The following is a 56,287-nucleotide window of genomic DNA, read 5'->3' as shown; positions in this document are numbered from 1 at the left end:
GCTAACCGGAGAGTTACGAAGTCTCCGCAGCATGGAGTCTGCAAAGGTTCTTACCCAGCCGAAGTTGATAGATATCTTACGTGTAGAACTTCGAAGTAAATCCCAACCAATAGCAGCACGCCATTCAATTACCAATCCCTTTATCTCTCAGCAATAAATGGCACATTCATTCAAGCACTATCCAAGTAACGAGGCGAACTACTGCCCCTCATTTACTTATCCGCATCATTCAACGCCGTATCTGTTCATCGCAACAAAGGATGTAGATACCACTGCCTCAAAGTTGAGCGGTCTATTCGACAACCTAGAGTCAGCTCGGAGGAAGACCCGAAGCCCCGATCTTCCAGTGGTGGCACTTCAGATTCTTTTAGAAATAGCCAAGCGTCCGGAGACACCTATGGCTGACTTACAGACAGTGGTGCGACTCAGTCAACCCGCCATATCGAGGAACGTGAAGAAACTCGGAAAGGGTAGCCCTTCTAAGCGGGGTGCTGGCCTACTGGAGTCCTACGAAGACCCTGATTATGGCAAACGAAAGCTAGTCAAGCTAACCCCTAGTGGAAAACGGTTTATCAGGGCACTGACACAGGGCTAAGGCATCTGGTTTACAAACGGCTAGAAGGACTGGAGGCCATTCTTTAAAGGCATACAAACCCGTTCAACGCGTCTATATGCCGCCCACAAGCCTTTCCCAAGCCTTCAAACGTTCTTCTCTCCTGTCTTTGTGGCGGGAGGGAACGATCAATCACCCATCTAGGAATTCACATGAAACCTTGCAGGCTAATCCACTGTGCCGCCGAGGCTGGTGGGTACGGAACACTTTGCTACACCCACAAGAGACGCTTCAGGCGTCACGGCCATCCAGAACAGGACTCCATCACGGTCCAAGAATTGGAGCCACTGCGTAAGAGAATCAAAGCGAGGATGGCACATAACAGAACTAATCCCACTTGGCAGCTGCTGCGTGATAGGTGGTTAGCCATTGAGAAACATGCAAAGCGTCTCACGGCGAGTTTTGACAGTGGATCGCCTTTCGATTCACATGAGAGAGAGGCGTGGATGAATATCGAACAGATAGCTTCGCATGCTGAAATCAATGACGTGATTGAAGTTAGTCTTGCGATGTATCTCCTGCAAGAAGAGCGTCCAGGTCGCTTTAAGTCAGACCTCGCATTCAATAGTCAATTGGTGCGTCGGGTTCGCAGCCTAGCTCCATGCAATACAGCGGAGTACATCGATTACAAGACGGGTAGAACGAAGCGCGTCTATCGAGATGCGAAGCCAAGAACGATTGCGATTGTTGCTCACGTCTTGAAGGAGACTTTCGGGGTCGCTGGGCTGACTGTAAGCCGCTTAGAGCGATCTGAATTAAGCAAGCATAGGCAAGAGCTTGCTGCATTGCACGCTGCTCTGGGAGACCTCCATTGAGCGTTGACGATAGATGGTTCAACGCCTTCAGAACTTCCTGCAATGAGACTGTCCAGCAATTGATTCTACGAGTAGTAGAGAGTGTGGAGGCGTTCGAGGTGATAGAAGAATATAGGACGCGACGGAGAAAGGCAGCAGACCATCAGACTCTGATCCGTCAAATTGAATCATTGGTATGTGATGCGATCCTTGAAGATTTAATCAATCATGGTTCCTGGTTGATGGTTTCTCTATCCAAGCAGAATCTACGCGAGGATGTTCGTTATCGATCCGCTGTTATGAGCAAAACCTTATCGCGTGTCTTGAGGTGCTTGGGACCTGACGGCGTTGGCGTATTGGACATTTGCTTGGGGCGACGTGTGCATGGTGAGCCGAATAAGGTTACGACCTTTCGTCTCAGCGGTACATTTAAACAGCACATAGCGTCGCATCAGTTCACTCCCCGAGACTTCGGTGTAGATCATTTGCAGGAGGTCGTCATTCTCAAGGGTCATAAAGATGTCACTTCAAAGAAGGCAAAGTCTCTGCCATACGAAGACACTCCTCAGATTGAGCGGTACAGGCACGACCTCCGAAGCATCAACGCATGGATCGAGGAGGCAGATCTCCAGCTGAACTCAGATGGAGTAACCACTGTTCCTTATGACAGGCGGTTGCGGAGACTTTTCAACAACGGGAGCTTCAGTGATGGAGGGCGACTCTTCGGCGGATTTTGGATGGCAATGAGTAAGGTGAATCGACCGCAGATTAGTCTGGATGGAAAGCCGATGATCACTTTGGATTATAGCCAGATGGGACCCCGAATTCTTTATGGTCTAGTTGGTCAGCCATTTGACGATGGAGACGCTTATTCATTGCCCGATATGGAGACGTATCGCGACGGAGTAAAGAGGATGTTTGGAGCGATGATGTTCTATAAGAAGCCGATGCGACGGTTTCCAAATGGCCTGGATGAGTTTGTCGGGAGTGGTATCAATGCAAAGCGAGTGAGTGACGCGATACTAGCAAAGCATCCATTGATCAAGCACCTGTTCTATGGTGGTCTCGGTCTATCGTGCATGTTTAAGGAGAGTGAGATATTGATCGAAGTCCTGCTCCGATTGAGGGACCTCCGTATCGTTGCTCTTCCTATTCACGATGCAATCATGGTCAGTGAAGATATGGAGGACATAGCCACTAAAGTCATGTTGGAGGTGTTCAGAGCTAGGACTGGGATTGATGGACTGGTGAAGGTCGAGACTAATCAGTAACTCTACAGATATCCAGTGAAGGAGCTTGATGGACTACAAGTCTTAGCACTGGATATCTGTAGTTACCACTCTATATTTTTATCTATGTATGTACACACCACAGTCCAAACTATTCATAAGAAACTGTAGATAGCTATATGAACCTTGGAGTGCTCCTTTAGTGGGGCTCATAAGGAGATACTACTCGACAGTGGAAATAAAAATTCATTGCCGGGAAAGATTTACGCGTAGTAGTGTTGTAGGTTAGGGCATTGGCTCGTTGAATATTCTAGGGACTACTTCAAGCAACGAATCTGTTGCTAGTGCGAAAACGATGGACATTGCGGTTGAGTGGCAATCCCGATCAGTAGAATTTTGGTACTTTTAAAACGAAAGATTTGAACAATGGCATTTCAAGATGACGTTCGGTTAGCTGTACAGGAATACGTCGAGAATCATCTCCCCGACGATCAGTTTTACGCGAAGTACTTTGGGTTTATTTCAGATGTTGATCTAAGAACCCGTTTAGAAGAAGAATTCCGTTCTGCCCGATACATTTACAAAATGCTGGAGGGCATGCAAGCGAAGGATTGGCTTCTCACTGCGCAAGTGAAAGTGCAGATTTTGCTATATGCATCGATATATGAAGCTGTTCTTCATCACGTACTATTTAAAAACTATGCCGATTCCCCTTCGGTGAAAAATCTTCTTTTCTATGAACATCGCAAACCTATTAACATCTCAGGGGACTTAAAAAGTAAAATTCAAAGCCATCATCAACCGTCCGGAGCCATAAAAGTCTACGAGATCGAATTAAAGGAGATGGATGAACGGAAAATAGTGTTCGAAGATAAGGCAGATGCAGCATTGGCTTTAGGCCTTATCGACCTGAAAATCAGAAATATTGTCTGCAATGTTTATAGTCTAAGAAACGCTATTCATCTTCATGCGGAGCTTCGCAGAGGTATTGTGTACGGCATTGCTGAGGCCAGAGAAGCCTATCATTATCTTCAAGGATTCTGCCAGCAAGTTGCCGCAAGGCTGACCGTCGACGGAAAAGTGGCACAGCAGTCTGCGAACCAGGTCGTTACTTAATCGCTCGTCGGACAAGCGTAAAGGCTATTTCGCATAATCTACTTAATCGCGCGATCGAATGCGCCTAGTTTTCTGAGGAGCATTCTAGTGAGATACATTGACGCGGCCTTCAAGCAGCTATCTTTCGCATGGAAGATTTACGATTATGCATTGCGAGATAAGATTGATCTGTCGGATCTTGACCGATCAATAACGTTTGAAGAGAACGGAATGGTTCTCGTCCTCCCTGATCGGATTTTTGAGAGTCCAGAGGAAATGATTATCGCGCTGGAAAATAATCTGTCGGTTGCTTTTGGCGCGGCTGCAATAACGCTTAATCGTTGTAGAGAAGAAGCTAATATCGGGCTACCAAACCCAATAGAATCAGAACAAGATCAATTTGTATCGATCATCTACCAGATCCGAAATGCTTTCGCTCATGATATTTCTGAGCCCTGTTGGAATATTACCCAGGAGCGTTACGCAAGAATCTACGAATTTGGAGGCATTGCTATCGACTTAACAAGCGTCGGGACTAAACAATTTGAGTATGCAGATATAGGTGGTCCAGATGTCCTTTATTGGCTAAAACAATATGGTGATGAACATATTTGGCGCTGAGTTGAATATTACTATCGTTGTAGCATGGCGAAAGATGTTGTGATGTAATCAACTCGCTATCGGACGAAGAGCGACAAATGAATGTTTGCTGGATGCTGACACTATACCGTTGGCCAGCATATGCCGAAGATAGCTTACGCGATGTGTCCCTTCAATAAGATGTAATGGTTTTCCGCATTCATTTTTCCCCTTGTTTTTTAATCTTCGTGCATCTATGAGGATAGGTGGAAATGGAAATGTCTTGGTGTGTGACATTGCCTGAAAAATAATATAGTCCTGGTTCTTCGCCGAGAAGTGGTCGTATTGGTCTCCCCACCAATCCATGACCTCGCCTTGGAAGAAACGTATCACGTCATTTGCTTGATGCGCGGTGTACTGCTCGATTGTAAATACATACTCTTCTAGTACGAAATCTGGATAGAGAGTATTGAAATGTTCGAAGTGGTCATATACAACTTGCCGATAGAACTGCAGGAGCGCTTCATCCTCGGGAAGATTCAGGCGGGTGCGATATTGCTCCCATTCTTCCTTATCCCAAGTATCGAAGCCAATAGGTTTCAGCGTTTCTGAGAGCATTGCAGCAGACCTCTCTGAATATGTGCGTTTAAATGACTTTAATAAAAGGTTTTTTCCGATCAATGCCGGAATAATAGTTTATCCAAGTCGTTGCAGTAAATCATGAGGCTTAAGATGTGTGTACCGCTTAAACATTGTTAGCGTTTTATGGCCCGTGATTGTTGAGATCTCCATCATTTGAATCCATTTTTGAATAATCTGCTGGTAGCTTCGCCGTAGATTGTGAAACCTTAGACCCTCAGTTTAAACATTGGGTTACTAAGGTTGTTTTCTCGGCATTTGCAAGGTCGGTGCGTAGCTTCGGCTAGGATCACGCAACACAGACAGGAAAAACCATGCAAGACAGAAGCATTATGGCTCCAGACCTATTGGCAGCTATGCGTTGGTTTGTCGCCAACCTAAGCGATCCGGCTCAGTCTCCGCTCTTGATGTCGATAGATCACTCTCCATCCGAGCAGATTGATGGCTCGGAGTGGCACCACTCGGTTCTAGTCATTTCCCAGAATGGTGAGCATCAAGCATTAGCTGATGAACTTGGGACAACGCTCAACCCATCCACTCATACCCTGAAGCAGTGGAAGGACGCTAAACAACCCTACAAGAAACACTTTCACCAAGCGTTCTTCCAGACCCTAAAGGATCACCCGGTTCTGGTGCTGACTTCATCTATCAAGGAGAGCGCAGTAATTCAACATGAAGCAACATTCGCTGATGCCTTGGGAATCACGGAGTGCTACAGGCGAATGACTCACAATGGGAAGTCCAAGGTGGAGTTTGGCCCTTACACATGCTCAGATAACGACGCGCTACAGACACTCGTGGTTTCGGATAAACACGCTCCAATGGCAATTCATGTGTCTCACTACATGCTGCGCGTTCATGCACACCTACAGGCAGCAGTAAGTGAACGCATGGGACGAACAGATGTTCCCGTTTGGTTTCAGGTCATGTCGGACAAGCCACCTAATGACTTCATCGGCCCCTATGCTGAGTTGATGTGGTTACTCCTTGGTGGCCCGACGACTCAAGGAAGGTTTACTTGGGGCGGGTTTGCGGGTGCTGAGGATCAGCCGATAGACCTTCTCGCCGATAACCTTGCAGGGCTGATGAAAGAGATAACGCAAAGCCCCGACCTTTATACATACCAAAGTTCACCACTGCAGCCGCCCATTAGCGGAGTGTTCTGTTGGGAACGTCTTGAGTAACGGCTATAGCTTTTTTGCCAGTTCCACCCACTCATCGAAGTTAGTTCTCGCGGGTATCCCCCAATTGTTTGCGCTACCGGTCCAAATCTTTCTCATTCCTAGTGGTCGAATCTCTGCCGCCATTTCGATCAACTCTGGTAGAGCCCCCCAGAGTGTCTCAACGGTTTGTGAGTCCGGCACGATGCCATCATGTACTAAGTTATTACGTTTATCGCGAACCTGACGAAGAGCTTCGTGGCATTCCTTGCTGATGATTTTGGAAAGAAGAAGGAGCTCTTGCTTTGCCCAAATATTATTCAGTTGATTTTTTTGCTTAAGATACTCGTGGCGCTTGGAAACACGAACGGGAAAGGCACGCTTGTTCTTCACGTAGTGCTCTACCCATAGGTGCTCCGTAAGCTGCTCAACGGAAATCCAAAGGTTATTAAGTGCGTCACTGTTATTTCGATACACCATCGCTGTGTAGCCGTTCAAGAGAAAGAACGGAGAGAAGTTGTGGATAGCTTTGACGACTTGTTGCCCCTGACAATAAGCCTCCTGTATATCTGCCATCATCAACACCCTGGGAAACATTAGAGGCGATAGCCGTTCACTTATGGAAGCAGAGTTCGACCTCAAATTCGAATGAATGGATGGTATGAAGGCGAAAAGTCTTGAAGCGTCTTGCAAAATACCGATGACAAGGCCTTTCGAGTGAAGTACCTCTGTATGGACACCACCTAGCAAAAGACTACAAAGAATCTCGTTAAGCTTTCTAATGCCATCAACATTGCTTGGGAAGTCGTCACATTGGGGAATCGCTATGGCCCCGTCATAGCTGATAAGTGCGGGCAATCCGCTCGGAGTACCTAATGGGAGAATTGCAACGACTTCTGCCAGCTTATTGCCAGCGTAGGAGTTCCCATTGACTTGGTCGAGGGTGACATTCAATCCAGAGTCTTCATCGCGATGCACGGCTGTATATGGGAGCAAATAGGCCATCCATGCGGGGTTATAAGCTGGAACGCTGGAGACAGGTTGTGTGTAACCAGGAGGTGCATCTTCCTGTTTAATCCAATCACCCTGATGCCAAACGTATGAATCGTTGGGCTTTGGTTTAATGTCCTCAGACAGTGTTACTGGGATGTTACGGTTGTATGGAGTAAACGGATCAACGCCATCCTCAAACGCAAAGAGTTGTCCCGTCTCTGTATCTTGGTAGTTCTTCATCTACTCTCCGCTTTTGACAAAGGAATAGAAGGACTTGGGATAATCTCCAAGTCTCTCCATGTTAGCGGCTCACGTTTACTTCAATGTCTATTAAACCCACTTTTCGGTGGTTGAGTCGTAAACGTTGCTAGCGTTTTTTACCAACTCAATTCCGTGCAGCGCATCTGTCTTGTTGACGTAAGATTCCGAGCTGTCAGCGATTACTTTGTGGTTTCTTGCGCGAATGTTCCAACGCCATTGGCCCGAAACATCTTTATATAAATAAAAATACGGGTAACTTAAATCAGCCAAGTTTTTCTCCCTCTTGTGACCTCTTGCGAATGCAAAAGGGCCGTGTCATGCGGCAATCTATTGTATTAGTGTTGCAGGGAGTTATCCACAGAGCGACATGCTGCTTTGACCACTCGCCCCTAGCTCTGCAATACTTTTGCTATGAAGGTTAGCCAAGCCGGGTTAGCAGGTCTGATGGTTTCAGATGGGTGTATCTCTTGAGCATCGAGAGCGTCTTATGCCCAGTAATAGTTGAGACCTCCATCATATTGAATCCCTTCTCGAATAATCTACTTGTAGCTTCATGCCGTAGATCGTGGAACCGCAGTCCTTCAATCTCACATGCCTTGCAGGCTTGGACGAAATCATAAGTGAGCGTGTCGCAGTGCATATTTAGCATGAAGGGACTTGGAAGGTGAGGAAGGGCTACGAGAGCAATCACAGCACGGGACGACAACGGCACTGTTCTGGCTGTCCCGTTTTTGGTGTCATGTAGATAGATCATGCGCGCCTTGAGATTTACATCATTCCATCGAATGCCTACGAGTTCACTTCTGCGCATCGCTGTCTCAACAGCAAGGATGATGATCGAATGCAGACGCAGATTGCCTACCGTTATGCAGTGTTGAAGTAGTAAGTCCTCCTCGCCATCTTCTAGTCTCCTATCTCGACCTCTGCTAACTTTGGGCTTTCTAAAAGCTTTAACTGGATTGGAGAGCGTCTCCAGACCCCAGTCCTTTCTAGCGACTTCATAGAGATGCCCGATAAGAGCAAACTCAATGCGTAAAGTATTCCCAGATATCCCTGCTAGCATGCGGCGGTCGCGGTAGAGGGCTAAGTCAGCTCCTCGTATCTTGACGATTGGGAGCTCGGCCATTGGGTTCTTAAGCCACCTTTTGATAAGAGCGGTCTCGTGTGCTGCGCTCTTTTTGGACGGAGTGACTTCTAAGAGATAGCGGAGGAGTGCATCGTGAAGAGACAGCTTACTGGCTTCTCTAAAGCACTCTCCATGACCTTGCTTAGTTATCTGCTCAACGGAGGTCGCCCATGCAACTGCATCGGCTTTAGACGTGAAAGTACGACTAGCTTCAGGATAACCTTGGAGTCGAACTCGTGCTTGATATTGGAGTGGTGCGCGTTTTCTTATCTGTGCCATTTAGCGGCCTCCTAGATTGGAGACCCAATGGCGCGAAAATGGCGCAAGAGCTGAAATAGAAAAGGGCCAGCACGTAGCTGACCCTTCATATTCTGTGGCTCCCCGACCTGGACTCGAACCAGGGACCTGCGGATTAACAGTCCGTCGCTCTACCAACTGAGCTATCAGGGAACAGAAGCGAGATTATAAGATGTTTCTTACTCGCTTGTCAAAGCTTGTGCGATAAATTTCTTTGTTCCGTTTGATCGTGACCGCAGAAATTTGCCGCAGGCGAATATTAAAGAACTTTCGCGATTGCCGCAATGACGTAATCGATGTTTTTTGTATTCAGCGCTGCAACGCAGATGCGGCCGGTGTCGACAGCGTAAATCGAGAACTCATCGCGCAGACGATCCACTTGCGGTTTTGTCAGGCCGGAGTACGAGAACATGCCGCGCTGTTCGGTGACGAAATCGAAGTTGTGCGCAGGAGCCTGTTCCTTCAGCTTCTGTACAAACGCTTGACGCATTTCGCGAATGCGTACGCGCATGCCGGCCAGTTCTTCTTCCCACAGTGCGCGCAATTCTGGTGATGCCAGAGCGGTTGCGACGACTTGACCGCCGTGGATAGGTGGGTTGGAGTAGTTGGTGCGGATGACGCGTTTCAATTGCGACAGGACGCGTGATGCCTCTTCTGCGTTGCTGGAAACGATGCTCAGTGCGCCAACGCGTTCGCCGTACAGCGAGAACGATTTGGAGAAGGAGTTCGATACGAATACCGGGCCGCCTGCTTCAGCGAACTGGCGCACGACTTTGCCGTCGGATTCGATGCCGTCGCCAAAGCCCTGATAAGCCATATCGAGGAATGGAATCAAACCGCGTGTCGTGACAACGTTCAGAACTTCCAGCCATTGTGCGTCGTTCAGATCGGCGCCGGTTGGGTTGTGGCAGCAAGCGTGCAACAGAACGATCGAGCCGCTAGGAATCGATTTGAGTGTGTCCAGCATGCCGGCGAAATTTACGCCGCGGGTTGCTGCGTCGTAGTACGGATAGTTGTTGACGGTGAAGCCGGCCGACTCAAACAGAGCGCGGTGGTTTTCCCAGCTTGGATCACTGATCCAGACTTGGGCGTTAGGCGCAAAGCGTTTCAGGAAGTCAGCACCGAGCTTCAATGCACCTGTGCCGCCGATTGCTTGCGCGGTCACTGCACGTTTGTCCTTGACTACTGAACTATCGGCACCAAATACGAGTTCCTGCACTGCTTTATCGTAAGCAGCGAGGCCATCGATAGGAAGGTAGCCGCGTGGCGACAGTTTTTCCATCAATTGCGCTTCGGCTTTGCGTACGCATTCCAGCAGCGGCAATTTGCCGTTGTCGTCGTTGTAAACGCCGACACCTAGATTGATCTTATTTGGATTCTTGTCGGCGTTAAACGCCTCGGTAATGCCAAGAATCGGGTCACGGGGCGCCATTTCAATGGCGTTAAGGAGCGAAGCAGGGATAGGTGCGTTCATCGTGATAACATCAAAAGTTAGCTGCAAACGGTCGTTTTGCAGTGGGGTTGTGTGGAGCGCAAGACCATAAGTCTTGCGGAAAATGCGACTCACTATTTTACCAAAGGTCGGATTTAAATAAATGACTGATTTATCCCAAGTTGCTGATTCCGTTGATGAATCGAAAATCGTCACCTTCCCGAATTCCCCGTTTCGACTTTACCAGCCGTTTCCTCCGGCCGGCGATCAGCCGACTGCGATTGCGAAACTGGTGGAAGGCATCGATGATGGCCTGTTTTATCAGACCTTGCTGGGCGTAACAGGTTCGGGCAAGACTTATACGGTTGCCAATGTCATCGCCCGTATGGGCCGGCCGGCCATTGTTTTTGCGCCGAACAAGACGCTGGCGGCCCAGCTTTACAGCGAATTCCGCGAGTTTTTTCCGCAAAATGCGGTGGAATATTTCGTCAGTTATTACGATTATTACCAGCCGGAAGCCTACGTTCCGCAACGCGACTTGTTCATCGAGAAAGATTCCTCGATCAACGAGCATATCGAACAGATGCGCTTGTCCTGCACCAAATCGCTGATGGAACGGCGCGATGTGGTGATTATTGCAACGGTCTCGGCAATCTATGGTATCGGTAATCCGAGTGAATACCATCAGATGATTCTGACCTTGCGCGCCAAGGACAAGGTCAGCCAGCGCGACGTGATCGCCCGTTTGATCGCGATGCAATACACGCGCAATGAAGTCGATTTCGGTCGTGGCACTTTCCGCGTGCGTGGCGATACCATCGATATTTTCCCGGCAGAACATGCCGAGTTGGCCATTCGCCTGGAAATGTTCGATGACGAAATAGAAAGCCTGCAGCTGTTCGATCCGCTGACTGGCCGCGTCAAACAGAAGATTCCGCGTTTTACGGTTTATCCCGGTTCGCATTACGTGACGCCACGCGCCACCGTGCTGCGAGCGATTGAAACCATCAAGGATGAATTGCGCGAGCGGCTGGATTTTTTCCGCAAGGAAAACAAGCTGATTGAAGAACAGCGTCTCGAACAGCGTACCCGCTTCGATCTGGAGATGATGCAGGAAATCGGCTTCACCAAAGGCATCGAAAACTATTCGCGCCATCTGAGCGGCGCCAAGGCAGGCGATCCGCCGCCAACGCTGGTGGATTACCTGCCGCAGGATGCCTTGATGTTCATGGACGAATCGCATGTGCTGATGGGACAACTCAACGGCATGTACAACGGCGATAGGGCGCGCAAAACCAATTTGGTTGATTACGGTTTTCGACTGCCGTCGGCGCTGGATAACCGGCCGCTACGCTTTGACGAGTTCGAGGGAAAAATGCGGCAGATGGTGTTCGTCTCCGCGACGCCGGCTGATTATGAAAATACGCATGCCGATCAAGTGGTCGAGCAGGTGGTGCGGCCAACGGGCCTGGTTGATCCATTGATCAGTGTGCGTCCGGCCTCGACCCAGGTCGACGATCTGATGTCTGAAATCACTGATCGCGTGAAGAAGCACGAGCGTGTGCTGGTCACAACGCTGACCAAGCGTATGTCGGAACAATTGACGGAATTTCTCAGCGATAACGGCATCAAGGTGCGTTACCTGCACAGCGATATCGATACGGTCGAACGGGTGGAAATCATTCGTGATCTGCGTCTTGGTACCTTTGATGTGCTGGTCGGTATCAACCTGTTGCGCGAAGGCCTCGATTTGCCGGAAGTGTCGCTGGTGGCGATTCTCGATGCCGACAAGGAAGGCTTCCTGCGTTCCGAGCGCAGTCTGATCCAGACGATAGGCCGTGCTGCACGCAACCTGAACGGCATGGCAATTCTCTACGGCGACAAGGTGACCGATTCGATGCGACGGGCGATAGACGAGACCGAGCGTCGTCGCGCCAAGCAGGTGGCTTTCAATACTGCAAATAACATTACGCCGGTCGGTATCAAGAAGCACATTCGCGAGTTGATCGATGGCGTCTACAGTCAGCAGGACGCGCGTGAAGAGTTTAATGCGGCGCAGGAGCATGCGAAGTATGAGGCGATGAGCGAGAAGCAGGTCAGCAAGGAAATCAAGCGACTTGAGAAGCAGATGCTCGGCCATGCAAAAAATCTGGAATTCGAAAAGGCGGCGCAAGTGCGTGATCAATTGCGGATATTGAAGGAGCAATTGTTCGGTGCGCCGGGCGAAGACCATATCGTGCCTGCTTGATGGACACAAGGCGATGACGAATCGTCGTTTACCTTGTGTCGCACAGTGTTGCGGCTACAATCGCTGCTTTCGCCTTTCCATATAAATCCATGTCGCACACTATTCCACCGTCTTTTATTGCCATGCTGGATGCCGCAGATGCGTCGTGGCGGCCGATTTTGCTGGCAGGCCTCGATGCAGTCCACAAGATCTCGCCGGATTATTTGCCGGCATTGGCGGCGGACGAGTATTTGCCGGATGGTGGTCGACTGTTTGCTGCTTTCGCGCAGCCGCTGGATGCGGTGCATTACGTACTGGTGGGGGAGGGACCGTATCCGCGTGCAGCCAGTGCGACCGGCGTCTGTTTCATGGATGGCGCAGTCAGTTCCCTGTGGTCGGAAAAAGGTTTGTCCAAGCAGGTCAATCGTGCGACCTCGCTGCGCAATTTCATGAAGATGCTGCTGGTGGCTGACGGTCAATTGGCGATAGAGCAGACGACAGGCGATGCACTGGCTGGTGTCTCCAGCAAGGCGCAGGCAGCGCCTGCATCGATCATTCAAACCTTGCCTGAGTTGCAGGCCAATCTGACCCGACATGGTTTTTTGCTGCTGAATGCAGCGCTGGTTTTTCGCACGCATGTGCCGCCGGTGAAAGAAGCCAGGGCGTGGCTGCCATTTTTGCAAACGGTGCTGGCTGCATTGGCGGATCGCGCTGAAGATGCAGGTAAAACGTCGCCTACGCTTGTCCTGTGGGGGAAAATCGCCGTGCAACTGGAGGCGTTTCCTGAGAGTGCGCGTTTCCCGAAAAAAGTTTCCGAACATCCGTATAACCTGAGCTTTATCGGCAATCAGGTCATGCAGGATTTATTCGGTGACATGCAGCTACTGAAAAAGAAGTCTGCTTAAATCAAGCTGAGCTGGCGCAAATCTTCAGACTCGGCACGCTTTTTCAGTTCCTCGGCAAACAGCGAGTTTTCCAGTGGTGGTGTGGTGAGTGGTTTGCCGGCGACCTTGTTGTCTTTCGCCAGCAGTCGCGCAATCATCGTTTCAAAAAAAATCGGTAGTGCCTGCGGATCGTCATGCGCATGAAAATGCTGGCGGATCACCATGCCATCCCACATTCCCGTCAGGAACAGGGCTGTTTGCGCTGCATCCAGCGACGCATCAATCTGTCCACGCGCTTGCGCGATGCGTAACAGATTGCTCAAGCCCATGATCCATTCCGCCTCTATCTTGCGCAGCACTGTGCCTACGCGCTTGCTGCGCATGCCTTCTGCATAGACTTCCGTCATCAGGCTGGCGTCACTGCCGGCGCGATAGCGTTCGGCAAATAGTCGCGTGGCTGTACTCAAGGCATGTTGTATGGATGCGGCATCGCGCATTTGCAATAGCATGGCGCGCGCTTGCCGCCGTTCGTCTTCCACCATTGCTTCAATGATGGCTTCCTTGCCTGTGAAGTAGCGATAGACCGCACCAGGGCCGAGACCGGTTTCGGCGCAAATCTGCTGCATGGAGGTTTGATGAAAGCCGGTTTTACGGAAGCATTTACCTGCGGCCTTGAGAACTTCGATCCGTTTTTTGTCAGCTTTTTGGGTGGGAGACTGCGGGGTCTTGGAAATGCGTGTGGCCATTACGGATAAGGGAAACGAAGTTTCAGTCAATTAACGAGAACGCTATTATAAATTGAATGTTCGCTCAAACCTAGTTTGTCTCGTGGGTGTGTAACGGTTTTGTGCTTTGCCAATTTTATATTTGCCTCTCATCCCGAATTTCATCGTCGTGCCCTGGTCAATTTAATTGATTGAGCAATCGTTCAAATTTATTGTTGTGACGGGCACGGGTTGAGGGCGAGTCTATTGGGCTGGGGTTGCGTTTATTGCCTTTGCTGCAATTATTCTGCGGGCGAAAAATATTCGTCTTGGTGACGCTGGTCAAGGCTGATGAGGCGGCTTCCCAATAAAATAGGATATTGAGATATGGAGTGCGCTTTGCGCGCTTGGTCAGGGTGGGTTGCGGTAAGCAGCTATCTGACAGATTCGGTCAAATTTGTTATACTTGACCAAATTGATCAACAACTCGGGTTATTCCACCCGGTTGGTTCTGGAGGCGGGATTTCATGCGTTTAACGACTAAAGGCCGTTTTGCCGTAACAGCCATGATTGATTTGGCATTGCGTCAGGGCAATGGTCCTGTCACGCTCGCTGGTATCAGTCAGCGGCAGGAAATTTCCCTGTCGTATCTTGAGCAGTTGTTCGGCAAGTTGCGTCGCCATGAAATCGTGGAGTCGGTACGCGGGCCGGGCGGTGGCTATAACCTGGCACGTCGGGCTGAAGATGTGACAGTGGCCGACATTATTATTGCAGTAGATGAACCCTTGGATGCCACACAGTGCGGCGGCAAGGAAAATTGCCACAGCCCTGAGCATGAACATGGCGGTCGTTGCATGACGCATGACCTGTGGGCAACATTGAATGCGAAAATGGTGGATTATCTCGATTCAGTCTCTTTAAAAGATTTGGTTGACCAGCAAAAACAAAAGGTTTCCGAGCAATGCGTGGTGGTTGTGCATCGTAATCACGCAGCCGTTTGATTATTGGAGTTTAAAAAAATGAATGCCCCCTTAGATAAAAGCCTGCTTGATACGATCAAGGCGCCGCACTTTCCAATTTACATGGATTACTCGGCGACGACGCCTATCGATCCACGGGTTGCCGACAAGATGATTCCGTACCTGCGCGAGCAGTTCGGTAATCCGGCATCGCGCAGCCATATGTATGGCTGGACGGCGGAAAAAGCGGTAGAAGATGCACGCGAACAAGTTGCCAAGCTGGTCAATGCCGATCCGCGCGAAATCATCTGGACTTCCGGCGCGACGGAAGGCAACAACCTTGCAATCAAAGGCGCTGCACAATTCTATAAAACCAAGGGCAAGCACATCATTACGGTAAAAACCGAGCACAAAGCCGTGCTGGATACCGTACGTGAACTGGAGCGCCAGGGTTTTGAGGCAACGTATCTGCAGCCGCAAGCCAATGGCTTGATCACGATAGCGCAGTTGGCGGAAGCGATTCGTCCTGACACGATTCTGGTGTCGGTCATGTTGGTCAACAATGAAATCGGTGTGATTCAACCTATCGACGAAATTGGCGAGCTGTGCCGCAGCAAGGGCATTATTTTCCATTGCGACGCTGCGCAGGCAACCGGCAAGGTAAAGATCGATCTGGAAAAATCCAAAGTCGACCTGATGACTTTTACCGCGCACAAAACCTACGGTCCTAAAGGTATCGGTGCCTTGTATGTGCGCCGCAAACCGCGCATCCGTATCGAAGCGCAAATGCACGGTGGCGGCCATGAGCGTGGTTTGCGTTCCGGCACGCTGGCAACGCATCAGATCGTCGGCATGGGCGAAGCCTTCCGCATCGCGCGTGAAGAAATGGACGAAGAAATCGTTCGCATCACCGCATTGCGTGATCGCCTGGCCAAAGGCCTGATGGATATGGAAGAGGTCTATATCAACGGCGATATGGATCACCGTGTACCGCACAACCTGAACGTCAGCTTCAACTATGTTGAAGGCGAGTCGCTGATCATGGCGATCAAGGATCTGGCTGTTTCTTCAGGTTCGGCTTGTACTTCGGCCAGTCTGGAACCATCTTATGTATTGAGAGCGCTGGGTCGTAGCGATGAATTGGCGCACAGCTCGATTCGTTTCACTTTCGGTCGCTTCACGACGGAAGAGGATGTTGATTTCACGATCAAGCTGATCAAGGAAAAAGTCGCCAAGCTGCGCGAGTTGTCGCCGCTGTGGGATATGTATAAAGACGGGATCGATATCAGCACGATCCAATGGGCAGCGCACTAACATCGTTCTCATTCCTGTTGCTGGGCAGCAGGAAGAAGGCTTAACAAGGAGTATCAAAATGGCTTACTCAGACAAAGTTCTCGATCACTACGAAAATCCGCGCAACGTAGGCGCGTTTGACAAGGGTGATGAAACAATCGGTACCGGTATGGTCGGTGCGCCGGCTTGTGGCGACGTGATGAAATTGCAGATCAAGGTCGGCGCTGATGGCGTGATCCAGGACGCAAAATTCAAAACCTACGGTTGCGGTTCGGCGATTGCATCGTCTTCGCTGGTGACTGAATGGGTCAAGGGCAAGACGCTGGATCAAGCACTGTCGATCAAGAATACGCAAATTGCCGAAGAGCTGGCTTTGCCGCCGGTGAAAATTCACTGCTCGATTCTGGCGGAAGATGCGATCAAGGCAGCCGTGCTGGATTACAAAACCAAGCATGGCGTGGCGGAAGCTGAAAAAGCAGTTTGAGTTTGTTTGCTTCGTGCAGCATGCAACAAGGCTGTGTGCTTCAACGACTATCTGTTTAAGCGGAAACTATGGCTATTACACTGACTGAAAAAGCGGCGAAACATATCAACCGCTACATGGAACGACGCGGCAAGGGCATAGGCCTGCGCTTCGGCGTGCGCACGACCGGTTGCTCCGGTCTGGCCTACAAGCTGGAATATGTGGACGAAAGCGCGAGCGAAGACAGCGTGTTCGAATCGCATGGCGTCAAGGTATTCGTCGATCCGAAAAGTCTGCCGTATATTGATGGCACCGAGCTCGATTTCGCACGCGAAGGCTTGAATGAAGGTTTCAAGTTCCACAACCCCAACGTCAAGGACGAATGCGGTTGCGGTGAGAGTTTCCGTATTTGACGCATACCTGCAGGGCCTAATGGCTGGCAGCAGAATTGATGTCCTGATTGAGCCTGTCGAAATTGTGCAGGCTCTTTTATTTGATACACCGAACATCCAGCAGCGATGACGTCTGCACAGCAGCCAACAAAATGGCAGACGGATAGCCCAAGTATGCAAAATCACTTTGATCTTTTTCAGTTGCCGCAACGTTTTTCACTCGATGCGCGTGCGCTCGACCAGGCTTATCACGAAGTCCAGAATCAGGTGCATCCGGACAAGTTTGCCAGTGCGCCGGACGCAGAGAAGCGGGTCGCCATGCAATGGGCAACGCGTGCGAATGAGGCATACACGACACTGAAAAATCCGTTCAAGCGTGCTGCTTATTTATGCGAACTGAACGGTGTTGACCTGCAAGTCGAATCCAATACCGCGATGCCGCTGGCATTCCTGATGCAGCAGATGGAATGGCGCGAAGCGCTCGACGATGCGCGCGCTCAAAAGAATAGAGATGAGCTGGAAGCGCTGGAAACGGCCATCCGTACTGCACGCAAGACCAGCCTGGAAGAAATCGGCGTACTGCTGGATGGCGATGATTTTGCCGGTGCTGCCGGATTGGTGCGGCAACTGATGTTTCTGGAAAAATTTTCCGCTGAGGTGTCACATGCGCTGGATGTGCTGCCGGACTAGCAAGAGGTGTGCTGTAAACTGCGGTATCCGGGTGTGATCATGCACAGACTATGAGCGTTGCCATGCATGAAAAATGGCAACGATTTACTTGAGATAAGTTACAAACGAATATGGCTCTTCTTCAAATCGCCGAACCCGGCATGTCCACCGCACCGCATCAGCATAGACTGGCGGTCGGTATCGATCTCGGCACCACCAATTCGCTGGTTGCCACGGTACGCAACAGCATTCCCGAAATATTGACCGATGAAGAAGGGCGTTCGCTCTTGCCGTCGGTTGTGCATTACCTGAAGAATGGCAGTGCGCATATCGGTTACAAGGCACAGGCCGCGCAAAATATCGATCCGAAGAATACGATCGTTTCCGTCAAGCGCTTCATGGGACGCGGCTTGAAAGATATCGCGTACGCGGAAAACCTGCCTTACGATTTCCTCGATACGCCCGGCATGGTGCAGCTGAAAACCGTCGCCGGTGTAAAAAGCCCGGTTGAAGTATCGGCAGAAATTCTCGCCACTTTGCGCCAGCAGGCTGAAGATGCGCTGGGCGACGATCTGGTCGGTGCCGTGATTACGGTGCCGGCATACTTTGACGATGCGCAGCGTCAGGCAACCAAGGATGCGGCCAAACTCGCAGGCCTGAACGTATTGCGTTTGCTCAACGAACCGACGGCGGCGGCAATCGCCTACGGCCTGGACAATGGATCGGAAGGCGTGTTCGCAGTCTACGATCTGGGCGGCGGCACCTTCGATGTCTCTATCCTGAAACTGACCAAGGGCGTATTTGAAGTATTGTCTACCGGCGGCGATTCGGCTCTGGGTGGCGACGATTTCGATCATCGCCTGTTCTGCTGGATCATCGAGCAAGCCGGACTGGCTCCACTCTCCGAGATAGATACCAGTGTGCTGATGGTCAAGGCGCGCGAAGCGAAGGAACTGCTGTCGTCGAAATCGGAAACGCTGATCGACGCCGTATTGACTTCCGGCGAAGAAGTCCATGTCACTGTGACCGCTGCAGATTTTATCCAGATGACGCAACATCTGGTGACCAAGACCATTACGCCAACCAAAAAGGCACTGCGCGACGCTGGTTTGAGCGTGGATGATGTGGATGGCGTGGTGATGGTAGGCGGCGCCACGCGCATGCCGCACATACGCAAGGCGGTCGGTGATTTTTTCCAGTCGACGCCATTGGCGAATATCGATCCCGATAAAGTAGTGGCGCTGGGCGCTGCAGTGCAGGCCAACTTATTGGCAGGAAATCGCGCTGCTGGCGATGACTGGTTGCTGCTGGATGTGATTCCATTGTCGTTGGGTATCGAGACGATGGGCGGTCTGGTGGAAAAAGTCATCCCGCGCAATTCGACGATTCCCTGCGCACGTGCGCAGGAATTCACCACCTTCAAGGATGGTCAGACGGCGCTTGCGGTGCACATTGTGCAGGGTGAGCGTGAGTTGGTAACGGATTGCCGCTCGCTGGCAAAATTCGAATTGCGCGGCATTCCGCCTATGGCCGCTGGTGCAGCACGCATCCGTGTGACTTACCAGGTGGACGCGGATGGTTTGCTCTCTGTCTCTGCGCGCGAGTTGCGTTCGGGTGTCGAAGCGTCGATCAGCGTCAAGCCATCCTATGGTTTGGCCGACGATCAGATCGCGCAGATGCTGCAGGATTCCTTCAAGTCGGCTGATGTCGATATGGCTGCACGCGCATTGCGCGAGGAGCAGGTGGAAGCCGAGCGCATCGTGCTGGCAACGCAGTCGGCGCTGGATGCGGATGCGAGCCTGCTGTCGGACAATGAACGCGAGGATATCGTCGCGCTGCTGGATAGCGTCAGGCAGGCTGGTAGCGGCACCGATCATCTGGCCATCAAGGCTGCAGTCGATGCATTGGCGCACGGCACGGAGGAATTTGCCGCGCGTAGAATGGATAGGAGCGTGCGGTCTGCGCTGTCCGGCAAGAAACTGGATGAGATTTGATCCATCGTTTTGTGCCTGTTATGGCGCAAGATTGCCGACAGCAAACATATGCACTACAGCCTGAGTAATTTTTCAGGGCAATAACATTTAAACTTTCGAGGTAACCAAGTGCCGCAAATTGTTGTTCTTCCCCACCATGTCTTGTGCCCGGATGGCGCCGTAATTGATGCACCAGCGGGTAAATCGATATGCGACGTCCTGCTGGAAAACGATATCGATATCGAACACGCGTGCGAAAAATCCTGCGCATGCACCACGTGTCACGTGATTGTGCGAGAAGGATTCAGTTCGCTGAATGAGGCGGAAGACAAGGAAGAAGATTTGCTGGACAAGGCGTGGGGGCTGGAAGCAGCATCGCGTCTGTCATGTCAGGCGATTGTTGCGGAGGAAGATCTGGTGGTGGAAATTCCACGTTACACGATCAATCACGCCAGTGAAAATCACTAAGGAGTCTTGCGATGAAATGGACAGACACGATCCGCATTGCGGAAGAGCTGCATGATAAATTTCCGGATATCGATCCGCTGACAATACGCTTCACTGATCTGCACAAGTGGGTATGTGAGCTGGAAGACTTTGACGACTTGCCTGCGCATTCAGGCGAGAAAATTCTCGAGGCGATCCAGATGGCATGGATAGAAGAAGCGCAATAAAACTGTCGCAGTGCTTTTCAGCTCAGGATTGAGCTTGAATCAGCGCAGTGATCAGACGAAAAAAGAGCGACCATTGGTCGCTCTTTTTTATTTGGTTTGCCTGGATCAGCGTGCGCGCAAATAGCCATCGACTACGCGAACACGGTCGCCGGTACTCCAGTTCGGTTGGTTGTCGTAAGGGAAGGTGCGGATCTTGCCGTCTTCCATGCGCACACGCACTTCATACGTCGATGCAGTACGCGTACGCTTTTCGATTTCGTTACCGGCAAAGCCGCCGCCGACTGCACCGGCTACTGTCGCCAGACTGCGACCGCTGCCGTTACCGATCTGGTTACCCAGCAAACCACCCACAACCGCACCGCCTACTACGCCGACACCGCTAGGCTTGGCTGCGGTTTGTACCGAGCGTACTGACTCTACGCGGCCGCAGTCGTAACAGACTTGCGCCTGTGCCACCTTGCTCGGTGCTGATTCGCGTGCCTTGGCGCGCTCCGCAATGCGGCGATCCTCTTCTTTCAGGCGTGCCTGGTGGGCTTTTTCATCTTCTGTTTTTTGCGCTGCCATCCGTGCTTCGTTTGCACGTTCTTCTGCAGCTTTTGCTTCTGCAGCCTTTTCGGCAGCCTCTTTGTCGAGGGCTGCAATCGCTTCTTTTTGTGCGCTGGCGCTATTTGAGTTCGGCAACATTCCGGTCATGGCGGCAACACCTACCAGGCTGACCAGCAGGACGCCGATAGCGGCTGCGGCAACGAGCGGATGAATACGGTTTGAATTATTCTTGGTTTCCATAACTTGCTCCTGATGTGGGTGATTCCACGTTGTATTGATGTGGGCAAAGTATTACGCTCTCCGGCGCAAATAAAAAGCGCAAACCTGTGTCAGATGTAAGCTGATGTAACTAGGAGTAGTGAAAGTCTTAATTAGTTGCCATAAAAAAAGGACTGCCTGAGCAGTCCTTTTTTCTTGCGGCAACTTAGTCTTCGCGTCGCAGATGCGGAAACAGCAGCACGTCACGGATATTCGGCGAATCGGTGATGATCATCATCAGCCTATCGATACCGATACCACAACCGCCGGTTGGAGGCATACCGTATTCCAGTGCGCGTATGTAGTCGGCGTCGTAATACATCGCTTCTTCATCGCCGGCATCTTTTGCTGCAACCTGCGCCTGAAAGCGGGCGGCCTGATCTTCTGCATCGTTCAATTCGGAGAAGCCGTTGGCGATCTCGCGACCCACCATGAACAATTCGAAGCGCTCGGTAATGCCGGCGACGGTATCCGATGCGCGCGCCAATGGCGACACTTCAACCGGGTAATCGATGATGTAAGTCGGCTCCCACAGTTGTGCTTCTGCGGTTTCTTCAAACAAAGCCAGTTGCAGTGCACCGAGGCCGGAATGTGCGTGCGGCTTCACGCCGAACTTCTTCAGTTCCGCCTTGATGTATTCGGCATCATGTAATTGTTCGTGCGTGTATTGCGGTGCAAATTTATTGATTGCGCCAACGATGGTCAGACGGTGGAACGGCTTTGCCAGATCCAGTTCACGACCGCCGTAGGTCAGGGTTGCCGTACCGTGCGCATCGATAGCCGCCTGGCGAATCACGGCTTCGGTGAAGTCCATCAGCCATTTGTAATCGGTGTAGGCCGCATAGAATTCCATCATCGTGAATTCCGGATTGTGACGGATCGAAACACCTTCATTACGGAAGTTGCGGTTGATTTCGAACACGCGGTCGAAGCCGCCGACTACCAGACGTTTCAGGTACAACTCAGGTGCGATACGCAGGAACATCTCCATGTCGAGCGCATTGTGATGGGTGGTGAAAGGCTTGGCTGCTGCGCCGCCGGGAATCGTGTGCAGCATCGGCGTTTCCACTTCCATGAACTCGTTCTTTTCCATGAAGCGACGAATCGATGAGATCGCGGCAGTACGCGCCTTGAAGGTACGGCGCGTGTCTTCGTTCATGATCAGATCGACGTAACGCTGACGGTATTTGGTTTCCTGATCGGCGAGGCCGTGGAATTTATCCGGCAACGGGCGCAGAGATTTTGTGATCAGGCGCAGTTCAGTCACCTTGATTGTCAACTCGTCAGTCTGGGTTTTGAACAGCGTGCCGCTGACACCCAGGATATCGCCGAGGTCGTAGTGATGCAGTGCAGCCATCGCCGCTTCGCCGGTCAGATTCAGCGTTGCATAGATCTGGATGCGACCATCAGCCTTTGGACCGGATGCATCCTGCAATGTGGCGAATGCCGCTTTTTTACCCGCCTCACGTTTCAACATCATGCGGCCTGCCAGCACGACGGTGACAGGCTCTGCTTCCAGTTCTTCGCGTGTCTTGCTGCCGTATTTTTCCTGCAGGTCCGCCGCCTTGTGTTGCGGGCGGAAGTCGTTAGGGAAGGCGATGCCTTGTTCGCGCAAGGCGCTCAGCTTGGCGCGGCGCTCGGCGATGATTTTGTTTTCGTCTATCGGTAGCGATGCTGCGGCGTCGTCGTTGTGCGTAGTCATGGAAACAATCTGTGAGGTAAATGCAATTAAAAGTGAAGCAGTGGCAAATGTGCTGATGAAGGCGGATGAAGGTGAACTAAACGCCTTGCTTCAGCGATGCGGCAATGAAATCATCCAGATCGCCGTCGAGCACGGCTTTGGTATTGCCGGTCTCGAAGTTGGTGCGCAAATCCTTGATGCGAGACTGATCCAGCACGTAGGAACGGATTTGATGACCCCAGCCGACGTCGGTCTTGGAATCTTCCAGCTTTTGCTGTTCGCTCATGCGGTTGCGCAATTCAAGCTCATACAGCTTGGCCTTCAGCATATCCCATGCTTCAGCCTTGTTGCGATGCTGCGAGCGGTCGTTCTGACACTGCACCACGATGCCGGACGGGCCGTGCGTCAGACGCACTGCAGAATCCGTTTTGTTGATGTGCTGACCACCAGCGCCGGATGCGCGGTAGGTGTCGAGGCGCACGTCGGCCGGGTTGATATCGATCTCGATTGAATCGTCGACTTCCGGATACACAAACAGGCTGGAGAAAGATGTGTGGCGGCCATTGGCGGAATCGAACGGCGATTTGCGCACCAGGCGATGTACGCCGGTTTCGGTGCGCAGCAGGCCGTAGGCGTATTCGCCTTCGACTTTCAGCGTGGCAGTTTTAATGCCCGCGACCTCGCCATCGGATTGCTCCAGGATATCAACCTTGAAGCCCTTGCGTTCGCAATAACGCAGGTATTGGCGTAACAGCATCGAAGCCCAGTCCTGCGCTTCGGTACCGCCGGCACCGGCTTGAATATCAATAAAGCAGTTGTTGGCATCCATGGGGCCGCTGAACATGCGGCGGAATTCCATGCCTTCTACGATCTTGAGCAGTTCTTGCGAATCGGCTTCAATCGCGACGATCGTGTCTTCGTCGTTTTCTTCGCGCGCCATCTCGAACAAATCGTGCGCGTCTTTCAGCTCAGCATCGACTTTGATGAGGGTATGGACGATCGCTTCCAGCGATTTTTTTTCTTTGCCCAGATCCTGGGCGCGTTTTGGATCGTCCCAGACTTTCGGGTCTTCCAATTCGCCGTTAACCTGGTCTAGTTTCTCTGACTTGATATCGAAGTCAAAGATACCTCCGAAGTTCGGTCGCACGATCGGTAAGATCGTCGAGCAGGGATTCGAGGGAGTTTAAGCGTTCTGCTTCCATGATGTTCTTTGCGGGGAAAACCGGGAATTATACCTGAGCGTTACTTCTTGATATGGATCATTCGTACAGAGCCGGTAATGTGCTTTCATGCTGAATATGCAGTATTCACGTCTCTTCCTGCGGGCAGTATATGGCGTAAAGCATGGCGATGACGGAACCTATGTCCTTGTTTTTTATGAAATAGTACAAGGTTCGATGGTCGCGTCGGTAGTCGACGATTCCCTCTTCGCGCAGGCGGGCCAGATGCTGGGAAAGGGCGGTTTGGCTGATATCCAGGTGTGCCAGGATATCGCTGACGCAACGTTCGCCTTCGATAAGCAGGCAAAGAATCAGCAATCGACTCGGGTTGGCGAGATTTTTTAGAAATGCGGCGGCATCCTCCGCATTTTTCTTCATGTCGCGTATGTTCTTGTCCATTTTTTCAGCAGTCATGCGAGATATCTTGACTTATTATATTAGATAAGTCTAATATTAGAAATACCTAAATTGATGGGAGGAAGCATGAGCAAGGATTATCAGGCTGTCACATCGGACATTGTTGACTATATTCGGCAAATGAAACCATTGATTCCGGGGACCATGAAAGGATTTTACGAGATGGCCGCGGCGGCAAGCGCCGATGGTGCACTCGAAAAAAAGACCAAGGAATTTATCGCATTGGCAATCGGTGTGGCAATTCGTTGTGATGGATGCATAGGTTTTCACAGCAAGGCGCTGCGCGATCTGGGTGCCACCCGTAATGAAGTTGCCGAAGTGCTTGGCATGGCAATTTACATGGGCGGTGGTCCTTCGCTGATGTATGCGGCGGATGCCTTGCGTGCGTATGACCAGTTTGCGGCAGCTAGTTGAATATCAAGGAGAGCACGATGGCAGTATCAATCAGGAAAGTGGCACCGCAGAACATGCAGGCTGAGCAGGTATGTTTGATTCTCGATGTACGGACCGAGGCCGAGCATGCGATGACAGCGCTCGAGAAAGAACATATTCATTTGCCGCTGGATCGGCTGCAAGCGCGCGAGTTCATGCAGGAGCAGCAGCTGGATGGGGGCACGCCGCTTTACGTTCTGTGTGCTGCGGGTGCGCGTGCAACGAAGGCGGCCGAGATGTTTGCGCAAGCCGGTTTGAACAATGTGCACGTCATTGATGGCGGCATCCAGGCGTGCAAGGCGGCCGGATTGCCATTGATTATTCGTCCGGGCATGTCACTGGAGCGGCAAGTGCGGATTGTTGCCGGCAGTCTGGTGCTGCTCGCTTGCGTGCTGGGTACATGGGTGCATCCGGGATTCTACGGAATCGCGGCAGTGGTTGGTGGCGGACTGGTGTTTGCCGGCATTACCGACTGGTGCGGGATGGCAATGCTGCTTGCAAAAGCACCCTGGAACCGATCGTCGAAACGGAGTTGACCGGACACTGATTTTGGATGGTAATCTGTCCTGCATGCGGGGTAAGCAGGCAGGTATTTGAATGAGCGGGTATCTGCCGCGTCGATGTATGCTCCCGATTTGTGATGTAGTTCAAATAAATATGATGCAGGGGAGCAGTCAATATGGAGCGAGCGCGACGAGCTTCAGTCTTGTTTGTCATGAGCCTTTTATTGACAGCGTGTTCGACGATGGATACGGCGTCAAACAAGCACGGCGAGGTCAAGGGCACCTCAATCAGCGGCAGGGAAATGGGGCAGTCCGATACCAACCGTATTGCCACGCTCGGCATGCGGAGCAACCTGGACAGCCTCTATCTGTTGATGGAAAAACTGTACCGGCGCAATCCTGCAGAATGGAAAAAGACTGCCGCCAGTCGCGATGAAAGCATCAAACGCGTGCGTGATGCGATTGAACAGCGGCAGCCGTGGCCGGAATTGCGGGGACAGCGCGATATCAAGGCCTTGTCGCTGGCGCTGACGCCGGAATTCAACGGCGATCGCGTGGCCGCTTTTATTTATGCCTCTGCCGACATGATCATTACCGCACACGACGGCAAGACGGAATTCTTTCTGGTCGATGGTCTGGACGCCCAGCATTTATACAATGCAGCGCGCAATATCGAAATTGCGGTCTGGCTGTTGGGTAACCGCCGCAATCCCGAGGGTAAGATATTGCTGCTGTCCGACGACATGGGCGAGAGCGGGCGCAATCTGAGCTTCCAGCGCGAATTCGGCAAGATCGTCGGCCGGCTCGATTTGCTGGCCGTCTTTATCACCGAAAAATACCGGCGTGCCGGCATCAACTATGTGCAGAACATGATAGGCGGATCGTTCCTGCAGTTTCTGCCGGTGCGATGAATTGGAGCGGGCATCTGCATTTGCTGCACATGCCGTCCCTTATTCACTTGCCTCTCGCTTGCAGCATCAAGCCGCTTCAGCATGCTCGACCAGCAACTGGACGCGGGTTCTGCCATTGAATTCATTGGCGTCCAGCCGGTAGGCAACTCTGGCGGTGGCGGGCAGCGAATCGATATGGCCGAACCAGATGGCATCGAATTGCTGGCCGTCTTTTTCCAAGGTCAGTTTCAGGTGTCTTTCTTTCAGAATCCGCTGATTGACCACGCGGAATTCGTCGCAGAATAGCGGCGGCGCAAAGCCTTGTCCCCACACTTGCTCTGCCATCAATTCGATGAATTGCGTCGTGAAGTAAGCCGGCTCCAGCGGTCCGTCGGTTTCGATCACGCGCTCCAGCTGATTCCGGCTTAGCCAATTTTTTCCAACCGCTTCAAATGCCTGTGTGAACGCTTCCAGCGATTCTGCGCGTATCGTCAGGCCGGCTGCCATCGCATGGCCGCCGAATTTATCGATCAGCGTCGGTGCATGTTTGGATACCAGATCCAGCGCGTCGCGCAGATGGAAGCCTGCGATGGAACGACCGGAGCCCTTGATCCAGCCATTGCCGGCATCGGCAAAGGTGATCGTCGGACGGTAGAACTTGTCTTTCAGACGGGACGCGACGATGCCGATCACGCCCTGATGCCAGCTCGGATCGAAAATGCTGATCGTGGTGCTGTCGTGCGGATCGAATTTATCCAGCAACAGTAGAGCGGTGTCCTGCATGTTGGCTTCGATGGTGCGGCGTTCACGATTGATTTCATCAAGCTGCTGCGCGATCGCCCAGGCGCGGCCTTCGTCGTCGGTGGTCAGGCATTCGATACCGAGCGACATGTCGGACAAACGGCCGGCCGCATTCAGGCGCGGACCCAGTGCAAAGCCGAGATCGAAAGGCGAGGCGCTGCGTGCTTCGCGCCCGGCAGCGCGGAACAGGGCGGCGATACCTGCATGCATGCGGCCGGCACGCATGCGCTTCAGGCCTTGCGCCACCAGGATGCGATTGTTGGCGTCGAGCTTGACGACGTCGGCCACGGTGCCGAGCGCGACCAGATCGAGGAGGGTATCCAGCTTGGGTTGTGTCTGCGCATCGAAGATGCCGCGCTTGCGCATCTCCGCGCGCAAGGCCAGCAGCACGTAAAACATCACGCCGACACCAGCCAGATTCTTGCTCGGGAAGCCGCAGTCCGGTTGATTCGGATTGACGATCACACGAGCCTTGGGCAGCGTGTCAGCGGGTAAATGGTGATCGGTGACAACGACGTCGATGCCGCGCCGGTTGGCTTCTGCCACGCCGTCTATGCTGGCGATGCCGTTGTCGACGGTGATGATGATATCCGGCGACTTTTCGTGCACGGCAAGCGCCACGATTTCTGGCGTCAGGCCGTAGCCGTATTCAAAGCGGTTCGGCACGATGAAGTCGACGATGGCGCCCATCGCACGCAAACCGCGCAAGGCGACTGCGCAGGCGGTGGCGCCGTCGCAATCGTAGTCGGCAACGATAACCAGTTTCTTTTTGTCGGCAATGGCATCGGCCAGGAAAACGGCGGCGACATTGATGTGCAGCAAACCGGGCGGCGGAATCAGTGCGCTCAGTTCGCTGGTCAGTTCCTTCAGATCGAGCAAGCCGCGCGCTGTGTACAGTCGCGCCATGACCGGATGCACGCCGCTCTGGCGCATGCGTTCGGCGTCGCGAAAGGGGTAGGGGCGGGTAGTAATGCGTGTCATGCGACTAACCGTGCGAGCGAAGGTTTGCACCAGAATTTGCGCAGCGATGACTTGCCTAGCGAGAAGCTGGAACAAGCGGTGTTGTGACTGAGTGTGATAGTGAGTTTGTCGAGCTGACCATTTTTAATGGCATCTAGCAAAGGTGCAAACCATGCGGCTTCCATGGCTTGAAAACGCGTGAGCCATTCGGACCAGTCGCCGGCCAGTGCGGGCTCTATCAACTGATCGAGTACCAATAAACCGTGTTGCGGTTTTGCATTGATCATGTCGACCGCCGAGGTGATGGCGATTTGTCTACCAGCCTGTGCTGCAAAGGGTTTACGCGCATTTGAGAAAGTGAACGTTTCTTCAATTTTTGTGGGCGCAGCCGCTGTCGTGCTGGATGCGCCGCCCCACAGCCAGATCGAATTGACCGGCTTCAGGCCGCGGGCTTCGCGCTGCTCATTGATGGCATGCGCGTGCCAATGCATCTGGATTTCGTTTTGCAGCCGTCGCCAGTCGCGCTCATTCGGCCCCTTCGGCATCCAGATGTCGATGTTGTGGCCGCAGGCAGCATCGGGTGTGGATGTTTGCAGTGCGGACCAGTCATCGGCGCGCAGAAACCATGTCTGTGCATCGCCGTAGCGCAGCGTCTTGCCGGATTCTTCAAATAGCGTGTGGGTGATCTCGAACAGCGCGCGTCCATCAGCTTCGGATAATTGCAACTGGCGCGGATCGGTCAGCACCAGATGATCGCGCGCGATATGCAGATGCACAGCTTGCAGGATGAACCAGGTGCCGGGCTCCGCTGGCAGTGCCATTGTTTGCATGGCACTAATGGCCAGCGCCGGGCTGCTGCTGTTATCGGCTTGTTCTGCGAGGCCGAACTGCTGCGCCAGCCAGTATTCATGCGGCAAGGTGCGGGAAAAACCGTCGGATACCTGCCGTCCCGAGACGCTGGCGTGTGCCAGCAGGGTGGCCAGTGCGGGCATCTTCAGTTCGCGCAGCAAGTCGCGCGCCAGTTCTGCCGGCGGCATGGCAAAGGGTAAAAGGAGTTCAAGTTGAGTCATGCCGCGATTGTAGGGCAAATGTTGTGCCTGCTGCTGTCGCGTGCATGTGTTGCAGATAAGTTGCGCATAAAAAGGCCACCCGAAGGTGGCGTTTTTAAAATGGCGCGAGAGGCGTAGTTTAGTGGGTGCGAAGGCCGCCGTGATGGCGGCATGCCTGTGCGTTCTTCTGCCGCGAACCGTCGTGGCAGCGTACGTGTTTTTCTGTTTTGTTGTGGCCTGCAGGCATGACGTGATCCTTGTATAGTTCGCGGTCATTTCGCATGCCAGGTCCTGGCTGCCAAGGTTCGCTATGGCGCATCTCATCGCGCGGCGGTGGGTAATTCTGTGCTTGTGATAATGGGCTGAATACGGTGAGCAGGGCAGCAATGGCAAATATCTTTTTCATTTTCGGCTCCTTTTTATCTGCGTGGGAAAGCATGATGATTATGTTGCCGAATCCTTGCTTTTTCGATTCCACAAAGACGCATTTCCTTGTAGGCGAAATGGAAGGTAGCGGGTATATCCATGCTTTGCGACAAGCTTTGTTGATTTAAGCCAAGTGCTTGGCAATCAAGTCGGGTGTGCAGCGGTGATTTTGAGGTCAGGGTTTTGCTGATGCCTGGCAATGTATGGCAAACTGCGTGCTGCATTCAGGAGCCTTCATTGAGCATTATAAAAAATCTATCTTTCGAGTGGCTGGTCGGCATACGCTATACGCGCAGCGGTCGCCGCAGCGGTCGCAACAGTTTCATTTCATTCATTTCGCTGATTTCTATGGCCGGCATAGCCCTGGGCGTGGCGGCGTTGATTATCGTGCTGTCGGTGATGAACGGTTTTCAAAAGGAAGTACGCGATCGCATGCTGTCGGTGCTTTCGCATATAGAAGTATTCGAGCCGTATGGCGGTTTGCCGGACTGGCAAGCCACTGCGCGTGAAGCTTTCATGAACAAGGAAGTGCGCGGCGCCGCGCCTTATGTCGATGCGCAGGCGATGATGACGCGCGATGAAACGCTGCGCGGGGTTGCAGTGCGCGGTGTGCTGCCGGATGAAGAACCCAAGGTGTCCGATGTTGCGTCGCAGGTCAAGGAAGGCAGTTTGCAAAATTTGCGTTCCGGCGAATTCAATATCGTGCTGGGCAATGAACTGGCGCGTAGCATGAATGCGCGATTGGGCGACAAGGTGACGATGATTGCGCCACAAGGGCAGGTCACGCCGGCCGGTGTGATTCCGCGTCTCAAGCAGTTCACGGTGGTCGGCATATTCGATTCCGGACATTTTGAATACGACTCGACGCTGGCTTTCATCCATATCGACGATGCGATGAAAATGTTCAAGTTGAGCGCGCCATCCGGTTTGCGTCTGAAAATAGAAGACATGCAGCGCGCACCGCAGGTTGCGCTGGATTTGTCGCGCACCCTGAGCGGCGACTTATTGATACGTGACTGGTCCAAGCAGAATCGCAACTGGTTTGCTGCCGTGCAAACCGAGAAGCGCATGATGTTCATCATCCTGACGCTGATCATTGCGGTGGCCGCATTCAATCTGGTCTCGACGCTGGTGATGACCGTGACCGACAAGCAGGCCGATATTGCCATCCTGCGTACACTGGGCGCATCGCCCGGTTCCATCATGAAAATCTTCATGATTCAGGGAGCGCTGGTGGGCTTGATCGGTACGGCGATAGGCGTAGGCGGCGGGGTGCTGATTGCGGCCAATATCGATGTCATCGTGCCTTTCATCGAACGTATACTGGGCGTGCAGTTCCTGCCCAAGGATATTTATCTGATCAGTTCTCTGCCATCCGATTTGCGCTGGCCCGATGTCTGGACCATAGGCGGCGTGGCAGTGGTGCTGGCATTTCTGGCGACGCTGTACCCAAGCTGGTGGGCTGCCCGCGTAAAACCTGCGGAGGCATTGCGTTATGAGTGAACATGTACTGGCTTGCCGCGATCTTGCGAAAACTTTCACGCAAGGGAAATATGCGGTCGATGTATTGAAAGGCATCAACCTGGATATCGTCAAGGGCGAACGGGTGGCGATCGTCGGTGCTTCTGGTTCGGGCAAATCGACACTGTTGCATTTGCTGGGCGGGCTGGATACGCCGAGCGCCGGTTCGGTGACTTTGCAGCATCAGGATTTTGCCAGCCTGGATGAAAAGACGCGTGGCAATCTGCGCAATCGTTCGCTGGGTTTCGTGTATCAATTCCATCATCTGTTGCCGGAATTTTCTGCTCTGGATAACGTCGCGATGCCGTTGATGATACGGCGCATACCGCGTGAGCAAGCACATGAGACGGCGCGCGCGATCCTGGCGCGTGTCGGTCTCGAACATCGCGTCACGCATGTGCCGGGTGAATTGTCCGGCGGTGAACGCCAGCGCGTGGCGCTGGCGCGCGCACTGGTGACGCAGCCGGCCTGCGTATTGGCCGATGAGCCGACCGGCAATCTGGATCGCCACACGGCACACAAGACTTTCGATTTGATGCTGGAGTTGTCGCGTACGCTGGGCACGGCATTCGTGATTGTCACGCACGATATCGAACTGGCGACACACTGCGACCGTATCCTGCGTTTGTCGGAAGATGGCTTGCAGCCTTATAGCGATTGAATGTATCCGGTGTCTGGATCGATATGAATGATGTCCGCGTCTGCTTCCATCGTTTGATTGCCGTTCACTGATATGTGGATCGATACGCACTGTCATCTGGATGCGGCAGAGTTCGCGGCTGAAGAAGATGCCATTGCGGCGAGCGCCTTGCAACAAGGCGTAGCGATGATCGTGATACCGGCCGTCGCGCGCGATAACTTCGCCACGGTGGCAGCGCTGGCGCACAAGCATGCCAATTGCACGTATGCGCTCGGCATCCATCCGATTTTCGTGCCGCAGGCGCAGGAAGGCGATCTTGCCGCCATGCGAGTAGCGGTCGAGGTGGCGATGAACGATAGTCGCTTTGTCGCCATCGGCGAGATAGGCCTGGATTTTTTCATTCCGCTGTTGACGACGCCGGAGATGCGCGAGAAGCAGGAATTTTTCTATGTCGAACAACTGAAGATCGCGCGCGATTTCGGTTTGCCGGTGTTGCTGCATGTACGCAAATCACAGGATAGTATTTTGAAATACCTGCGGCGCATCAAAGTCGCAGGCGGCATTGCGCACGCATTCAACGGCAGTGTTCAGCAAGCCGAGACCTTCATCGGTCTGGGATTCAAACTCGGCTTTGGTGGCGCGATGACCTTCACTCGTGCATTGCAGATACGGCGTCTGGCGGCGACTTTGCCGCTCGCATCCATCGTGCTGGAAACGGATGCACCCGATATTTCTCCTGCCTGGCTGCATCCACAACGCAATAGCCCGGAACAATTGCCGCGCATAGGTCAGATACTGGCCGAGTTGCGCGAGATGCCTGTTGCTGCGATTGCGGACATCACGTCTGCCAATGCGCTAGCCGCGATGCCGCGACTGGCTGCCCTCACGTAAGCCGCTGATGCGCAGCGCGATCGTCGGCTTTGTCGTCGGTGCCGCCTGGCTGCAGATGCAAGCGTCGCTGCCGCATTATTCGATCATCGTTTGTCTATTCGGCACCGCATGCCTGTTGGCGGTGCTTGCCCGTCGCAGCTCTACGCATCAAATCAGGATGCCTTTGTTTGCAGGCATGGGGGCGCTGCTGGGTTTTGTGTGGGCGGCGCTGTTTGCACAGTATTACCTGGCGGCGGAATTGCCGAAAAATCTGGAAGGCCGGGACATCACGGTAGTGGGCACGATAGACAGCATGCCTGCTTATTTCGAGCGCGGCGTGCGTTTCAATTTTGCAGTTGAAAAAGTATTGCCGGTTGAAGGCGTGACGCCAGTCATTCCATCCAGACTGGCCTTGTCCTGGTATTCGGCTTTCCATGCAGATGAGGTGCAGGAGCTGGCCGATGTTCAGCCCGGCGAGCGCTGGCAATTTAACGTGCGCTTGCGCCGTCCGCACGGCAATGCGAATCCGCATGGCTTCGATTACGAAATGTGGTTGCTGGAGCAAAATATTCGGGCGACTGGCTATATACGTCCAGATCAAGCCGGCTTGAAGAATGTGCGGCTGGATAATTTCGTCTTCAGTTTCAATAATGTCGTAGAGCGTTGCCGTAGCCGCTTGCGGGAGCGGGTACAGAATATTCTGCGTGATAAGCCCTACGCCGGTGTGATCGTGGCGCTGGTGGTGGGCGATCAGCGGGCCATCAGCCAGACGGATTGGACCGTGTTCAACCGCACCGGAATTTCACACCTGATTTCAATCTCGGGATTGCATATCACCATGGTTGCCGCCTTGTTTTCCGGGCTGATTTTTGCGCTGTGGCGCCGCTCGTTTTTTACGACGGCGCGTTTGCCGCTGATACTGCCGGCACAAAAAGCCGCCGCATTGGCTGGCATGCTGGCGGCGACTGTCTATGTATTGCTGGCAGGCTCGGGTGTGCCGGCGCAACGCACGCTGATCATGCTCACGGTGGTGGCGCTGGCCTTGTGGTGCGGCCGCATTACCAGTGTTTCGCACGTGTTGTGCCTGGCTTTGGGGCTGGTGGTTTTGTTCGACCCGTGGGCGGTGCTGGGTCCGGGCTTCTGGCTGTCGTTCGCTGCGGTGGCGGTCATTCTGTATGTCAGCGTCGGGCGTGCCGCTGCCAACGGAGATGCGGAACAGCCGCGCTGGCGAGCCGCGTTGAAGAGCGCCACCTTGACGCAGTATGCGGTGACGCTGGGTTTGGTGCCGTTGACGGTTCTACTGTTCGGCCAGGCATCGCTGGTGAGTCCACTTGCCAATGCTGTTGCGATCCCGCTGGTCAGTTTTCTGGTGACGCCGCTGGCGCTGCTCGGCAGTGTGTTGCCTTCTCCGCTGTCGCTTTGGTTTCTGGGCTTTGCACATTTTCTCGTGGCTGAATTGGCGCAGGTACTGAACTGGCTGAGCGGTTTTCCGCTGGCAGTGTGGACGATGCCGATTCCGGACTGGTGGATGTTTGCACTGGCGCTGATCGGCACGATCTGGATGCTGGCGCCGCGCGGCTGGCCGGCACGCTACCTCGGTCTTTTCGCCTGGCTGCCGCTGGTGTTGAATACGCCTGCGCATCCGCGTGCGGGAGAAATGTGGGTGACGGCATTTGACGTCGGACAAGGCATGGCGCTGCTGATAGAAACCGAAAAGCATCGTTTCCTGTATGACACTGGCCCAACGTATTCGCCGGAGTCGGATGGCGGCAAGCGCGTGATCCTGCCTTATTTGCACGCACGCGGCATCAATAAGCTGGACGGCATCATGATTACGCACAGCGATACGGATCATGCCGGCGGCGCTTTGTCGATCATGAAGGAAATCAAGGTCGGACGCGTCTCATCTTCGCTGCCGCTGGATCATCCGATAGTGCGTGCTGCGCCGCTACATGAGCGCTGTAGTGCCGGGCAATCCTGGCATTGGGATGGTGTCGATTTTGCATTGCTGCATCCGACGGTAGCCAGTTACGACAGTGAAAAATGGAAGCCGAATGCCCGCAGTTGCACCTTGAAAGTAACGCTGAGCGGACTGGCCATCCTGCTGCCCGGCGATATCGAAGCGGTGCAGGAGGCCGAACTGACTGCAGGCAAAGGCGCTGAACTGGCGGCGAATGTACTGCTGGCACCGCATCACGGCAGCGGCACATCATCGACATTGCCATTCCTGCAGGCGGTGCAGCCGCAACTGGCATTGTTTCAGGTCGGCTATCGCAATCGGTATCGCCATCCCAAGCAGGAAGTCTTTGAGCGCTATGGCGAATTGGGTATCGGGCGTTTGCGCAGCGACGAGGCGGGCGCGATTTCCCTGCGTTTCGGTTCGGCGATAGGGGTCAGCGAATATCGCCGGGAGCATGCCCGGTACTGGTATGGGCGGTGATAATAAGTACAAGACGCATTTGGCACCCGGCAAAGTGAGCAGGCATGCGTATTCGGCACGATTTGCAAAGATGCCTGTTAATTTCCTCCGGAATCGTCGGAGAAAGGTAGGGGTTTGGGGTATAATTTGAATTTCCCGCACGTGCCGTTTGGCACCTTCCGTAATGACCAAGTTTGTATTCGTAACTGGCGGTGTTGTGTCTTCCCTTGGCAAAGGGATTGCCGCCGCCTCTCTCGCCGCGATTCTTGAATCCCGCGGCCTCAAAGTCACTCTCCTCAAGCTCGATCCGTATATCAACGTCGATCCCGGCACGATGAGTCCATTCCAGCACGGTGAAGTCTTCGTTACCGAAGACGGCGCCGAGACGGATCTGGATCTGGGTCACTATGAACGTTTCATCACTGCGAAAATGCGCAAGGTGAATAACTTCACGACCGGCCAGATTTACGAATCGGTGATCCGCAAGGAGCGTCGTGGCGAATATCTGGGCAAAACCGTCCAGGTCATTCCACACATCACCAATGAAATCCAGGATTACATCTATCGTGGCGCCGAAGGTTTCGACGTTGCATTGGTGGAAATCGGCGGTACTGTCGGCGATATCGAATCGTTGCCATTCCTCGAAGCGGCGCGTCAGCTGAGCCTGCGTGCCGGCCGCAACGCGGCGGCCTTCGTTCATCTGACATTGGTGCCGTATCTGGTATCGGCGGGTGAATTGAAAACCAAGCCTACCCAGCACAGTGTGCAAAAACTGCGCGAAATCGGTATTTCGCCAGATGCCTTGTTGTGCCGTGCCGACCGCCCGATTCCGGATGATGAACGCGCCAAGATTTCACTGTTTTCCAATGTGCCGGAAGACGCCGTTATTTCGGTGTGGGATGCGGATACGATTTACAAGATTCCGCAAATGCTGTTCGACCAGGGTCTGGATCGCATCGTCTGTGAAAAACTTGCTCTGTCGCCGAAACCAGCTGATCTATCGGTCTGGACCAAGCTGGTGTATGCGCTGGAAAATCCCAAGCATAATGTCACCATCGGTATAGTTGGCAAGTATGTCGATCTGACCGAGTCGTACAAATCGCTGACCGAAGCATTGCGTCACGCCGGCATTCATACCGAAAGCCGCGTCAATATCGAATATCTGGATTCTGAAGAAATCGAAGTCACTGGTCCGCAATGCCTGGCCAAATACGATGCGATTCTGGTGCCTGGCGGCTTCGGAAAACGCGGCGTGGAAGGCAAGATTGCTGCTGCCCGTTTTGCGCGCGAGCATGCGATCCCCTATTTCGGAATCTGTCTGGGCATGCAGGTTGCACTGATTGAATATGCACGCAATGTGGCCGGCCTGAGCAAGGCGAATTCGACCGAGTTCGATCCGGATACCGAGCAACCGGTAGTGGCCTTGATCAATGAGTGGCAGAACCACGACGGCAAGGTTGAGCGTCGCGATCTGAATTCCGATCTGGGTGGGACCATGCGTCTGGGTTCGCAAACCTGCGCGGTCAAGCCGGGCACGCTGGCAGCAGAAATTTATGGCAATGAAGTAACCGAGCGGCATCGTCATCGTTACGAAGCGAATAATCATTACCTGAGCCGCGTTGAAGATGCAGGTTTGGTCGTGTCGGCACGCACGCCGACCGAATCATTGTGCGAAATCATGGAATTGCCGCGTACCGGCGAGCATGCGCATCCCTGGTATGTCGGTGTGCAGTATCATCCGGAATTCAATTCAACGCCACGTGATGGACATCCTTTGTTCATTTCGTTCATCAAGGCGGCACTGGCGCACAAACAGGCTGAAGAGTCGAAAAAAGTGGCGTGACGAACCAGCGGCTCGGTCCTGTCATTCACATGATGACGGCCTTGCGAGTTGCTGCAGTCGAGCCAAAATCGTTATCAAGAAATTTGCTGATTAGGGAGAAATAGATGAGTGCAATTGTTGACATCATAGGCCGTGAAATTATCGATTCACGCGGCAATCCAACCGTCGAATGCGATGTGTTGCTGGAGTCAGGCGTCATGGGCCGTGCATCGGTGCCGTCCGGCGCCTCTACCGGCTCGCGTGAAGCGATCGAGTTGCGTGATGGCGACAAGAGCCGCTATTTCGGCAAGGGCGTGCTGAAAGCCTGCGAAAACATCAATACCGAAATTTCCGAAGCCATCATGGGTCTGGATGCGAACGAACAAGCTTTCCTCGACCGCACACTGATCGATCTGGACGGCACCGACAACAAGGCACGTCTGGGTGCGAACGCCACGCTGGCAGTCTCGATGGCGGTGGCCAAAGCAGCAGCTGAAGAATCCGGCTTGCCACTGTATCGCTACTTCGGCGGTTCAGGCGCGATGCAAATGCCCGTGCCTATGATGAACGTCATCAACGGTGGTGCACACGCAAACAACAACCTTGATCTGCAAGAATTCATGATCATCCCGGTCGGCGCACCGAGCTTCCGCGAAGCCATCCGTTACGGCGCTGAAGTATTCCACACGCTGAAAAAAATCATCAACGACAAAGGCTTGCCGACCTCGGTAGGCGATGAAGGCGGTTTTGCACCATCGGTTGAAAATCACGAAGCGGCGATCAAAATGATTCTGCAGGCGATCGAACAAGCCGGCTACGAGCCAGGCACGCAAATCGCGCTGGGTCTGGATTGCGCAGCCAGCGAATTCTACAAGGATGGCAAATACCATCTGGCCGGCGAAGGCATGTCTCTGTCGAGCGCCGATTTCACCAATCTGCTGGGCACCTGGTGCGACAAATATCCGATTATCTCGATTGAAGACGGCATGGCCGAAAACGATTGGGAAGGTTGGGCGACACTGACCAACGCGCTGGGCAAGAAAGTTCAGCTGGTTGGCGACGATCTGTTCGTCACCAACACCAAGATTCTGCGTGAAGGCATACAGAAAAATGTTGCCAATTCGATCCTGATCAAGATCAATCAGATCGGTACGCTGACTGAAACTTTCGCCGCCATCGAAATGGCCAAGCGCGCCGGCTACACTGCCGTGATCTCGCATCGCTCGGGCGAAACCGAAGATTCGACGATTGCCGATATCGCTGTCGGCACCAATTCGCTGCAGATCAAGACTGGTTCGATGTCGCGTTCGGATCGCACGGCAAAGTACAACCAGTTGCTGCGCATAGAGGAAGATCTGGGCGATATCGCCAGCTATCCTGGCCGCAATGCGTTTTACAATCTGAAGTAAATCAATATCGGTCATGCGGCCTTGCTGCATGACCGGATTTGCCATGTAAATGTCCGATGCGCCTCATCATCCTTTGTCTTGCAGCGCTGGTATTGCTGATTCAGTTCCCGCTGTGGCTGGGGAAGGGCGGCTGGCTGCGCGTATGGGATCTGGATCAGCAAGTGATCGCTGCACAAAAGAAGAACGATGAATTAAGAGCGCGCAATGCGAAGCTTAATTCCGAAGTGCAGGATTTGAAGGAAGGTACCGGCGCAGTCGAAGAGCGCGCCCGTTACGAACTCGGCATGATCAAGGAAAACGAGATTTTCGTTCAGGTCCTCGACCCGAACAAGAAATCCTCATTCGTTTCCATTCCACTCCCAAAGATTGAACCAAAAGAAAAACGCTGAGAAATTTTCTCTGGCGTTTTCCCTGATGTTTTCTCCGATGTTTTCATGCATCACACCTTGCCGAATAGCTGTCTGATGAAGACAGCAAGTGCTTAATGCTTGTGCGGACTGGCTGAAATCAGCGCTTCCACCGGTGATTCGCTTGCGAACAGGTGTGCGCAATCTACCGGGTCGAACTCATAGTGCTGGCCGCAGAAATCGCAATCGACGGCGAGTTTGCCCAAATCTTCCAGTGCCGAATCAACTTCTGCCTGACCGAGCATTTTCAGCATATTGCCGACTTTTTCACGCGTGCAGCTGCACAGGAAATGCGGATGCTGCGGCTCGAACACACGGATGGTTTCTTCCCAGAACAGACGACGCATCAGGGTTTCGACATCGGTTGTAATCAATTCATCCTGACGCAGGGTGGATGCCAGCATCACCGAACGATCCCAGGTTGCCAGATCGTTTTCGCCGGTCGGTGCGATACCGCCTTCATGCGGCAGTTTTTGCAGCAACAGGCCGCGCGCAGCCCGGTCGTCGGCAGCCAGCCACAGTCTGGTATCGAGCTGCTCCGAACGCAGCATATAATTTTCGATCACTGTGGCAACGCTGTCGCCATCCAGCGGAACGATGCCCTGGTACGCTTGCTGGCCGGGTAATTTATCCTTGGGATCGAGCGTGATGACAAAGCGGCCTTCGCCTTTCACATTCACCAGATCCGACAGCGTGGCGTCGTCGCTGATGACGGCATCGTCTGCCAGCTTGGCAGTGGCGCGCAGATTCAGCTCCGAATCACATTCGACTACCAGCAAGCGCAATGGACCATCGCCATAAATCTGCATGATGATGGCACCGTTGAATTTCAGATTGGCCGACAGCAGCGCTGCCGCCGACAGCATTTCACCGAGTACGGTTTTTACTGCAGCGGGATAATCGCGTCGTGCCAGTACATGCTTCCATGTGTCCGAAACATCGACCAGTTCGCCGCGCACGGTCGCGTCCTCGAACATGAATTTATGCAAAGTATCTGTCATGCTTATCCTATTTTCTTCAGTGTATTTTTAAAGTCGCGACTGCGCGCCACGTAGCTATCGGCAATGCGCTGCAGATTGGCGACGTCGTTCTCGTTCAATGTCCGTATCGCCTTGGCGGGAGCACCTATGATCAGCGAGTTATCCGGGAATTCCTTGCCTTCGGTGACCAGCGCACCGGCACCGACCAGGCAGTTTTTACCTATCTTCGCACCATTCAGGATGATCGCCTGTATGCCGATCAGCGAGCCTGCGCCTACCGTGCAGCCGTGCACCATCGCCTGATGGCCGACGCTGACATTGTCGCCCAGTGTCAGCGGAAAACCGGGGTCGGCATGCAATACGGCGCCTTCCTGCAGATTGCAGTTTTCACCGATCGTGATGTCTTCATTGTCGCCGCGTACGGTAACCTGAAACCAGACGCTGGAATTGGCCTTGATGGTGACGCGTCCGATGATCGTTGCCGAATCGGTAATGTAGGCGGAAGCGTCAATATCGGGAGCGTGTTCGCCTAATTGGTAGATAGCCATGAGTTCAGTAGAATGAATGGTTGCCGGTCGATCCCCTGACCGGGTTTAATTGAGCCAAATGGGGACGAATTCCCGAATTGGAAGACTCGCTTCGCTGGTATCGTCGCACTTCTGCTTGCAAAGGTATTATTTTACGTTACCCACATGAATAACCCCATTTCCCATCCCCTGGTTGCCGATATCCTGGAATTGCGCCTGCTGGCCCTGCATTGGGCCGGCGTAAGCGATCCTGCATGCAAGGCTGGCGGCGTCATCGCCATGGCTGACGCCTGGCGGACACAAACGCTGCGTCTGGATACGCTTGCTGTCTTGCTCGCGCAGCAAGCAATACCGGGTCGTCCTGCCGTGCCGGAACTGATTTCTCCCAAGTTCGTCAAGCATAGATCAATGCGCACGGTGGAAGGGCGGGCGGCGATGATCCATGCGCTGACGCATATCGAATTCAATGCCATCAATCTGGCGCTGGATGCCGTGTGGCGTTTTGCCGGGATGCCGGCTGCTTACTATGCAGACTGGCTGCAGGTTGCGGCCGAGGAAGCGCTGCATTTTTCCTTGCTGTCTGCGCATTTGCAAACGCTGGGCTATCAGTATGGCGATTTCCCTGCGCATAACAGCATGTGGGAAATGGCCGATAAAACCAGGGACGATATTCTGGCGCGCATGGCGCTGGTGCCGCGCACGCTGGAAGCACGCGGCCTCGATGCCACGCCATTGACGCGCGCCAAGCTGGCGCAGGCCGGAGATCAGGCGGCGGCGGAGATTCTGGATATTATCCTGCGTGATGAAATCGGCCATGTGGCGATCGGGAACCGCTGGTACAACATGCTGTGCCATCTACGCGGGCTTGATCCCATCCTGACCTATGCCGAGCTGTCCTTGCAATACAAGGCGCCGGTATTGCGCGGTCCCTTTAATATGGAGGCAAGGCGGGCGGCAGGTTTTAGCGAACTTGAATTGAGTACCTTGTTGCACGACCCACTGTAAAGTGTTTCTTTTTTATTATTGTTACACCTTGTTACTGCATGGATGAAACTTGATTGAGCATTCATAGTCATATGGCAAGATTGCTGTTGATGCAATCGAATGCGCCAAGAATGCAAACGAAGCTGGCTTGAAATTGTTGGTTTTAGGCATTTTTTCGTATAACTTCATTAAAAGGGAAAATCATGAATGCAAGCAAAACTCTTACCTCCATACTCGCAGTGAGTTTGTTGATCGCAGGTCTGGCCGCCTGTCAGAAAAAAGAAGAAGTCGCTATCGATAAAGGCTCGGCAGAAACCATGGGCCAGAAAGTTGACGAGGCTGCTGCCAGCGCAAAACAAAAAATGGACGAGGCAGCTGCCAAGGTAGCTCAGGAAGCCGAGAAGGCCAAGACTGAAATCAGCCAGGGCACGGCCAATATGACAGATGCCGCCGGCAAGAAAGTCGAAGAAGCTGGTGTGAAAATGCAGGATGCGGCCAAAGACGGCAGCAAGTAAATAGTCATTCCCGGCGCGTCTATGGTCGACGATCATGGACGCGCTTTGTTCGCGTTTTGTTGTTTACCGCTGGATTGAAAGATAAGTCGGTATTCAATGAAATCTGCATGGGTATTTTGTTGCTGCGTATATAGCTCTCGCAGAACGCAAAACCGATCAGTCAAACTTTTCCAGGGCAGGTAAAATGCGTGCTCGTCATGCATGATTTTTTTCCGCGCGTGCATTCTCGTTTCTACCGCTACCTTTACCGTTTCCTACCGCCTTGCGCATGAAGTCTTCGCATTCTGAATTTATCCCTATTCGTGGCATGCAGTATCACATCCGGCATTGGGGCGATCAGCGCGCACCCATGCTGTTCATGCTGCATGGCTGGATGGATATGTCGGCTTCCTTCCAGTTTCTGGTGGATGCATTGCAGCGCGACTGGCATGTGATTGCACCGGATTGGCGCGGCTTCGGTTTGAGCGAGCGTGCTGCAGCGCCTTACTGGTTTCCTGATTATCTGGCCGACCTCGATGCCATCCTCCAGCATTACGCGCCTGAACAGGCGGTTAATTTGCTGGGCCATAGTCTGGGTGCGAATGTGGCCGGCATTTATGCCGGCGTGCGCACAAGCAGGATAAACAAGCTCGTCATGCTGGAAGGATTCGGCATGTCGGTGACGCAGGCAGACGAGGCGCCTGCGCGTTATGCAAGTTGGCTGGACCAGGTGCCGGGCACTCCCAAGCTGCACAGCTATGCAACGGTTAACGGAGTTGCTGCGCGCCTGCAAAAAAACAATCCGCGTCTCAGCGATGAGCGGGCGGCATTTCTGGCAAGCCATTGGGCGGCGCAAAACGAGAGTGGCAGTTGGGACATATTGGCCGATCCGTGGCACAAGCTGCCGAATCCGAATTTGTATCGCGTCGATGAAGTGATGGCTTGCTGGCAAGCGATTACGGCGCCGACGTTGTGGATAGAGGCCAGTGATAGCGAACTATTGCGAAGAATGGGGTCCAAAGAAAGCGCACGCGCAGAGATCGCGCGACGTATTGCTTATCTGCGTAATGCCACCATTTTGACAGTACAGGATGCGGGACACATGCTGCAGCATGATCAACCGGAAATTGTCGCGAGCGCCGTCGAAAAATTTCTCGATTAGCTTGCACCGGCATTCATTTTGCATTGCAGCAACTCACCTCTATACGCGTACAATCTCACTATATTTCTGTTTCTTGAGAAAATTTGAATAAAACAAACATGCTCAACGCTGATCTTCATTCGCACTCCAATTTTTCCGACGGAACCTTGACGCCGGCGGATTTGGCTGCGCGCGCGAAGGCACATGGCGTGGATGTATGGGCGATGACGGATCATGATGAAGTGAGCGGCATTGCAGAAGCGCGTGTCGCTGCGACAGCGCTGGATCTGCCTTTTGTGCCAGGGGTGGAAATTTCCATTACCTGGGCCGCGCAAACCGTGCATATCGTCGGCCTGCAGATTGACGAAAAGAATTCCGCGCTGGTGCAGGGCCTTGCAGCCACACGCGGCGGTCGTGAACAACGTGCGCGTGAAATTTCCGCGCAGTTGGCAGCGGCGGGCATTCCGGATGCATTTGAAGGTGCGCTCAAGTTTGTCGGTAATCCCGACCTGATTTCCCGTACGCATTTCGCCCGCTACATTATCGAATTGGGCTTGAGCAAGGATTTGCACGACGTCTTTGCCGACTATCTGGGCGAAGGCAAGCCCGGCTTTGTCCCGCATCGCTGGGCGACCTTGCAGAATGCGGTGGAATGGATACGCGGCGCCGGCGGTATTGCAGTGATTGCGCATCCGGGACGCTACAAGTTCAGCGATCTTGCATTCGATGCCCTGTTCCAGGAGTTCAAGGATCTCGGTGGCGCCGGCATTGAAGTGACGACCGGCAGCCATACTGTCGATCAATACGACTATTACGCAAAAGTAGCAAAGACTTACGGCTTTCTGGCGTCGCGCGGCTCCGATTTTCACGGGCCTGGCGAATCGCGCATCGATCTGGGCAAGTTGCCGCCATTGCCGCACGGCGTGACGCCTGTCTGGCACGACTGGTAATTTTCAGCAGCTTGGGCTGTTTCGGCAGCCAAAATGCAAGCGCTGATACTGATCTTGCATTATTCTTGCCCTCTTGAAATTTGCTCCTATGGCCTTATTTACCAATCGCGATTAATTCCTCTGGAGACTATTGAATGAAACGAATTTTCCTCTTCGTTGCAACGAACATTGCCGTCATTGCGGTGATGTCTATCGTATTGTCGTTGCTAGGCGTAGATCGCTTTATTTCACAAGCCGGCTTGAACCTGCCCATGCTGCTGGTGTTCTCGCTGGTCGTCGGTTTTACCGGCTCCATTATCTCGCTGTTGATCAGCAAGCCCATGGCGAAATGGTCGACTGGTGCGCGCGTTATTACGGCGCCTTCGTCGAGTACCGAGTTGTGGCTGATCGATTCCGTGCGCAAATTGTCTGACCGCGCCGGTATCGCGATGCCGGAAGTTGCGGTCTACGATGGCGAGCCGAATGCATTTGCCACTGGCGCATTCAAGAATTCTGCCCTGGTGGCAGTATCGACCGGTTTGTTGCAAAGCATGACGAAGGAAGAAGTGGAAGCCGTGCTGGCGCATGAAGTAGCCCACGTCGCCAACGGCGACATGGTGACGATGACGCTGGTGCAAGGCGTGGTGAATACCTTTGTCGTGTTCCTGTCGCGCGTGGTTGGTTACTTTGTTGATCGTGCTATTTCCAAGGACAATAATAGCGGCCAGGGTATCGGTTATACGGTCACAGTGATCGTGTCGCAGATCGTGTTCGGTATTGCGGCTTCGGTAATCGTTGCATGGTTCTCGCGTCACCGCGAATTCCGCGCTGATGCCGGTGCGGCCAAATTGCTCGGCAGCCCGCAACCGATGATGAAGGCGCTGGCGCGTCTGGGTGGCATAGCGCCGAACAGTCTGCCGGAAGGCATGGCGTCAATGGGGATCAATGACAAGCCCGGTTTTGCCGCCTTGTTCTCCAGCCATCCGCCTATCGAGCAACGGATCGCCGCACTGCGCAGCATGCAATAAAGCGGCATTCGCCCCTAATCAGAAAGGCATACGGCGGTGATCTGATGGTTGCCGCCATTCTTATTCTCTATGAGCCAATTTTTTCAGATACACCCGGACAATCCGCAGGCGCGCCTGATCAGTCAGGCCGTGGAGGTCATCAAAGGCGGCGGCATAGTCGCATTGCCGACGGACTCCTGTTATGCGCTGGTCTGTCAACTTGACGACAAGGATGCGGTGGCGCGTTTGCGACGTATACGCAATGTCGACGACAAGCATCATCTGACTTTGTTGTGCCGCGACTTGAGCGAGATTGCTCAGTATGCGAAGGTCGATAATCAGCAATACCGCCTGCTGAAAGCCGCAACGCCGGGCGCCTATACCTTTATTCTGGAAGCGACGAAGGAAGTGCCGCGTCGTCTGAGCCATCCATCGCGCAAGACGATAGGTTTGCGCGTACCGGAAAATCGTATTGTGCATGCAGTGCTGGAAGAACTGGCGCAGCCTTTGCTCGGCACTACCCTGATTCTGCCGGGTGAAGACGAGCCGCTGACCGATCCCGATGACGTGCGCGATCGCCTGAGCAAAGTCGTTGATCTGATCATTGATGGCGGTGCCTGCAGTTTTATACCGACGACAGTGATCGATCTGACCGGCCCCGAGCCTGTGCTGCAGCGGCAGGGACGCGGCGATGCTGCACCATTCGGTCTGTAAACGATTGATCGATCAATGCCGGCTCATGCGGCCGGTTCACGCCGATTTCTTCCTGCTTGCAGCCGTTTCTGCAGCAAGCAGGATCTCCGATTGCTTTCCCTGCAGCAAACTGCAGCACTCCCTCTGATAAAATCCTGCCTATGAACGATCTTATTCAAACCTTTGCCGTTTATGCGTTGCCGATTGTGCTGGCTATTACGCTGCACGAAGCCGCGCATGCGTATGCGGCAAAATATTTCGGCGACACGACGGCGTATGCGCAAGGGCGCATGAGTCTGAATCCGATCAAGCATATCGATCCGATCGGCACCTTGCTGATTCCTATCGTGCTGTATTTTGTCGGCAGTCCCTTCCTGTTCGGCTATGCGAAACCGGTGCCGGTCAATTTCGGCAATCTGCGTAATCCGAAAAAACAAATGGCCTTTGTTGCACTGGCAGGGCCGGCGGCGAACCTTGTGATGGCATTGGGGTGGCTGATATTCGGGATTCTTCTGCATGCCGTCAACACAGGTGAAGAATTTTTCATGCGCATGGCGCAAGCCGGTGTTCTGACCAATCTGGTTATTTTCGCCTTCAATCTGTTCCCGGTTCCTCCGCTGGACGGCGGGCGTATCATGACCAGCCTGCTGCCGCATAAATACGCCTACAAATTTGCACAGCTGGAACCGTACGGCTTTTTCATTGTGCTGGCACTAATGTTTTTGAAGGTGCTGCATTACTGGATGGTGCCGGTGATGACGATTGCAAAAACCGGTTTGGTATTACTGGTTTCCCCTCTTACTTTTTTATTGAACTGAACTATGTCTATTGATCGCGTTGTTTCCGGTATGCGTCCTACGGGCGCGATGCACCTCGGCCACTATCACGGTGCACTGAAAAACTGGATCAAATTGCAATCCGAAGTGCCTTGTCTTTTTTTTGTCGCCGACTGGCATGCCTTGACGACGCATTACGACGATCCGAGCATTATCGAGAGCAGCACATGGGAGATGTTGATCGACTGGCTGGCTGCCGGCATCGACCCTGCCAAATCGAGTCTGTTCATTCAGTCGCAAGTCATCGAGCATGCGGAACTGCATTTGCTGCTGTCGATGATCACGCCGCTGGGCTGGCTGGAGCGTGTGCCGACTTACAAGGATCAACAGGAAAAACTGTCGGAACGCGATCTGGCGACTTACGGTTTCCTCGGTTACCCATTGCTGCAGGCCGCCGATGTGCTGATCTATCGCGCTACGCAGGTACCGGTGGGCGCCGATCAGATTCCGCACATCGAAATGATGCGCGAGATCGCGCGTCGCTTTAATCACTTGTACGGCAAGGAAAAAGGCTTTGAAGAAAAAGTCGCCGCGACCTTGCAAAAGCTGAGTGGCAAGCAAGCCAAGCAATACAAGGAATTGCGTACGACGTATCAGGAGCAGGGCAATGCCGAGGCTTTAGGCTGGGCGAAAACCCTATTGGATAGCGTGCAAAGCATCAGCGAAACTGATCGTGAACGCTTGTTCGGCTATCTGGCCGGTACGCGCAAACAGATTTTGCTCGAACCGCAGGCACGGCTGACCGAATCCTCTCGCATGCCGGGACTGGATGGTCAGAAGATGTCCAAGAGCTATGGCAATTCGATTACCTTGCGCGAAGACAAAGAGAGCCTGACGAAGAAAATCCGCACGATGCCGACCGATCCGGCGCGTGTGCGCCGTACCGATCCGGGCGATCCGGAGAAGTGCCCGGTGTGGCAGTTGCATCTGGTGTATTCCGATGCGCCGACCAAGGAGTGGGTAGTCAAAGGTTGCACTTCCGCCGGCATCGGCTGTCTCGAATGCAAGCAGCCGGTGATCGACGGCGTGCTGAAAGAGCAGGAGCCGATGCGTGAACGCGCGCAGAAATATATCGACGATCCGTCGCTGGTGCGCGCCATCGTTGCCGATGGGCGCGACAAGGCACGTGCGCTGGCGCAGGAAACCATGCGTGAAGTGCGCGATGCAATGGGTCTGGGTTACAAGTGACGGCCTTGCCCGGCTCCAGCGAAGCGGTACATGCAGGCATGGAGCGAGCGTCTGCATGGGTAGCGCGTTTCGCACATCTGATCCCGCCTGGCGAAGTGCTGGATCTGGCATGTGGCGCGGGGCGCCACAGCCGTTTGCTGGCGGGACAGGGATATTCCGTACTGGCAGTAGACCGTAATGCAGAGTCGCTGGCGCTGGCCGCAGGTGCCGGCATCCAGACCCAGCAGGCGGATCTGGAAGCCGATAATCCCGGACAGGACTGGCCGTTTGCCGATGAGCGTTTCGCCGGCATCGTCGTGGTGAACTACCTGCATAGACCTCTGTGGGCGGCCTTGATCGGCAGTCTGGCGCTGAACGGCATCCTGATTTACGAAACCTTTGCGTTGGGCAATGAGCAGTTTGGCAAGCCGTCGAATCCGGATTTCCTGCTGCGACACGGTGAATTGCTCGAAATCGCTCGCGAACACGATTTGCAGGTAATCGCCTATGAAGATGGCTATGTCAACGATCCGAAGCCAGCCATGGTGCAAAGAATATGTGTCATCAAGAGTCGGCTCAGACCGGCGCCGGAAAATCTTCGTTTAATTTGATATTCATTCACAGCAAGACTGCACCATACAAGCGGACGATCCGCTACAATCTAATAATCTCCAATTTTTCGTTCACACTATTATGATTCAGGGCAGCATAGTCGCAATCGTTACTCCCATGCACGCTGACGGCGCACTCGATTTACCGGGACTGCGTAAATTGATTGATTGGCATATCGCAGAAGGCACCGACGGTATCGTGATCGTCGGTACCACAGGCGAATCGCCGACCGTTTCGGTTGATGAGCATTGCGAGCTGGTCCGCGTCGCGGTCGAACATACGGCCAAGCGCATTCCGATTATCGCCGGCACCGGCGGCAACTCCACATCGGAAGCGATCGAACTGACCCAGTTTGCCAAGGATGTCGGCGCGGATGCATCGCTGCAGGTCGTCCCTTATTACAATCGCCCGACGCAAGAAGGCATGTATCAGCATTTCAAGAAAATCGTTGAGGCAGTCGATCTGCCGGCGATTCTTTACAATGTGCCGGGCCGTACCGTGGCCGATATGTCGAATGAAACCATCCTGCGTCTGGCGCAGATCCCAGGCGTCATTGGCGTCAAGGATGCGACCGGCAACATCAGCCGCGGCATTGACCTGATGCGTTTGCGACCAAAAGATTTTGCCGTCTATTCCGGCGACGATGCTACTGCAATGGCCTTGATGCTGTGCGGTGCAAACGGCAATATTTCCGTGACTGCGAATATCGCGCCACGCGGCATGCATCAATTATGCGATGCGGCGATCAATCAGCGCGTAGCCGAAGCGATCGCCATCAACAACAAGCTTGTCCCTTTGCATAACAAGTTGTTCATTGAACCGAATCCGGTGCCTTTGAAATGGGCGATGGCAGAAATCGGCCTGATTCCATCCGGCATGCGCCTACCTATCGTGCCGCTGGCAGCGGAATACCACGATATCGTGCGGGCGGCGATGCGTGAATCGGGTGTATTACAATAAGCCCCGATTTAACGGAAGCCCTGACACTGGCCGCTAAACAGACTTTTTAAGTATTCACAATATTACTCGGAAGATTTCTTACATGGCTCAAAGCAGCTTCGCAAAACGTGGAATGATTTACGTGCTCGCGCTCACCAGCCTGGCTGGATGCAGCTCCATCAGTTCAATGCTGGAACCGAGTCGTATCGATTACAAAAGCGAGGTAAAAAAGACGCCTACGCTGGAAATCCCGCCCGATCTCACACAACTGCAACGCGAAAATCGCTATACACTGCCGGACGCGAATCGCGGTACGGCAACTGCATCTGCGTACAACGCGCAGCAGGGAGCGCGTCCGGCTGAACAGGCTGCGACGGTTGCTCCCAAAGCCTTGTCCGATGTGCGCGTAGAGCGCGACGGTTCGCAGCGCTGGCTGGTCGTCAATCAGACGCCTGAGGCGCTGTGGCCGCAGATCAAGGACTTCTGGCAGGACAACGGTTTCCTGATCAATCTCGAGGCACCGCAATCCGGTGTGATGGAAACCGACTGGGCAGAAAACCGCGCCAAGATTCCGCAGGATTTCATACGCAATTCACTCGGCAAGATTTTCGATTCGCTGTATTCAACCGGTGAGCGGGACAAATTTCGTACCCGCCTGGAACGTCGCGGCGATGGTGCAACCGAAATTTATGTCAGCCATCGTGGCGCTGAAGAAGTGCTGACCGGTACGGACAAGGAAACCACAGTCTGGACTGCACGCCCTTCCGATCCGGATCTGGAAGCCGAATTCCTGTCGCGCCTGATGGTGCAGCTTGGCGTCGAGGGCACGCGTGCCAAAGCGGCTGTTGCGAATGTCGTAGCGCAATCGTCGCGTGCAAAACTGGTCAAGAATACTGCCGGCAACTATGTGCAGGTAGAAGAAAGCTTCGATCGTGCATGGCGTCGTGTCGGCCTGGCACTGGATCGTGTCGGCTTTACCGTCGAAGATCGTGACCGTACACAAGGTCTGTATTTCGTGCGTTACGTCGATCAGGGCGATGATGCAAAAACGACCGAGAAAAAAGGCTTCTTCGGAAATCTGTTCACCTTCGGCTCCAAGGCTGAGAAAGACAAGGCGGCTGCCAAGTATCGCGTGTCCGTCAAGGGCACTGCCGATTCGAGCAGGATTTCCGTGTTGAATAATGAAGGCAAGCCGGAAGTTTCCAAAACCGGTGAAAAGATTCTCACTTTGTTGAATGAGCAATTGAAATAATATTTTTGTATGGATGCGACTGACGAGGTTTGCGCTTGAAATTTGCCAGCCTTGGCAGTGGCAGTGAAGGAAACGCCTTACTCATTTCTACCCAATCCAGCACGACACGCACTACCGTCATGCTGGATTGCGGCTTCGGCATTCGGGAAACCGAACGTCGCCTCGAACGACTGCAATTATTGCCAGCCGATCTGGCCGGCATCATCGTTACTCACGAACATCAAGACCATGTAGGCGGCGTATTCAAGTTCGCACGGCGTCATCGTTTACCGGTCTGGCTTACCTTTGGTACTTATCAGGCGACACGAGATCGTTGTGACGACGTGGAAATCCATATATGTCGAGATGGTGCTGCTTTTGCAATCGGTGATCTGGAGCTGTCGCCTTATACGGTGCCGCATGATGCGCGTGAGCCGGTGCAGTATGTGGCGAGCGATGGTGCGTTGCGACTGGGCGTATTAACGGATGCCGGTCATGCGACTGCACATTTGATTGAAGCACTGGCAGCTTGTGATGCCTTGATGCTTGAATGCAATCACGATATTCAGATGCTGCGGAATTCCGCTTATCCACCATCGCTGAAGCAGCGTATCGGCGGAGACTACGGGCATTTATCGAATCAGATGGCTGGTGAAATTTTGAGTGGGCTGGATAAATCTCGACTCAAACGCGTAGTCGGTGCGCACCTGAGTCTTAAAAACAATACGCCCGAGCTTGCAAGGGCCGCCTTAACCGACGTAGTAACAGAGCATATCGAGGTGATGATCGCATGCCAGGAAGAGGGCTTTGCTTGGCTGGAAGTTGCGGATCGTTAAGATGGGACTGTGCTTGTGTTGCATGATGTATTTGAAAAAGACATAAAAAAAGCCGACCATCAGGTCGGCTTTTTCATCCAGGAAACTGGATTATTTTGCAGCTGGTGCTGGCTCAGCAGCAGGTGCAGCAGGTGCAGCTTCAGCAGCTGGTGCAGCAGGAGCGGCTTCAGCAGCAGGAGCGGCTTCAGCAGCAGGAGCAGCTGGTGCAGCAACTTCAGCAGCTGGTGCAACTGGAGCTTCTTCTTTTTTGCTGCAAGCGGTCAAAGCGATAGCCAACAGGGATGCGATCAGCAGGGATTTTGTCATGATTATCTTTCAATAATAGTCAGGGTTGATATTAATTTGCGATGAATAATTACCGGTAATTATCGCTCTATAGGGTGCTTCGTACGTATTTCGAACCATAATGCTGCGGTGCGATGAAACGAAACCTTCCTAACCGATAATTATAGCGCTTCTTTTTGCTTATGGCACAACAGTTTTACATTTTGGTAAGTATAAGGTTTGCATGATGCTTTATGGCAAAGATCAAAAAATCATGCACGCATCATGCCGCGCCGGATACTTCCGTCAATTTCGCTCTTTTGCCGCTATTGTAAAGTGAGCCAGCCATCCTGATGCCAGGTGTGCAGGGCCTCGATTACGTCTGGCGATGCCCTTGCAAGCAACGCGGCAGACAAGGAACGTTCATTGGCCAAAACCTGCAGAATGGTTAAATCTTCCGGACCCACCTCGAATGAGGTGCCATTAATAAAGATGTAATTGTTGTGATGCAGCATTTGCGTTTTGCGGGAAAGCCGGACGCCATTTTTCTTGGCTTTTTGTGCAAAGCGGGCGGCTGTCAATATCGGTTCAGGCGCATCGAAATAGATGTGCGCCTTGGGTTCGGATAAATGCTCGCCCAGAAAAAGCGCAATATCCTCCGGCGTGAAACTCACTTTGTTCAGTTCAGACGTAACGCGTGTCAGCATCGCGCGGCTGATTTCCGCCCGCTGCTTGGGTACTTTCAACTCAGGGTCGGCATAACGTCCGGGCAAATCGATCGAGTCGATCATCGACTCCAGGAATGCTTCACCCAATTCCTGATAGGACGGTGCGCGGAAGCCTATCGAGTAGGTCATGCACTCATCCATGGCGACGCCTTCATGCGCGTACTGCGGCGGCAGGTAGAGCATATCGCCGGGTGCGAGGATGAATTCCTGCTCGGCTTGAAAATTCTTCAGGATCTTCAACGGCATCCCATCGACCAATGTCAGATCGGTTTGCGCGCTGATGCGCCAGCGTCTATGGCCGTGCGCCTGCAATAGAAAGACGTCGTAGGAATCGAAGTGTGCACCGACGCCGCCGGTTTCGGTCGCATAGCTGATCATCAGATCGTCGAGACGTGCATCCGGCACAAAATCAAACTGCCGCATCAATGCATCCACTGCATCGTCGTGCAGATTGACGCCTTGCACCAGCAAGGTCCAGTTTTTCTGCTTGAGTGGCGGAACTTGCTCAAAAGGGCCACTGTCCATCTTCCATTGATTTTTATGCTGTGTAATCAGGCGCGATTCCACTTCATCGCTCTTGATCAGATCAAACAGTTCTTCGCGTGACAGCAAGGCTTGAAAGGCAGGAATGGCCTGGCGAATCAGCAAGGGTTTCTTGTGCCAATAATCGCGCAAAAATTCTGCGGCGGTGATGCCGCCTAAAAGAGTCAGTTTTTTCATGGCGTCATTATATATTGTCGACTAGTCTGTACAGAGTGAATGCGGCGTATTCATGGAATATTCCGGCGGGTATAATGGCGGCTACATAAAATGAAAGGATCATCATGAAGATTGCCAAAGATACGGTCGTGACCGTGGATTACAAATTGTCGGACGCTCAAGGCGATTTGATTGAAGAAAGCCGTGACCCCATGGTCTATCTGCATGGCGGCTATGAAAACACGCTGCCAAAGATTGAAGAAGCGCTGGACGGCAAGGAAGTCGGTTTTGAAGACACCATTCAGGTCGAGCCGCATGATGCCTTCGGCGATTACGATCCCGACCTGGTCAAGATCGAGCCACGCGGTCGTCTTCCGACACCGCTGGAAGTAGGCATGCAGTTTGAAGGTTCGCCGGAAACCGAAGATGAAGATGAGCAGCCGCTGATTTTCACCGTCACCGATATCGCCGATGATAAAGTGGTGCTGGATGGTAATCATCCACTGGCCGGCATGGCCTTGCGCTTTGCATTGAAAGTGACCGACGTACGCGCAGCGACGGAAGAAGAAATCGCACATGGTCATGTACACGGTGCGCATGGCCATCATCATGGATCTGACGATGATGAAGGCGAAGAGGGCGATCATTTCCGCACGCATCCGGTACATTGATAACTGGCTGTACGGGGTCGCTGTGCAGGCACAGCGACCGGCAATAAAAAAGGATGCGTTTAACGCATCCTTTTTTATTGCCGGTATTTCAGGAACATGCGAATTTCTTGCCGCTCCTATCGATGCACAGTCTGCACCGACAATGCAGGGTTGATGGCGGTGAATAGTTGCGGCAGTGCGGAGTCGACCGAAATTTTGCGCCATGGCGTGTCGGCGCGGAAGGTGCCTATATTGCCGTGCCAGTCGATGTTTCTGGGGGCAGATACCTGATGCGCATTCTGATCGCTGTGAACGATCAGAATGCGGCCTGGAAATTTTGCGGCAAACGCCATGATTTGACGCCGGATATTGGCATAACCCTCACGTTTGTTGTCCGACGAGAAAAACGATGTGTGTTCTGCCGGCACAAACGGATTGCCATCGCAAAACAGCACGATGCCATCCAGCTTGCCGATTTTTGCCGTCAGGAAAAGCCGTTTCAGCCAATCTGTATTGGCAATCTGCCGGTCTTCAAATTCACTGTTGCGGCCAGCTGCATTCAAATAATTATTATTGTTGGATGGAAGGTTAATGGTCGCAAACATCACGTCATTGATGCGCCAGCGCATATTCTCTGCATACATGCGGAATTGCGGCATCGACGATTGACGAATCAGGGGAATCTTGCTGTCACCCAGAGAAAATTCATCTGCGAAGAACAGATCGCGCAAACGGCTGATGCGGTCGGTCGCAATGGAACGATTCTTCGCGTTGACGCATTGCGCCCAATCGCTGGCGGTGATGGAAACGACCAAGCCGTTCTTTGCGCTATTCAGCAAGGTGCGGCGATTCTTGTATACGGTATCGGTGCATGGCTCATCGACTGCCTTGATGCCGTTGGCGACGACGAATGCCAGATTGTCGGCATCGCTTTCGGCAATCGCATTGCGTACCGTGGCTTCGCCGTTCGCTGCCTTGAGCTGTTTTGCAATGACACCGAAGCTGAACGGACTTGCCGGCGTGCCATGCGCCCATGGCGCTTGCAGCAACACGAGGCATGTTACGCAACGGAAAACGAATGCTTTCATTTTTCCCTGTGCTGATTGCTCAGCTCCTTGAGTCTGTAAAGTGCATCCAGCGCGTCGCGCGGCGATAGCGCGTCCGGATTGATGTCCGCCAGCGCTTCGTCCAGCGCGGATGGCTGCTCCATTGCAGTTTCCACATCGGAGGTCGGGAGCAGGTGATCGGGGTCGGCAAACAGATCGAACTGCGGCGTAGCCTGCATCGAATTCGCTTCCAGCGTGGCCAGATGTTTGCGTGCGGCCCGGATCACTGCTTGCGGTACGCCTGCCAGTTGCGCAACCTGCAGGCCATAACTTTGCGATGCAGGACCGGCCTGTACGGCGTGCAGAAACACGATGCTGTCCTTGTGTTCCACTGCCGACAAATGCACGTTGGCTGCAGAAGGATGGACCTCCGGCAACTGCGTCAGTTCAAAATAATGGGTGGCGAACAAGGTAAAGCTTCTGGTGCTGTCGATCAAATGCCTGGCGATGGCCCAGGCCAGCGCCAGACCGTCAAAGGTGGAAGTGCCACGCCCGACTTCATCCATTAACACCAGTGAGTTTTCCGTCGCGCCGTTGAGGATGGCCGCCGATTCCGTCATCTCGACCATGAAGGTCGAGCGGCCGCCAGCCAGATCGTCGGCTGCACCTATGCGTGTGAAGATGCGATCGATCGGGCCTATGGTGGCGCTGGTGGCCGGCACAAAACTGCCGACATAGGCCAGCAGGGTGATGAGCGCGACCTGCCGCATATAGGTCGATTTACCACCCATATTGGGACCGGTGATCAATAGCAGACGTGACTCATTGTTGAGCAGGCAGTCGTTGGCGATAAAGCGCTCGATGTGGTTCTCGACCACCGGATGGCGCCCCTGTTCTATTGCAATCGTCGGTTCGGCAATCAATTGCGGTGCGCACCAGTTGTGTCGCAATGCGTGTTCGGCAAGTGCGACCAGCGTATCGAGCTGTGCCAGCGCATGGGCAATGTTTTGCAGTGTGCCGATATGTTGCGCCATCTGCTGCAGCACCTGATCGTACAGATATTTTTCCCGCGCCAGCGCACGCTCCTGCGCCGACAGGGCCTTGTCTTCAAAGGCTTTCAATTCCGGCGTGATGTAGCGTTCGGCATTTTTCAATGTCTGGCGACGGCGATAATCGTCCGGCACCTTGTCGGTCTGGCCGTGTGTGACCTCGATATAGAAACCGTGCACCTTGTTGTATTCGACGCGCAGATTATTGATGCCGGTACGCGTACGTTCGCGCGTTTCCAGATCGACCAGGAATTGCCCGGCGTTTTCCGACAGCCCACGCAACTCATCCAGTTCTGCATCGAAACCGCGCGCAATCACGCCGCCGTCGCGCACCATGGCTGCCGGCTCCAGCGCAATCGCGCGTTCCACAAGATCCAGGCATTCGCTCGGCGTGGCGAGCGCATCGTGTATGGTTTTCAGCAGTGGTGCATCGGCATCCTGATTGCACATGGAAACGTAGGCGCGCAATGAGGGCAGTTGCTGCAAGCCGCCGCGCATGCCGGCCAGATCGCGCGGACGCGCCGATTGCAGCGCGATGCGAGTGGCAATGCGTTCGACATCCGGTACCGATGCCAGCGTGGAGGCAAGGCCGGTGCAGGCATCGGTGCGCATCAGGGCATTGATCGCGGCATGGCGCGCACGAGCTACTGCCTGATCGCGTCGCGCATGATGCAGCCAGTGCCGCAGCAGGCGCGAACCCATCGCCGTGCGGCAGTGATCCAGCAGCGAAAACAGCGTCGCGGAATTG

The 56,287-nt window shown here is 53.4% G+C and carries 57 protein-coding genes and 1 tRNA gene (1 of these 58 cut by a window edge); 38 read left to right on the top strand and 20 right to left on the bottom strand.

Annotation, left to right across the window (positions count from 1 at the left end):
• Positions 1-1,059: 1,059 nt before the first annotated feature.
• The 4 genes from ACIQW9_RS07205 to ACIQW9_RS07190 all read left to right on the top strand — a co-directional run bounded on the left by ACIQW9_RS07205 (position 1,060) and on the right by ACIQW9_RS07190 (position 4,352).
• Positions 1,060-1,428, top strand: coding sequence for a hypothetical protein (locus ACIQW9_RS07205; RefSeq protein ID WP_402334753.1), 369 nt, complete (start codon positions 1,060-1,062; stop codon positions 1,426-1,428).
• A 464-nt stretch (positions 1,429-1,892) separates the two neighbouring features.
• Positions 1,893-2,678 carry a hypothetical protein gene (locus ACIQW9_RS07200; RefSeq protein ID WP_402334750.1) on the top strand — a complete coding sequence of 262 codons (786 nt, stop codon included), beginning with the start codon at positions 1,893-1,895 and terminating at the stop codon, positions 2,676-2,678.
• Between the two features lie 384 nt (positions 2,679-3,062).
• Positions 3,063-3,752: a hypothetical protein gene (locus ACIQW9_RS07195; protein WP_402334747.1), complete on the top strand. Its 690-nt coding sequence runs from the start codon at positions 3,063-3,065 to the stop codon at positions 3,750-3,752.
• An 87-nt stretch (positions 3,753-3,839) separates the two neighbouring features.
• Complete coding sequence (locus ACIQW9_RS07190; protein WP_402334745.1) at positions 3,840-4,352, top strand: hypothetical protein; 513 nt, start codon at positions 3,840-3,842, stop codon at positions 4,350-4,352.
• A 48-nt stretch (positions 4,353-4,400) separates the two neighbouring features.
• Here the strand turns inward: ACIQW9_RS07190 and ACIQW9_RS07185 are convergent, their stop codons facing one another.
• On the bottom strand, positions 4,401-4,928 hold the full coding sequence (locus ACIQW9_RS07185) for a hypothetical protein (RefSeq protein WP_402334742.1): 528 nt from the start codon (positions 4,926-4,928) through the stop codon (positions 4,401-4,403).
• 335 nt (positions 4,929-5,263) lie between these two features.
• Here ACIQW9_RS07185 and ACIQW9_RS07180 point away from each other — a divergent pair, with 335 nt between their 5' ends.
• Positions 5,264-6,133, top strand: coding sequence for a hypothetical protein (locus tag ACIQW9_RS07180; protein ID WP_402334739.1), 870 nt, complete (start codon positions 5,264-5,266; stop codon positions 6,131-6,133).
• A gap of 3 nt (positions 6,134-6,136) precedes the next feature.
• Here ACIQW9_RS07180 and ACIQW9_RS07175 read toward each other — a convergent pair whose 3' ends face one another.
• The 5 genes from ACIQW9_RS07175 to ACIQW9_RS07155 all read right to left on the bottom strand — a co-directional run bounded on the left by ACIQW9_RS07175 (position 6,137) and on the right by ACIQW9_RS07155 (position 10,260).
• Positions 6,137-7,342 (bottom strand): hypothetical protein, encoded by a 1,206-nt coding sequence (locus tag ACIQW9_RS07175; protein WP_402334737.1) that lies wholly within the window; start codon positions 7,340-7,342, stop codon positions 6,137-6,139.
• Between the two features lie 90 nt (positions 7,343-7,432).
• A complete protein-coding gene (locus tag ACIQW9_RS07170) occupies positions 7,433-7,633 on the bottom strand; it encodes a YegP family protein (RefSeq protein WP_402334734.1) in 201 nt (66 codons plus the stop codon).
• A gap of 148 nt (positions 7,634-7,781) precedes the next feature.
• Positions 7,782-8,768: an integrase gene (locus tag ACIQW9_RS07165; RefSeq protein ID WP_402334731.1), complete on the bottom strand. Its 987-nt coding sequence runs from the start codon at positions 8,766-8,768 to the stop codon at positions 7,782-7,784.
• Positions 8,769-8,863: 95 nt separating this feature from the next.
• Positions 8,864-8,939 (bottom strand) — tRNA-Asn (locus ACIQW9_RS07160).
• Positions 8,940-9,045: 106 nt separating this feature from the next.
• Positions 9,046-10,260, bottom strand: a complete 1,215-nt coding sequence (locus ACIQW9_RS07155) for an amino acid aminotransferase (RefSeq protein WP_402334728.1) — start codon at positions 10,258-10,260, stop codon at positions 9,046-9,048.
• A gap of 121 nt (positions 10,261-10,381) precedes the next feature.
• On the opposite strand from ACIQW9_RS07155, the gene uvrB reads away from it, so the two are divergent.
• Together uvrB and ACIQW9_RS07145 are read left to right on the top strand one after the other, a co-directional pair.
• Positions 10,382-12,466: an excinuclease ABC subunit UvrB gene (uvrB, locus tag ACIQW9_RS07150; RefSeq protein ID WP_402334725.1), complete on the top strand. Its 2,085-nt coding sequence runs from the start codon at positions 10,382-10,384 to the stop codon at positions 12,464-12,466.
• Positions 12,467-12,555: 89 nt separating this feature from the next.
• Entirely contained in the window at positions 12,556-13,350 is a 795-nt protein-coding gene (locus ACIQW9_RS07145) for a uracil-DNA glycosylase (protein ID WP_402334722.1), read from the top strand.
• Here ACIQW9_RS07145 and ACIQW9_RS07140 read toward each other — a convergent pair.
• Positions 13,347-14,075: a TetR/AcrR family transcriptional regulator gene (locus ACIQW9_RS07140; RefSeq protein ID WP_402334719.1), complete on the bottom strand. Its 729-nt coding sequence runs from the start codon at positions 14,073-14,075 to the stop codon at positions 13,347-13,349. The two genes, ACIQW9_RS07145 and ACIQW9_RS07140, sit on opposite strands and share 4 nt — an antisense overlap.
• Before the next feature lie 485 nt (positions 14,076-14,560).
• Between ACIQW9_RS07140 and iscR the strand changes: the two genes are divergently transcribed.
• From iscR to iscX, 8 genes are all read left to right on the top strand, one after another.
• Positions 14,561-15,034, top strand: coding sequence for a Fe-S cluster assembly transcriptional regulator IscR (iscR, locus tag ACIQW9_RS07135; protein WP_402334716.1), 474 nt, complete (start codon positions 14,561-14,563; stop codon positions 15,032-15,034).
• An 18-nt stretch (positions 15,035-15,052) separates the two neighbouring features.
• The gene (locus tag ACIQW9_RS07130; protein WP_402334713.1) at positions 15,053-16,306 is read left to right on the top strand and encodes an IscS subfamily cysteine desulfurase; all 1,254 of its coding nucleotides are present in this window, start codon (positions 15,053-15,055) and stop codon (positions 16,304-16,306) included.
• A 58-nt stretch (positions 16,307-16,364) separates the two neighbouring features.
• On the top strand, positions 16,365-16,769 hold the full coding sequence (gene iscU, locus ACIQW9_RS07125; protein WP_402334710.1) for a Fe-S cluster assembly scaffold IscU: 405 nt from the start codon (positions 16,365-16,367) through the stop codon (positions 16,767-16,769).
• 68 nt (positions 16,770-16,837) lie between these two features.
• Positions 16,838-17,161 carry an iron-sulfur cluster assembly protein IscA gene (gene iscA / locus ACIQW9_RS07120; protein ID WP_011871640.1) on the top strand — a complete coding sequence of 108 codons (324 nt, stop codon included), beginning with the start codon at positions 16,838-16,840 and terminating at the stop codon, positions 17,159-17,161.
• Between the two features lie 153 nt (positions 17,162-17,314).
• A complete protein-coding gene (gene hscB, locus ACIQW9_RS07115) occupies positions 17,315-17,830 on the top strand; it encodes a Fe-S protein assembly co-chaperone HscB (protein WP_402334707.1) in 516 nt (171 codons plus the stop codon).
• A 110-nt stretch (positions 17,831-17,940) separates the two neighbouring features.
• The gene (hscA, locus tag ACIQW9_RS07110) at positions 17,941-19,803 is read left to right on the top strand and encodes a Fe-S protein assembly chaperone HscA (protein ID WP_402334704.1); all 1,863 of its coding nucleotides are present in this window, start codon (positions 17,941-17,943) and stop codon (positions 19,801-19,803) included.
• A 108-nt stretch (positions 19,804-19,911) separates the two neighbouring features.
• Entirely contained in the window at positions 19,912-20,250 is a 339-nt protein-coding gene (fdx, locus tag ACIQW9_RS07105) for an ISC system 2Fe-2S type ferredoxin (protein WP_402334701.1), read from the top strand.
• Between the two features lie 11 nt (positions 20,251-20,261).
• Complete coding sequence (gene iscX, locus ACIQW9_RS07100; protein ID WP_011871637.1) at positions 20,262-20,456, top strand: Fe-S cluster assembly protein IscX; 195 nt, start codon at positions 20,262-20,264, stop codon at positions 20,454-20,456.
• A gap of 105 nt (positions 20,457-20,561) precedes the next feature.
• Here iscX and ACIQW9_RS07095 read toward each other — a convergent pair whose 3' ends face one another.
• The 4 genes from ACIQW9_RS07095 to ACIQW9_RS07080 form a co-directional block, all read right to left on the bottom strand.
• Positions 20,562-21,242 (bottom strand): glycine zipper 2TM domain-containing protein, encoded by a 681-nt coding sequence (locus tag ACIQW9_RS07095; RefSeq protein ID WP_402334698.1) that lies wholly within the window; start codon positions 21,240-21,242, stop codon positions 20,562-20,564.
• Positions 21,243-21,426: 184 nt separating this feature from the next.
• The gene (gene lysS / locus ACIQW9_RS07090) at positions 21,427-22,962 is read right to left on the bottom strand and encodes a lysine--tRNA ligase (protein WP_402334695.1); all 1,536 of its coding nucleotides are present in this window, start codon (positions 22,960-22,962) and stop codon (positions 21,427-21,429) included.
• Positions 22,963-23,038: 76 nt separating this feature from the next.
• Positions 23,039-24,143 (bottom strand): peptide chain release factor 2 gene (gene prfB / locus ACIQW9_RS07085; protein WP_402334692.1). Its coding sequence is split into 2 segments (ribosomal slippage): positions 23,039-24,061 and positions 24,063-24,143, totalling 1,104 coding nucleotides; the frame shifts between segments, so codons are not numbered across the junction.
• 105 nt (positions 24,144-24,248) lie between these two features.
• A complete protein-coding gene (locus ACIQW9_RS07080; RefSeq protein WP_402334689.1) occupies positions 24,249-24,575 on the bottom strand; it encodes an ArsR/SmtB family transcription factor in 327 nt (108 codons plus the stop codon).
• Positions 24,576-24,644: 69 nt separating this feature from the next.
• Between ACIQW9_RS07080 and ACIQW9_RS07075 the strand changes: the two genes are divergently transcribed.
• The 3 genes from ACIQW9_RS07075 to ACIQW9_RS07065 all read left to right on the top strand — a co-directional run bounded on the left by ACIQW9_RS07075 (position 24,645) and on the right by ACIQW9_RS07065 (position 26,424).
• The gene (locus ACIQW9_RS07075; protein WP_402334686.1) at positions 24,645-24,992 is read left to right on the top strand and encodes a carboxymuconolactone decarboxylase family protein; all 348 of its coding nucleotides are present in this window, start codon (positions 24,645-24,647) and stop codon (positions 24,990-24,992) included.
• A gap of 17 nt (positions 24,993-25,009) precedes the next feature.
• Complete coding sequence (locus ACIQW9_RS07070; protein WP_402334684.1) at positions 25,010-25,546, top strand: rhodanese-like domain-containing protein; 537 nt, start codon at positions 25,010-25,012, stop codon at positions 25,544-25,546.
• A 179-nt stretch (positions 25,547-25,725) separates the two neighbouring features.
• A complete protein-coding gene (locus ACIQW9_RS07065) occupies positions 25,726-26,424 on the top strand; it encodes a hypothetical protein (RefSeq protein WP_402334681.1) in 699 nt (232 codons plus the stop codon).
• Positions 26,425-26,490: 66 nt separating this feature from the next.
• On the opposite strand, the gene recJ is transcribed toward ACIQW9_RS07065, so the two are convergent.
• The 3 genes from recJ to ACIQW9_RS07050 form a co-directional block, all read right to left on the bottom strand.
• Positions 26,491-28,185: a single-stranded-DNA-specific exonuclease RecJ gene (gene recJ / locus ACIQW9_RS07060; protein WP_402334678.1), complete on the bottom strand. Its 1,695-nt coding sequence runs from the start codon at positions 28,183-28,185 to the stop codon at positions 26,491-26,493.
• A complete protein-coding gene (locus ACIQW9_RS07055; protein WP_402334675.1) occupies positions 28,182-29,234 on the bottom strand; it encodes a hypothetical protein in 1,053 nt (350 codons plus the stop codon). The genes recJ and ACIQW9_RS07055 overlap by 4 nt, the downstream gene beginning before the upstream one ends.
• Positions 29,235-29,352: 118 nt before the next feature.
• Positions 29,353-29,691 carry a hypothetical protein gene (locus ACIQW9_RS07050; RefSeq protein ID WP_402334673.1) on the bottom strand — a complete coding sequence of 113 codons (339 nt, stop codon included), beginning with the start codon at positions 29,689-29,691 and terminating at the stop codon, positions 29,353-29,355.
• Positions 29,692-29,876: 185 nt separating this feature from the next.
• Between ACIQW9_RS07050 and ACIQW9_RS07045 the strand changes: the two genes are divergently transcribed.
• The 7 genes from ACIQW9_RS07045 to ftsB all read left to right on the top strand — a co-directional run bounded on the left by ACIQW9_RS07045 (position 29,877) and on the right by ftsB (position 38,709).
• Positions 29,877-31,142, top strand: coding sequence for a lipoprotein-releasing ABC transporter permease subunit (locus ACIQW9_RS07045; RefSeq protein WP_402334670.1), 1,266 nt, complete (start codon positions 29,877-29,879; stop codon positions 31,140-31,142).
• A complete protein-coding gene (lolD, locus tag ACIQW9_RS07040; protein ID WP_402334668.1) occupies positions 31,135-31,821 on the top strand; it encodes a lipoprotein-releasing ABC transporter ATP-binding protein LolD in 687 nt (228 codons plus the stop codon). The genes ACIQW9_RS07045 and lolD overlap by 8 nt, the downstream gene beginning before the upstream one ends.
• Before the next feature lie 72 nt (positions 31,822-31,893).
• Positions 31,894-32,691 carry a TatD family hydrolase gene (locus ACIQW9_RS07035; RefSeq protein ID WP_402334665.1) on the top strand — a complete coding sequence of 266 codons (798 nt, stop codon included), beginning with the start codon at positions 31,894-31,896 and terminating at the stop codon, positions 32,689-32,691.
• A gap of 7 nt (positions 32,692-32,698) precedes the next feature.
• On the top strand, positions 32,699-35,110 hold the full coding sequence (locus tag ACIQW9_RS07030; RefSeq protein WP_402334663.1) for a DNA internalization-related competence protein ComEC/Rec2: 2,412 nt from the start codon (positions 32,699-32,701) through the stop codon (positions 35,108-35,110).
• Between the two features lie 163 nt (positions 35,111-35,273).
• A complete protein-coding gene (locus ACIQW9_RS07025; protein WP_402334660.1) occupies positions 35,274-36,932 on the top strand; it encodes a CTP synthase in 1,659 nt (552 codons plus the stop codon).
• 104 nt (positions 36,933-37,036) lie between these two features.
• On the top strand, positions 37,037-38,320 hold the full coding sequence (gene eno, locus ACIQW9_RS07020; protein ID WP_402334657.1) for a phosphopyruvate hydratase: 1,284 nt from the start codon (positions 37,037-37,039) through the stop codon (positions 38,318-38,320).
• 56 nt (positions 38,321-38,376) lie between these two features.
• Entirely contained in the window at positions 38,377-38,709 is a 333-nt protein-coding gene (gene ftsB / locus ACIQW9_RS07015; protein WP_402334655.1) for a cell division protein FtsB, read from the top strand.
• Positions 38,710-38,801: 92 nt separating this feature from the next.
• Here the strand turns inward: ftsB and hslO are convergent, their stop codons facing one another.
• Positions 38,802-39,728, bottom strand: coding sequence for an Hsp33 family molecular chaperone HslO (gene hslO / locus ACIQW9_RS07010; protein WP_402334653.1), 927 nt, complete (start codon positions 39,726-39,728; stop codon positions 38,802-38,804).
• A gap of 2 nt (positions 39,729-39,730) precedes the next feature.
• On the bottom strand, positions 39,731-40,255 hold the full coding sequence (locus ACIQW9_RS07005; protein ID WP_402334650.1) for a gamma carbonic anhydrase family protein: 525 nt from the start codon (positions 40,253-40,255) through the stop codon (positions 39,731-39,733).
• A gap of 144 nt (positions 40,256-40,399) precedes the next feature.
• Here ACIQW9_RS07005 and ACIQW9_RS07000 point away from each other — a divergent pair, with 144 nt between their 5' ends.
• The 12 genes from ACIQW9_RS07000 to ACIQW9_RS06945 all read left to right on the top strand — a co-directional run bounded on the left by ACIQW9_RS07000 (position 40,400) and on the right by ACIQW9_RS06945 (position 51,103).
• Positions 40,400-41,239, top strand: coding sequence for a ferritin-like domain-containing protein (locus ACIQW9_RS07000; RefSeq protein ID WP_402334648.1), 840 nt, complete (start codon positions 40,400-40,402; stop codon positions 41,237-41,239).
• Positions 41,240-41,421: 182 nt separating this feature from the next.
• Complete coding sequence (locus ACIQW9_RS06995; RefSeq protein ID WP_402334646.1) at positions 41,422-41,733, top strand: hypothetical protein; 312 nt, start codon at positions 41,422-41,424, stop codon at positions 41,731-41,733.
• A gap of 268 nt (positions 41,734-42,001) precedes the next feature.
• Positions 42,002-42,874, top strand: a complete 873-nt coding sequence (locus ACIQW9_RS06990; RefSeq protein ID WP_402334643.1) for an alpha/beta fold hydrolase — start codon at positions 42,002-42,004, stop codon at positions 42,872-42,874.
• Between the two features lie 98 nt (positions 42,875-42,972).
• Positions 42,973-43,803: a 3',5'-nucleoside bisphosphate phosphatase gene (locus ACIQW9_RS06985; protein ID WP_402334640.1), complete on the top strand. Its 831-nt coding sequence runs from the start codon at positions 42,973-42,975 to the stop codon at positions 43,801-43,803.
• 134 nt (positions 43,804-43,937) lie between these two features.
• Complete coding sequence (gene htpX, locus ACIQW9_RS06980) at positions 43,938-44,810, top strand: protease HtpX (protein ID WP_402334637.1); 873 nt, start codon at positions 43,938-43,940, stop codon at positions 44,808-44,810.
• A gap of 69 nt (positions 44,811-44,879) precedes the next feature.
• Positions 44,880-45,503, top strand: coding sequence for an L-threonylcarbamoyladenylate synthase (locus tag ACIQW9_RS06975; protein ID WP_402334634.1), 624 nt, complete (start codon positions 44,880-44,882; stop codon positions 45,501-45,503).
• A 140-nt stretch (positions 45,504-45,643) separates the two neighbouring features.
• The gene (locus ACIQW9_RS06970; RefSeq protein ID WP_402334632.1) at positions 45,644-46,300 is read left to right on the top strand and encodes a site-2 protease family protein; all 657 of its coding nucleotides are present in this window, start codon (positions 45,644-45,646) and stop codon (positions 46,298-46,300) included.
• A gap of 3 nt (positions 46,301-46,303) precedes the next feature.
• Entirely contained in the window at positions 46,304-47,506 is a 1,203-nt protein-coding gene (locus tag ACIQW9_RS06965; RefSeq protein WP_402334629.1) for a tryptophan--tRNA ligase, read from the top strand.
• A gap of 38 nt (positions 47,507-47,544) precedes the next feature.
• Positions 47,545-48,096 carry a class I SAM-dependent methyltransferase gene (locus ACIQW9_RS06960; RefSeq protein ID WP_402337939.1) on the top strand — a complete coding sequence of 184 codons (552 nt, stop codon included), beginning with the start codon at positions 47,545-47,547 and terminating at the stop codon, positions 48,094-48,096.
• An 82-nt stretch (positions 48,097-48,178) separates the two neighbouring features.
• Complete coding sequence (gene dapA, locus ACIQW9_RS06955; protein ID WP_402334626.1) at positions 48,179-49,057, top strand: 4-hydroxy-tetrahydrodipicolinate synthase; 879 nt, start codon at positions 48,179-48,181, stop codon at positions 49,055-49,057.
• 82 nt (positions 49,058-49,139) lie between these two features.
• Entirely contained in the window at positions 49,140-50,288 is a 1,149-nt protein-coding gene (bamC, locus tag ACIQW9_RS06950) for an outer membrane protein assembly factor BamC (protein ID WP_011871582.1), read from the top strand.
• A 35-nt stretch (positions 50,289-50,323) separates the two neighbouring features.
• The gene (locus ACIQW9_RS06945; RefSeq protein WP_402334623.1) at positions 50,324-51,103 is read left to right on the top strand and encodes an MBL fold metallo-hydrolase; all 780 of its coding nucleotides are present in this window, start codon (positions 50,324-50,326) and stop codon (positions 51,101-51,103) included.
• Positions 51,104-51,162: 59 nt separating this feature from the next.
• On the opposite strand, the gene ACIQW9_RS06940 is transcribed toward ACIQW9_RS06945, so the two are convergent.
• Together ACIQW9_RS06940 and ACIQW9_RS06935 are read right to left on the bottom strand one after the other, a co-directional pair.
• Positions 51,163-51,333 (bottom strand): hypothetical protein, encoded by a 171-nt coding sequence (locus tag ACIQW9_RS06940; RefSeq protein WP_402334620.1) that lies wholly within the window; start codon positions 51,331-51,333, stop codon positions 51,163-51,165.
• 360 nt (positions 51,334-51,693) lie between these two features.
• Complete coding sequence (locus tag ACIQW9_RS06935) at positions 51,694-52,815, bottom strand: JmjC domain-containing protein (RefSeq protein WP_402334617.1); 1,122 nt, start codon at positions 52,813-52,815, stop codon at positions 51,694-51,696.
• A 104-nt stretch (positions 52,816-52,919) separates the two neighbouring features.
• On the opposite strand from ACIQW9_RS06935, the gene ACIQW9_RS06930 reads away from it, so the two are divergent.
• Positions 52,920-53,465, top strand: a complete 546-nt coding sequence (locus ACIQW9_RS06930; protein WP_402334615.1) for a peptidylprolyl isomerase — start codon at positions 52,920-52,922, stop codon at positions 53,463-53,465.
• Between the two features lie 116 nt (positions 53,466-53,581).
• Here ACIQW9_RS06930 and ACIQW9_RS06925 read toward each other — a convergent pair whose 3' ends face one another.
• Together ACIQW9_RS06925 and mutS are read right to left on the bottom strand one after the other, a co-directional pair.
• Positions 53,582-54,532: a hypothetical protein gene (locus ACIQW9_RS06925; protein ID WP_402334613.1), complete on the bottom strand. Its 951-nt coding sequence runs from the start codon at positions 54,530-54,532 to the stop codon at positions 53,582-53,584.
• Positions 54,529-56,287 carry the 3' portion of a DNA mismatch repair protein MutS gene (gene mutS, locus ACIQW9_RS06920; RefSeq protein WP_402334610.1) on the bottom strand. It continues 911 nt past the right edge of the window, so 1,759 of the gene's 2,670 nt are visible here — the last part of the coding sequence; the start codon falls outside the window, past its right edge; its stop codon occupies positions 54,529-54,531. Before mutS ends, ACIQW9_RS06925 begins: the two co-directional genes overlap by 4 nt.

The sequence above is a fragment of the Herminiimonas sp. NPDC097707 genome (assembly GCF_044761395.1).
Taxonomy (GTDB): domain Bacteria; phylum Pseudomonadota; class Gammaproteobacteria; order Burkholderiales; family Burkholderiaceae_D; genus Oxalicibacterium.
Note: the sequence above shows the minus strand (reverse complement) of the source record. Positions and strands in the feature narration are given on the sequence as shown.

What these genes read in the sequence shown, in the direction of transcription:
- ACIQW9_RS07205 (WP_402334753.1), top strand. Translation starts at nt 1,060, where the DNA reads ATGAATATCGAACAGATAGCTTCGCATGCTGAAATCAATGACGTGATT.
- ACIQW9_RS07195 (WP_402334747.1), top strand. Translation starts at nt 3,063, where the DNA reads ATGGCATTTCAAGATGACGTTCGGTTAGCTGTACAGGAATACGTCGAG.
- ACIQW9_RS07185 (WP_402334742.1), bottom strand. Translation starts at nt 4,928, where the DNA reads ATGCTCTCAGAAACGCTGAAACCTATTGGCTTCGATACTTGGGATAAG.
- ACIQW9_RS07180 (WP_402334739.1), top strand. Translation starts at nt 5,264, where the DNA reads ATGCAAGACAGAAGCATTATGGCTCCAGACCTATTGGCAGCTATGCGT.
- ACIQW9_RS07175 (WP_402334737.1), bottom strand. Translation starts at nt 7,342, where the DNA reads ATGAAGAACTACCAAGATACAGAGACGGGACAACTCTTTGCGTTTGAG.
- ACIQW9_RS07165 (WP_402334731.1), bottom strand. Translation starts at nt 8,768, where the DNA reads ATGGCACAGATAAGAAAACGCGCACCACTCCAATATCAAGCACGAGTT.
- ACIQW9_RS07155 (WP_402334728.1), bottom strand. Translation starts at nt 10,260, where the DNA reads ATGAACGCACCTATCCCTGCTTCGCTCCTTAACGCCATTGAAATGGCG.
- uvrB (WP_402334725.1), top strand. Translation starts at nt 10,382, where the DNA reads ATGACTGATTTATCCCAAGTTGCTGATTCCGTTGATGAATCGAAAATC.
- ACIQW9_RS07145 (WP_402334722.1), top strand. Translation starts at nt 12,556, where the DNA reads ATGTCGCACACTATTCCACCGTCTTTTATTGCCATGCTGGATGCCGCA.
- ACIQW9_RS07140 (WP_402334719.1), bottom strand. Translation starts at nt 14,075, where the DNA reads ATGGCCACACGCATTTCCAAGACCCCGCAGTCTCCCACCCAAAAAGCT.
- iscR (WP_402334716.1), top strand. Translation starts at nt 14,561, where the DNA reads ATGCGTTTAACGACTAAAGGCCGTTTTGCCGTAACAGCCATGATTGAT.
- ACIQW9_RS07130 (WP_402334713.1), top strand. Translation starts at nt 15,053, where the DNA reads ATGAATGCCCCCTTAGATAAAAGCCTGCTTGATACGATCAAGGCGCCG.
- iscU (WP_402334710.1), top strand. Translation starts at nt 16,365, where the DNA reads ATGGCTTACTCAGACAAAGTTCTCGATCACTACGAAAATCCGCGCAAC.
- iscA (WP_011871640.1), top strand. Translation starts at nt 16,838, where the DNA reads ATGGCTATTACACTGACTGAAAAAGCGGCGAAACATATCAACCGCTAC.
- hscB (WP_402334707.1), top strand. Translation starts at nt 17,315, where the DNA reads ATGCAAAATCACTTTGATCTTTTTCAGTTGCCGCAACGTTTTTCACTC.
- hscA (WP_402334704.1), top strand. Translation starts at nt 17,941, where the DNA reads ATGGCTCTTCTTCAAATCGCCGAACCCGGCATGTCCACCGCACCGCAT.
- iscX (WP_011871637.1), top strand. Translation starts at nt 20,262, where the DNA reads ATGAAATGGACAGACACGATCCGCATTGCGGAAGAGCTGCATGATAAA.
- ACIQW9_RS07095 (WP_402334698.1), bottom strand. Translation starts at nt 21,242, where the DNA reads ATGGAAACCAAGAATAATTCAAACCGTATTCATCCGCTCGTTGCCGCA.
- lysS (WP_402334695.1), bottom strand. Translation starts at nt 22,962, where the DNA reads ATGACTACGCACAACGACGACGCCGCAGCATCGCTACCGATAGACGAA.
- ACIQW9_RS07080 (WP_402334689.1), bottom strand. Translation starts at nt 24,575, where the DNA reads ATGACTGCTGAAAAAATGGACAAGAACATACGCGACATGAAGAAAAAT.
- ACIQW9_RS07075 (WP_402334686.1), top strand. Translation starts at nt 24,645, where the DNA reads ATGAGCAAGGATTATCAGGCTGTCACATCGGACATTGTTGACTATATT.
- ACIQW9_RS07070 (WP_402334684.1), top strand. Translation starts at nt 25,010, where the DNA reads ATGGCAGTATCAATCAGGAAAGTGGCACCGCAGAACATGCAGGCTGAG.
- ACIQW9_RS07065 (WP_402334681.1), top strand. Translation starts at nt 25,726, where the DNA reads ATGAGCCTTTTATTGACAGCGTGTTCGACGATGGATACGGCGTCAAAC.
- recJ (WP_402334678.1), bottom strand. Translation starts at nt 28,185, where the DNA reads ATGACACGCATTACTACCCGCCCCTACCCCTTTCGCGACGCCGAACGC.
- ACIQW9_RS07055 (WP_402334675.1), bottom strand. Translation starts at nt 29,234, where the DNA reads ATGACTCAACTTGAACTCCTTTTACCCTTTGCCATGCCGCCGGCAGAA.
- lolD (WP_402334668.1), top strand. Translation starts at nt 31,135, where the DNA reads ATGAGTGAACATGTACTGGCTTGCCGCGATCTTGCGAAAACTTTCACG.
- ACIQW9_RS07035 (WP_402334665.1), top strand. Translation starts at nt 31,894, where the DNA reads ATGTGGATCGATACGCACTGTCATCTGGATGCGGCAGAGTTCGCGGCT.
- ACIQW9_RS07030 (WP_402334663.1), top strand. Translation starts at nt 32,699, where the DNA reads ATGCGCAGCGCGATCGTCGGCTTTGTCGTCGGTGCCGCCTGGCTGCAG.
- ACIQW9_RS07025 (WP_402334660.1), top strand. Translation starts at nt 35,274, where the DNA reads ATGACCAAGTTTGTATTCGTAACTGGCGGTGTTGTGTCTTCCCTTGGC.
- eno (WP_402334657.1), top strand. Translation starts at nt 37,037, where the DNA reads ATGAGTGCAATTGTTGACATCATAGGCCGTGAAATTATCGATTCACGC.
- ftsB (WP_402334655.1), top strand. Translation starts at nt 38,377, where the DNA reads ATGCGCCTCATCATCCTTTGTCTTGCAGCGCTGGTATTGCTGATTCAG.
- hslO (WP_402334653.1), bottom strand. Translation starts at nt 39,728, where the DNA reads ATGACAGATACTTTGCATAAATTCATGTTCGAGGACGCGACCGTGCGC.
- ACIQW9_RS07005 (WP_402334650.1), bottom strand. Translation starts at nt 40,255, where the DNA reads ATGGCTATCTACCAATTAGGCGAACACGCTCCCGATATTGACGCTTCC.
- ACIQW9_RS07000 (WP_402334648.1), top strand. Translation starts at nt 40,400, where the DNA reads ATGAATAACCCCATTTCCCATCCCCTGGTTGCCGATATCCTGGAATTG.
- ACIQW9_RS06995 (WP_402334646.1), top strand. Translation starts at nt 41,422, where the DNA reads ATGAATGCAAGCAAAACTCTTACCTCCATACTCGCAGTGAGTTTGTTG.
- ACIQW9_RS06990 (WP_402334643.1), top strand. Translation starts at nt 42,002, where the DNA reads ATGAAGTCTTCGCATTCTGAATTTATCCCTATTCGTGGCATGCAGTAT.
- ACIQW9_RS06985 (WP_402334640.1), top strand. Translation starts at nt 42,973, where the DNA reads ATGCTCAACGCTGATCTTCATTCGCACTCCAATTTTTCCGACGGAACC.
- htpX (WP_402334637.1), top strand. Translation starts at nt 43,938, where the DNA reads ATGAAACGAATTTTCCTCTTCGTTGCAACGAACATTGCCGTCATTGCG.
- ACIQW9_RS06975 (WP_402334634.1), top strand. Translation starts at nt 44,880, where the DNA reads ATGAGCCAATTTTTTCAGATACACCCGGACAATCCGCAGGCGCGCCTG.
- ACIQW9_RS06970 (WP_402334632.1), top strand. Translation starts at nt 45,644, where the DNA reads ATGAACGATCTTATTCAAACCTTTGCCGTTTATGCGTTGCCGATTGTG.
- ACIQW9_RS06965 (WP_402334629.1), top strand. Translation starts at nt 46,304, where the DNA reads ATGTCTATTGATCGCGTTGTTTCCGGTATGCGTCCTACGGGCGCGATG.
- ACIQW9_RS06960 (WP_402337939.1), top strand. Translation starts at nt 47,545, where the DNA reads ATGGAGCGAGCGTCTGCATGGGTAGCGCGTTTCGCACATCTGATCCCG.
- dapA (WP_402334626.1), top strand. Translation starts at nt 48,179, where the DNA reads ATGATTCAGGGCAGCATAGTCGCAATCGTTACTCCCATGCACGCTGAC.
- bamC (WP_011871582.1), top strand. Translation starts at nt 49,140, where the DNA reads ATGGCTCAAAGCAGCTTCGCAAAACGTGGAATGATTTACGTGCTCGCG.
- ACIQW9_RS06935 (WP_402334617.1), bottom strand. Translation starts at nt 52,815, where the DNA reads ATGAAAAAACTGACTCTTTTAGGCGGCATCACCGCCGCAGAATTTTTG.
- ACIQW9_RS06930 (WP_402334615.1), top strand. Translation starts at nt 52,920, where the DNA reads ATGAAGATTGCCAAAGATACGGTCGTGACCGTGGATTACAAATTGTCG.
- ACIQW9_RS06925 (WP_402334613.1), bottom strand. Translation starts at nt 54,532, where the DNA reads ATGAAAGCATTCGTTTTCCGTTGCGTAACATGCCTCGTGTTGCTGCAA.